This window comes from Streptomyces sp. DH37 (genome assembly GCF_029813835.1).
Taxonomy (GTDB): Bacteria; Actinomycetota; Actinomycetes; order Streptomycetales; family Streptomycetaceae; genus Streptomyces.
The window spans coordinates 1-55509 of sequence record NZ_JARVKV010000018.1 but is presented as its reverse complement, the minus strand read 5'-3'; the positions used below and the strand labels follow the sequence as shown (position 1 = coordinate 55509).

Annotated in this window: 58 protein-coding genes (1 of these 58 only partly in view); 34 read left to right on the top strand and 24 right to left on the bottom strand. The window is 74.3% G+C overall.

What is annotated here, in order from left to right; translation table 11 throughout:
- Positions 1–620 carry the 3' portion of a class I SAM-dependent methyltransferase gene (locus QC029_RS12245; RefSeq protein WP_279555628.1) on the top strand. 205 nt of this gene lie to the left of the window's left edge, so 620 of the gene's 825 nt are visible here — the last part of the coding sequence; its start codon lies off the left edge, out of view; its stop codon occupies positions 618–620.
- Between the two features lie 33 nt (positions 621–653).
- Here QC029_RS12245 and QC029_RS12240 read toward each other — a convergent pair whose 3' ends face one another.
- The 4 genes from QC029_RS12240 to QC029_RS12225 form a co-directional block, all read right to left on the bottom strand.
- Positions 654–1076, bottom strand: coding sequence for an Hsp20/alpha crystallin family protein (locus tag QC029_RS12240; RefSeq protein ID WP_279555627.1), 423 nt, complete (start codon positions 1074–1076; stop codon positions 654–656).
- Positions 1077–1221: 145 nt separating this feature from the next.
- Positions 1222–1716, bottom strand: coding sequence for an NUDIX hydrolase (locus tag QC029_RS12235; protein WP_279555626.1), 495 nt, complete (start codon positions 1714–1716; stop codon positions 1222–1224).
- Positions 1716–2774: a CHAD domain-containing protein gene (locus QC029_RS12230; protein WP_279555660.1), complete on the bottom strand. Its 1059-nt coding sequence runs from the start codon at positions 2772–2774 to the stop codon at positions 1716–1718. The genes QC029_RS12235 and QC029_RS12230 overlap by 1 nt, the downstream gene beginning before the upstream one ends.
- Before the next feature lie 91 nt (positions 2775–2865).
- Complete coding sequence (locus QC029_RS12225; RefSeq protein ID WP_279555625.1) at positions 2866–5079, bottom strand: RNA degradosome polyphosphate kinase; 2214 nt, start codon at positions 5077–5079, stop codon at positions 2866–2868.
- Positions 5080–5545: 466 nt separating this feature from the next.
- On the opposite strand from QC029_RS12225, the gene QC029_RS12220 reads away from it, so the two are divergent.
- Genes QC029_RS12220 through QC029_RS12205 form a run of 4 tightly spaced genes read left to right on the top strand, consistent with a single transcriptional unit; the run spans position 5546 to position 7116 of the window.
- A complete protein-coding gene (locus tag QC029_RS12220) occupies positions 5546–6433 on the top strand; it encodes a helix-turn-helix transcriptional regulator (RefSeq protein ID WP_279555624.1) in 888 nt (295 codons plus the stop codon).
- Positions 6430–6636, top strand: a complete 207-nt coding sequence (locus tag QC029_RS12215; RefSeq protein ID WP_279555623.1) for a DUF397 domain-containing protein — start codon at positions 6430–6432, stop codon at positions 6634–6636. Before QC029_RS12220 ends, QC029_RS12215 begins: the two co-directional genes overlap by 4 nt.
- 33 nt (positions 6637–6669) lie before the next feature.
- Entirely contained in the window at positions 6670–6876 is a 207-nt protein-coding gene (locus QC029_RS12210; RefSeq protein ID WP_279555622.1) for a DUF397 domain-containing protein, read from the top strand.
- 33 nt (positions 6877–6909) lie between these two features.
- On the top strand, positions 6910–7116 hold the full coding sequence (locus QC029_RS12205; protein ID WP_279555621.1) for a DUF397 domain-containing protein: 207 nt from the start codon (positions 6910–6912) through the stop codon (positions 7114–7116).
- Between the two features lie 126 nt (positions 7117–7242).
- On the opposite strand, the gene mshD is transcribed toward QC029_RS12205, so the two are convergent.
- The gene (gene mshD / locus QC029_RS12200) at positions 7243–8160 is read right to left on the bottom strand and encodes a mycothiol synthase (RefSeq protein WP_279555620.1); all 918 of its coding nucleotides are present in this window, start codon (positions 8158–8160) and stop codon (positions 7243–7245) included.
- A 147-nt stretch (positions 8161–8307) separates the two neighbouring features.
- On the opposite strand from mshD, the gene QC029_RS12195 reads away from it, so the two are divergent.
- Both QC029_RS12195 and QC029_RS12190 read left to right on the top strand, forming a co-directional pair.
- Positions 8308–10119 (top strand): bifunctional UDP-sugar hydrolase/5'-nucleotidase, encoded by a 1812-nt coding sequence (locus QC029_RS12195; RefSeq protein WP_279555619.1) that lies wholly within the window; start codon positions 8308–8310, stop codon positions 10117–10119.
- Between the two features lie 174 nt (positions 10120–10293).
- Positions 10294–10653: a DUF4180 domain-containing protein gene (locus QC029_RS12190; protein WP_279555618.1), complete on the top strand. Its 360-nt coding sequence runs from the start codon at positions 10294–10296 to the stop codon at positions 10651–10653.
- Here QC029_RS12190 and QC029_RS12185 read toward each other — a convergent pair.
- The 5 genes from QC029_RS12185 to QC029_RS12165 form a co-directional block, all read right to left on the bottom strand.
- Positions 10643–12079, bottom strand: a complete 1437-nt coding sequence (locus tag QC029_RS12185) for a HAMP domain-containing sensor histidine kinase (RefSeq protein WP_279555617.1) — start codon at positions 12077–12079, stop codon at positions 10643–10645. The genes QC029_RS12190 and QC029_RS12185 overlap by 11 nt on opposite strands.
- Complete coding sequence (locus tag QC029_RS12180; RefSeq protein ID WP_279555616.1) at positions 12076–12858, bottom strand: response regulator transcription factor; 783 nt, start codon at positions 12856–12858, stop codon at positions 12076–12078. The genes QC029_RS12185 and QC029_RS12180 overlap by 4 nt, the downstream gene beginning before the upstream one ends.
- Positions 12859–12880: 22 nt before the next feature.
- Positions 12881–13921, bottom strand: a complete 1041-nt coding sequence (locus QC029_RS12175; protein WP_279555615.1) for a trypsin-like peptidase domain-containing protein — start codon at positions 13919–13921, stop codon at positions 12881–12883.
- 120 nt (positions 13922–14041) lie between these two features.
- Positions 14042–15067, bottom strand: coding sequence for a LacI family DNA-binding transcriptional regulator (locus QC029_RS12170; protein ID WP_279555614.1), 1026 nt, complete (start codon positions 15065–15067; stop codon positions 14042–14044).
- 24 nt (positions 15068–15091) lie between these two features.
- A complete protein-coding gene (locus QC029_RS12165) occupies positions 15092–15904 on the bottom strand; it encodes a response regulator transcription factor (RefSeq protein ID WP_279555613.1) in 813 nt (270 codons plus the stop codon).
- A gap of 127 nt (positions 15905–16031) precedes the next feature.
- Here QC029_RS12165 and QC029_RS12160 point away from each other — a divergent pair, with 127 nt between their 5' ends.
- The 7 genes from QC029_RS12160 to QC029_RS12135 all read left to right on the top strand — a co-directional run bounded on the left by QC029_RS12160 (position 16032) and on the right by QC029_RS12135 (position 20920).
- Positions 16032–17009 carry an alpha/beta hydrolase gene (locus QC029_RS12160; protein WP_279555612.1) on the top strand — a complete coding sequence of 326 codons (978 nt, stop codon included), beginning with the start codon at positions 16032–16034 and terminating at the stop codon, positions 17007–17009.
- 13 nt (positions 17010–17022) lie between these two features.
- A complete protein-coding gene (locus tag QC029_RS12155; protein WP_279555611.1) occupies positions 17023–17289 on the top strand; it encodes a MoaD/ThiS family protein in 267 nt (88 codons plus the stop codon).
- A complete protein-coding gene (locus QC029_RS12150; RefSeq protein WP_279555609.1) occupies positions 17286–18440 on the top strand; it encodes a hypothetical protein in 1155 nt (384 codons plus the stop codon). The genes QC029_RS12155 and QC029_RS12150 overlap by 4 nt, the downstream gene beginning before the upstream one ends.
- Before the next feature lie 164 nt (positions 18441–18604).
- Positions 18605–19291, top strand: coding sequence for a DUF2993 domain-containing protein (locus tag QC029_RS12145; protein ID WP_279555608.1), 687 nt, complete (start codon positions 18605–18607; stop codon positions 19289–19291).
- 192 nt (positions 19292–19483) lie between these two features.
- Positions 19484–19567: a putative leader peptide gene (locus QC029_RS31195; protein ID WP_369126573.1), complete on the top strand. Its 84-nt coding sequence runs from the start codon at positions 19484–19486 to the stop codon at positions 19565–19567.
- A gap of 165 nt (positions 19568–19732) precedes the next feature.
- Positions 19733–20578: a sulfurtransferase gene (locus QC029_RS12140; protein ID WP_279555606.1), complete on the top strand. Its 846-nt coding sequence runs from the start codon at positions 19733–19735 to the stop codon at positions 20576–20578.
- Positions 20579–20632: 54 nt separating this feature from the next.
- Positions 20633–20920, top strand: coding sequence for a DUF1416 domain-containing protein (locus tag QC029_RS12135; protein WP_279555604.1), 288 nt, complete (start codon positions 20633–20635; stop codon positions 20918–20920).
- Positions 20921–21072: 152 nt separating this feature from the next.
- Here the strand turns inward: QC029_RS12135 and QC029_RS12130 are convergent, their stop codons facing one another.
- Positions 21073–21435 carry a DsrE family protein gene (locus tag QC029_RS12130; RefSeq protein ID WP_279555659.1) on the bottom strand — a complete coding sequence of 121 codons (363 nt, stop codon included), beginning with the start codon at positions 21433–21435 and terminating at the stop codon, positions 21073–21075.
- A gap of 119 nt (positions 21436–21554) precedes the next feature.
- On the opposite strand from QC029_RS12130, the gene QC029_RS12125 reads away from it, so the two are divergent.
- The 7 genes from QC029_RS12125 (at position 21555) to QC029_RS12095 (ending at position 27100) form a co-directional block, all read left to right on the top strand.
- Complete coding sequence (locus QC029_RS12125; RefSeq protein WP_279555602.1) at positions 21555–22391, top strand: hypothetical protein; 837 nt, start codon at positions 21555–21557, stop codon at positions 22389–22391.
- On the top strand, positions 22388–23314 hold the full coding sequence (locus QC029_RS12120) for a hypothetical protein (RefSeq protein ID WP_279555601.1): 927 nt from the start codon (positions 22388–22390) through the stop codon (positions 23312–23314). The genes QC029_RS12125 and QC029_RS12120 overlap by 4 nt, the downstream gene beginning before the upstream one ends.
- Entirely contained in the window at positions 23311–24306 is a 996-nt protein-coding gene (locus QC029_RS12115; RefSeq protein WP_279555600.1) for a hypothetical protein, read from the top strand. Before QC029_RS12120 ends, QC029_RS12115 begins: the two co-directional genes overlap by 4 nt.
- 306 nt (positions 24307–24612) lie before the next feature.
- The gene (locus tag QC029_RS12110; protein ID WP_279555599.1) at positions 24613–25182 is read left to right on the top strand and encodes an FABP family protein; all 570 of its coding nucleotides are present in this window, start codon (positions 24613–24615) and stop codon (positions 25180–25182) included.
- Positions 25183–25258: 76 nt separating this feature from the next.
- The gene (locus tag QC029_RS12105) at positions 25259–25735 is read left to right on the top strand and encodes a Fur family transcriptional regulator (RefSeq protein WP_279555598.1); all 477 of its coding nucleotides are present in this window, start codon (positions 25259–25261) and stop codon (positions 25733–25735) included.
- Between the two features lie 9 nt (positions 25736–25744).
- The gene (locus QC029_RS12100; protein WP_279555597.1) at positions 25745–26713 is read left to right on the top strand and encodes a folate-binding protein YgfZ; all 969 of its coding nucleotides are present in this window, start codon (positions 25745–25747) and stop codon (positions 26711–26713) included.
- A 165-nt stretch (positions 26714–26878) separates the two neighbouring features.
- Positions 26879–27100, top strand: a complete 222-nt coding sequence (locus QC029_RS12095; protein ID WP_279555596.1) for a hypothetical protein — start codon at positions 26879–26881, stop codon at positions 27098–27100.
- A 451-nt stretch (positions 27101–27551) separates the two neighbouring features.
- Here the strand turns inward: QC029_RS12095 and QC029_RS12090 are convergent, their stop codons facing one another.
- From QC029_RS12090 to QC029_RS12070, 5 genes are read right to left on the bottom strand one after another with little or no spacing between them, the layout of a single operon-like run.
- A complete protein-coding gene (locus QC029_RS12090; protein ID WP_279555595.1) occupies positions 27552–27767 on the bottom strand; it encodes a DUF397 domain-containing protein in 216 nt (71 codons plus the stop codon).
- Entirely contained in the window at positions 27764–28060 is a 297-nt protein-coding gene (locus tag QC029_RS12085) for a Scr1 family TA system antitoxin-like transcriptional regulator (protein ID WP_279555594.1), read from the bottom strand. The genes QC029_RS12090 and QC029_RS12085 overlap by 4 nt, the downstream gene beginning before the upstream one ends.
- Entirely contained in the window at positions 27979–30327 is a 2349-nt protein-coding gene (locus tag QC029_RS12080; protein WP_279555593.1) for an FtsX-like permease family protein, read from the bottom strand. Before QC029_RS12080 ends, QC029_RS12085 begins: the two co-directional genes overlap by 82 nt.
- 6 nt (positions 30328–30333) lie before the next feature.
- Positions 30334–31170 carry an ABC transporter ATP-binding protein gene (locus tag QC029_RS12075; protein WP_279555592.1) on the bottom strand — a complete coding sequence of 279 codons (837 nt, stop codon included), beginning with the start codon at positions 31168–31170 and terminating at the stop codon, positions 30334–30336.
- Entirely contained in the window at positions 31167–31673 is a 507-nt protein-coding gene (locus QC029_RS12070) for a PadR family transcriptional regulator (protein ID WP_279555591.1), read from the bottom strand. The genes QC029_RS12075 and QC029_RS12070 overlap by 4 nt, the downstream gene beginning before the upstream one ends.
- Positions 31674–31853: 180 nt before the next feature.
- Between QC029_RS12070 and QC029_RS12065 the strand changes: the two genes are divergently transcribed.
- The 5 genes from QC029_RS12065 (at position 31854) to QC029_RS12045 (ending at position 39008) form a co-directional block, all read left to right on the top strand.
- Positions 31854–33143 (top strand): ABC transporter substrate-binding protein, encoded by a 1290-nt coding sequence (locus QC029_RS12065; protein ID WP_279555590.1) that lies wholly within the window; start codon positions 31854–31856, stop codon positions 33141–33143.
- Positions 33144–33370: 227 nt separating this feature from the next.
- Positions 33371–35092 carry a glycoside hydrolase family 13 protein gene (locus QC029_RS12060; protein WP_279555589.1) on the top strand — a complete coding sequence of 574 codons (1722 nt, stop codon included), beginning with the start codon at positions 33371–33373 and terminating at the stop codon, positions 35090–35092.
- 187 nt (positions 35093–35279) lie between these two features.
- Positions 35280–36626, top strand: coding sequence for an ABC transporter substrate-binding protein (locus tag QC029_RS12055; protein WP_279555588.1), 1347 nt, complete (start codon positions 35280–35282; stop codon positions 36624–36626).
- A 13-nt stretch (positions 36627–36639) separates the two neighbouring features.
- Complete coding sequence (locus QC029_RS12050; protein ID WP_279555587.1) at positions 36640–38052, top strand: ABC transporter permease subunit; 1413 nt, start codon at positions 36640–36642, stop codon at positions 38050–38052.
- A complete protein-coding gene (locus tag QC029_RS12045; protein ID WP_279555586.1) occupies positions 38049–39008 on the top strand; it encodes a carbohydrate ABC transporter permease in 960 nt (319 codons plus the stop codon). Before QC029_RS12050 ends, QC029_RS12045 begins: the two co-directional genes overlap by 4 nt.
- Before the next feature lie 100 nt (positions 39009–39108).
- Here QC029_RS12045 and dtd read toward each other — a convergent pair whose 3' ends face one another.
- Positions 39109–39561, bottom strand: coding sequence for a D-aminoacyl-tRNA deacylase (dtd, locus tag QC029_RS12040; RefSeq protein ID WP_279555585.1), 453 nt, complete (start codon positions 39559–39561; stop codon positions 39109–39111).
- Positions 39562–39761: 200 nt separating this feature from the next.
- Here dtd and QC029_RS12035 point away from each other — a divergent pair, with 200 nt between their 5' ends.
- Genes QC029_RS12035 through QC029_RS12025 form a run of 3 tightly spaced genes read left to right on the top strand, consistent with a single transcriptional unit; the run spans position 39762 to position 42777 of the window.
- Positions 39762–40451: an ABC transporter substrate-binding protein gene (locus tag QC029_RS12035; protein WP_279555584.1), complete on the top strand. Its 690-nt coding sequence runs from the start codon at positions 39762–39764 to the stop codon at positions 40449–40451.
- A gap of 44 nt (positions 40452–40495) precedes the next feature.
- The gene (locus QC029_RS12030) at positions 40496–41491 is read left to right on the top strand and encodes an asparaginase (RefSeq protein ID WP_279555583.1); all 996 of its coding nucleotides are present in this window, start codon (positions 40496–40498) and stop codon (positions 41489–41491) included.
- A 26-nt stretch (positions 41492–41517) separates the two neighbouring features.
- A complete protein-coding gene (locus tag QC029_RS12025) occupies positions 41518–42777 on the top strand; it encodes a GNAT family N-acetyltransferase (RefSeq protein ID WP_279555581.1) in 1260 nt (419 codons plus the stop codon).
- Between the two features lie 98 nt (positions 42778–42875).
- Here QC029_RS12025 and QC029_RS12020 read toward each other — a convergent pair whose 3' ends face one another.
- Complete coding sequence (locus tag QC029_RS12020) at positions 42876–43049, bottom strand: hypothetical protein (RefSeq protein WP_279555580.1); 174 nt, start codon at positions 43047–43049, stop codon at positions 42876–42878.
- A 245-nt stretch (positions 43050–43294) separates the two neighbouring features.
- On the opposite strand from QC029_RS12020, the gene QC029_RS12015 reads away from it, so the two are divergent.
- From QC029_RS12015 to QC029_RS12005, 3 genes are all read left to right on the top strand, one after another.
- The gene (locus tag QC029_RS12015) at positions 43295–44128 is read left to right on the top strand and encodes a winged helix-turn-helix domain-containing protein (RefSeq protein ID WP_279555579.1); all 834 of its coding nucleotides are present in this window, start codon (positions 43295–43297) and stop codon (positions 44126–44128) included.
- Positions 44129–44272: 144 nt separating this feature from the next.
- Positions 44273–45469, top strand: a complete 1197-nt coding sequence (locus QC029_RS12010) for a phosphotransferase family protein (RefSeq protein ID WP_279555578.1) — start codon at positions 44273–44275, stop codon at positions 45467–45469.
- Entirely contained in the window at positions 45466–46167 is a 702-nt protein-coding gene (locus QC029_RS12005) for an HAD hydrolase-like protein (RefSeq protein WP_279555577.1), read from the top strand. Before QC029_RS12010 ends, QC029_RS12005 begins: the two co-directional genes overlap by 4 nt.
- Before the next feature lie 84 nt (positions 46168–46251).
- Here the strand turns inward: QC029_RS12005 and QC029_RS12000 are convergent, their stop codons facing one another.
- From QC029_RS12000 to QC029_RS11980, 5 genes are all read right to left on the bottom strand, one after another.
- A complete protein-coding gene (locus QC029_RS12000) occupies positions 46252–48489 on the bottom strand; it encodes an MMPL family transporter (protein ID WP_279555576.1) in 2238 nt (745 codons plus the stop codon).
- Positions 48486–48704 (bottom strand): DUF5957 family protein, encoded by a 219-nt coding sequence (locus QC029_RS11995; protein WP_279555575.1) that lies wholly within the window; start codon positions 48702–48704, stop codon positions 48486–48488. Before QC029_RS11995 ends, QC029_RS12000 begins: the two co-directional genes overlap by 4 nt.
- A 36-nt stretch (positions 48705–48740) precedes the next feature.
- On the bottom strand, positions 48741–49517 hold the full coding sequence (locus QC029_RS11990) for a cytochrome d ubiquinol oxidase subunit II (protein ID WP_279555574.1): 777 nt from the start codon (positions 49515–49517) through the stop codon (positions 48741–48743).
- A gap of 13 nt (positions 49518–49530) precedes the next feature.
- Positions 49531–50964 (bottom strand): cytochrome ubiquinol oxidase subunit I, encoded by a 1434-nt coding sequence (locus QC029_RS11985; RefSeq protein WP_279555573.1) that lies wholly within the window; start codon positions 50962–50964, stop codon positions 49531–49533.
- Between the two features lie 175 nt (positions 50965–51139).
- A complete protein-coding gene (locus QC029_RS11980) occupies positions 51140–51835 on the bottom strand; it encodes a response regulator transcription factor (RefSeq protein ID WP_279555572.1) in 696 nt (231 codons plus the stop codon).
- A 376-nt stretch (positions 51836–52211) separates the two neighbouring features.
- On the opposite strand from QC029_RS11980, the gene QC029_RS11975 reads away from it, so the two are divergent.
- Complete coding sequence (locus QC029_RS11975; RefSeq protein WP_279555571.1) at positions 52212–53504, top strand: PP2C family protein-serine/threonine phosphatase; 1293 nt, start codon at positions 52212–52214, stop codon at positions 53502–53504.
- Between the two features lie 67 nt (positions 53505–53571).
- Here QC029_RS11975 and QC029_RS11970 read toward each other — a convergent pair whose 3' ends face one another.
- Positions 53572–54831, bottom strand: coding sequence for a sensor histidine kinase (locus QC029_RS11970; RefSeq protein ID WP_279555570.1), 1260 nt, complete (start codon positions 54829–54831; stop codon positions 53572–53574).
- 224 nt (positions 54832–55055) lie between these two features.
- Between QC029_RS11970 and QC029_RS11965 the strand changes: the two genes are divergently transcribed.
- Positions 55056–55475, top strand: a complete 420-nt coding sequence (locus QC029_RS11965; protein WP_279555568.1) for an ankyrin repeat domain-containing protein — start codon at positions 55056–55058, stop codon at positions 55473–55475.
- Positions 55476–55509: the final 34 nt, after the last annotated feature.

The window sequence follows — 55509 nt, the reverse complement described above, 5'->3', positions numbered from 1 at the left end:
GGGTGGTGTGCCCGGACGTGAGCGTCGTCGGGATCGAGATCGACCCGGCACGGGTCGAGGCGGCCCGGCCGTACGAGCGCCACGGGCTGGTCTTCGCCCACGGCGGCTTCGAGGTGCCGCTGCCCGGCGGGCGGCGGCCGATGCTGATCCGGGCCGCGAACGTCCTGCGGCAGTACGGCGAGCGGGAGGTCGTCCCCGTCTGGGACCGGCTGCGTTCCCGCCTGGCGCCCGGCGGGCTGCTGGTCGAGGGGACGTGCGACGAGATCGGACGGCGGCACGCGTGGGTCGCGATCGGCCCGGAGGGCCCGCGCACGGTGACGCTCGCGGCCCGGCTCGGCTCCCTGGCCACCCCGTCCGACCTGGCCGAACGGCTGCCCAAGGCGCTCATCCACCGCAACGTCCCGGGCGAGCCGGTGCACGCCTTCCTGCGCGACCTGGACCGGGCCTGGGCCGCGGCCTCCCCCTACGCCGCGCTGGGCGCGCGGCAGCGCTGGATGCGGTCGGTGAAGGAGGTCGCCGCCCACTGGCCGGTCGTGGACGGGCCGCGCCGCTGGCGCCAGGGCGAGGTCACCGTGCGGTGGGAGGCCCTGGCGCCGGGCGGGAGCGGGAAGGGGACGTGAGGGGGCGGCCCCTCGGCCGGGCCGCCCCCGGCGTCAGCGGGTCAGCTCCTTCTTGTCGGTGCCGCCGCTGATCTGGATCTTGCGCGGCTTGGCCTGCTCGGCCACCGGGATGCGCAGCGTCAGGACGCCGGCGTCGTACGAGGCGTCGATCCGGTCGGTGTCCAGGGTGTCGCCGAGGAAGAGCTGCCGGCTGAACTTGCCGGTGGGCCGCTCGGCGGCGATCCGCTCGGCGTCCTCCGGCCCGAGCCACCGGCGCTCGGCGTGGACGGTGAGGACGTTGCGCTCGACGTCGAGGTCGATGCTCTCCGGGTCGACGCCGGGGAGGTCGAAGTGGACCACCACGTCGTCACCGGAGCGGTAGGCGTCCATCGGCATTCCGACCGGGCGGGCCGCGGTGCCCAGCAGCTGCTCGGTGAGGCGGTCGAGCTCGCGGAACGGGTCGGTACGCATCAGCATCACGGGTCATCTCCTTCCGTGGCACTCCGTCCTGTGATGCCCTCTGTCTTCTATATAACTCCAGGAAGGAAAATTGACAAGCCCACGCTCAACTACAGGGAAAGACCAGGTCGGAGCAGGTGGTCCCGGAGGATGACAAGGGCTGTCAGGCGAGATGGAGGGCGGCCAGCAGCGCGTCGACGAGCAGCCGGTCCTGCTCCCGGGTGAGCCGCCGGCGCGCCTCCTCCGGAGGCAGCCACAGCAGCCGGTCCACCTCGTCGCCCGGGACGAACGCCCCGCCGGTCGCCTCGGCCGCCCAGTAGCGGACCTCCTTGGCCCGCCCCTCGGTCTCGTACCGCGTGGTGGGCAGCACCGCGCCCGGCGTGCAGGACATGCCGGTCTCCTCGCGCACCTCGCGCACCGCCGCCCGCAGGGCCGTCTCGCCCGGCTTGAGCTTGCCCTTCGGATGCGACCAGTCGTCCCACTTGGGGCGGTGGACGAGGGCGATCTCGACGCCCGCGGTCCCGCCCGGGGCCGCGCCGGAGCGCGTACGGCGCCAGAGCACGCAGCCCGCCGCGCGGACCGTCCGGGAGCCGGAGCCGGAGCCGGAGCCGGAGCCGGAGCCGGAGCCGGGAGCGGAAGCGGGATCCGATCCGCCCATCAACGGCTCCTCTCCGCGCCGGACGCCACCGGAGCCGTCTCCGCCGCGGCCGGGTGGGCCGAGACCGCCGGGTGCCACAGCCGCCCGAAGCTGAACCTCGCCGCCTCCACCTCGTGCCGCTGGTCGGCGTGGAGCACCCCGAGCGCGTAGGCGGTGGCGGGGGCGATGCGGGGTGTGCGGGCGGCGGCGGCCGCCGCGGAGGCCGCCTCGGCCGCGTCGCGGTGCCGGTCCAGCGCCCGGCCGGCGGCGGCCAGCGCCGGGTCGTCGGCGCGCAGGACCTCGTGGGCGTACCGGCGCAGCCGCACCAGCAGCCGCACCTGGTTCCAGGCGGCGTCCAGCTCCCCGTCGACGGCGAGGGTGTGGGCGAACGCCTCGCCGTTGTACGACTGCCGGGCCCGGGTCAGCGGCAGCGCCTCCACGGCCTCCACCGCGCGCCGGTGGGCCAGCTCGGCCAGCGGCAGCAGCGTGCGCACGGCGGGGCGGGCGGCGGCCTCGCCGGCCAGCGGGGCCTCGGAGGCCAGGACGGCCACCGCGTCGGCGACGGCGTGGAAGCGGGCGGAGCCGAGCGCCTGGAGGGCGGCGGAGTGGGCGCGGGTCCGGGCGAGGGTGAGCTGCCGCTCCAGCAGCGCCCCGGCGCGGGCGGCGCCGATCCCCAGGCCGCCGCCGGGCGACGACGGGCCGCGCTGGGTGGGCGGGCCGGCGGGCGGGCCGGCGGTCTCGCCGGCCCCGGCGGGCGCGGACGACAGCCGGTGCAGCGCCCCCAGCAGCCGGTCCAGCCGCGCCTCGTACGCGCGCTCCCGCCCCAGCACGCCCGACAGCCAGACCAGCTCGGCGCCGAGCTGGTCGGTCCGGGCGGTGTCGGTCAGCGGCCGGTAGACCCGCAGGGCCGCGCCGATGCGGCGGGCGGAGCGGCGCAGCATCCGTACGGCCTCGGCCGCGACGGCCGCCGACTCGGCGCTGCCCGCGCTCTCCTCGTGCAGCCGCAGGCTGCGCAGGAAGTCGGTCGCCTGCCGGTGGAGGTACTCGGCCAGCACCTCGCCCGCCGCCGCCCCCCTCAGATCCGGATGCGGTTCACGGGAGCCCTCGTGGGTCTCCGGAAGCGTTTCCGGATACGGCTCTCCTCCCCCGTCGGCCGTACCGAGGGGCAGGTCATGTGGCTGGACCACGTCGGCGCCTCCGGGCGTCGATGAGCATTTCCTGGACGTTCCGCAGGGGCCGGCCCTCGGCGTCGGTGGCGTGGCGCGTCCACTCGCCGTCCGGGCCGAGGTGCCAGGAGGCGGTGGTGTCCGCCATGCCGGTCTCCAGCAGCCGGTTGAGGGCGGCCCGGTGGCCGGGGTCGGTGACCCGTACCAGCGCCTCTATGCGCCGGTCGAGGTTGCGGTGCATCATGTCGGCGCTGCCGATCCACACCTCCGGATCGCCCCCGTTGCCGAAGGCGAAGACCCGGGAGTGCTCCAGGAAGCGCCCCAGCACGCTGCGCACCCGGATGTTCTCCGACAGCCCCGGCACCCCCGGCCGCACCGCGCAGATGCCGCGCACCCACACGTCGACGGGCACTCCGGCCCGGGAGGCCCGGTAGAGGGCGTCGATGACCGTCTCGTCGACCATCGAGTTGACCTTGATCCGCACGTACGCCGGACGGCCGCCCCGGTGGTGGGTGATCTCGCGGTTGATCCGCTGGACCAGCCCGTCGCGCAGCGAGCTGGGCGCGACCAGCAGACGGCGGTAGGTGGTGCGGCGCGAGTAGCCCGAGAGCCGGTTGAACAGGTCGGACAGATCGGCCCCGACCTGCGGGTCGGCGGTGAGCAGGCCCAGGTCCTCGTAGAGGCGGGCGGTCTTGGGGTGGTAGTTGCCGGTGCCGACGTGGCTGTAGCGGCGCAGCGTCTCGCCCTCCTGCCGCACCACCAGCGACAGCTTGCAGTGCGTCTTGAGCCCCACCAGGCCGTAGACGACGTGGCAGCCGGCCTCCTCCAGCTTCCGCGCCCACTTGATGTTGGCCTGCTCGTCGAAGCGGGCCTTGATCTCCACCAGCACCAGGACCTGCTTGCCGGACTCGGCCGCGTCTATCAGCGCGTCCACGATCGGGGAGTCGCCGGAGGTCCGGTACAGCGTCTGCTTGATCGCCAGCACGTCCGGGTCGGCGGCGGCCTGCTCCAGGAAGCGCTGCACGGAGGTGGAGAAGGAGTCGTACGGGTGGTGCAGCAGCACGTCGCGCTCGCGCAGCGCCCCGAAGACGTCGGGCGCGGAGGCCGACTCGACCTCGGCCAGGTCGCGGTGGGTGCCGGCGACGAACTTGCGGTACTTCAGCTCCGGCTTGTCCAGCGCGGCGATCCCGAACAGCCCGGTGAGGTCCAGCGGACCGGGCAGCGGGTAGACCTCGGACTCGGAGACCTTCAGCTCGCGCACCAGCAGGTCCAGCACGTACGGGTCGATGGACTCCTCGACCTCCAGGCGCACCGGGGGCCCGAAGCGGCGCCGCATCAGCTCCTTCTCCAGCGCCATCAGCAGGTTCTCGGCGTCGTCCTCCTCGACCTCCAGGTCCTCGTTGCGGGTGACCCGGAACATGTGGTGGGCGAGGACCTCCATCCCGGGGAACAGCTCCTCCAGATGGGCGGCGATCACGTCCTCGATGGGGACGTAGCGCTGCGGGGAGGCCTCCAGGAAGCGGGAGAGCAGCGGCGGCACCTTCACCCGCGCGAAGTGGTGGTGCCCGCTGACCGGGTTGCGCACCACCACGGCCAGGTTCAGCGACAGCCCGGAGATGTACGGGAAGGGGTGCGCCGGGTCCACCGCCAGCGGCGTCAGCACGGGGTAGATCTGCTGCCGGAAGAGGGTGAACAGGCGGGCCTGCTCCTTCTCGGTCAGCTCCGGCCAGCGGATGAGGTGTATGCCCTCGTCGGCCAGGGTGGGCAGGACGTCCTGCTGGAAGCAGGCGGCGTGCCGGGCCATGAGCTCGCGCGAGCGGGTCCAGATCAGGTCCAGCACCTCGCGCGGCTGGAGGCCGGAGGCGGAGCGGGTGGCCACGCCGGTGGCGATGCGGCGCTTGAGGCCGGCGACGCGCACCATGAAGAACTCGTCGAGGTTGCTGGCGAAGATCGCCAGGAAGTTGGCCCGCTCCAGCAGCGGCGTGGTGGGGTCCTCGGCCAGCTCCAGCACCCGCTCGTTGAAGGCGAGCCAGCTGCGCTCCCGGTCGAGGAAACGTCCCTGCGGCAGCGCGTCACCCTCCCCCTCGGGGCCCTCGCCGTCCCGGTAGGCGTCCGGATCGGTGTCGAGGTCGGGCTCGAGCGCGTGACCCGGGGTGGTCATGGCGTGCGGGCGCGAGGCGGCGATGAAACCGACGGAGGGCTGCGCTGACTGGCTCATGCCTCCATTGTTCCGCGACGCGCGGATCACCGGCGCTCCGGCGAACGGTGCCGGGTCCGATCCCCGGCTCTGCTCGTTCGGGACGGCGGGCTGCATTCCGCGATGCTCGCAAGCGAGTTTGAATCGCCGGTTAAGTCGACATGGCTGTCAGGCGATCCCCGCACTTCGCGCGGGTGCCCGGCACCGGACCGATTCACTCCGGCGAACCGGCGCGGCGGCGGGCGGCGAATGCCGCCGGAACGGAACGGAATTTCCTGTTCGGGTGATTTTCGAACCTCCATCACCCAGAGTGATCGATCTGTCACTAGTGTGGCCGACAGCGGCGTCCGGGCATCGACCACCGGCCGCTGTGGAGTCGCGGGCCGGGTCTGTGCGGCCTGTACGGGGTGACGGGCCGGGGCCGGGCGCCGTTGGGCACGGGCGTGACGGAAGGGCTACGGAGGGACTGCGGAGGGGGTTGGTGCGCATGAGCACGGACAGCGGCGGCAGGGACCGCTCGGACCACACCACGGACGGCGCGGACGGCGCGTCCTGGGAGGAGGACTGGGACGACGAGTACGGCCCGGTGGTGAAGGCCGCCGGTCGGCAGATCAAGCTGTGGCGGGAGGCGGCCGGGCTGACGCAGGCCGAGCTGGGCGAGGCCATCGGCTACAGCCTGGGCATGGTCTCGGCGGTCGAGCGCGCCAAGCGCCTGCCGCACCCGGAGTTCCTGGAGAAGGCGGACCGGGTGCTCGGCGCGGGCGGCAAGCTCGCGGCGATGAAGAAGGACGTGCAGGAGGCCCGGTACCCGAAGAAGGTGCGGGACCTGGCCAAGCTGGAGGCCGAGGCCGTGGAGCTGGGCGCGTACGCCAACCACAACATGCACGGTCTGCTGCAGACCGAGGAGTACACACGGGCTCTGTTCGAGATGCGGCTCCCGCCGTACGGCGAGGACGAGATCGAGCGGCAGGTAGCCGCGCGGATGGCGCGACAGGAGATCTTCGGACGCCGACCCGCTCCCCTGCTGACTTTTGTCCAGGAAGAGGTGACACTCCGGAGGCCGATCGGAGGCAGAATGGTGCTGCGCCGCCAGCTCGAACACCTGCTGGACGTCGGCCGGTTGCGAAACGTCGAGATCCAGGTGATGCCGACGGACCGCGGAAAGCACGCAGGGATGGCCGGCGAACTTCGCGTGCTGAAGATCAAGGACGGTACGACGGTGGGTTACTCGGAAGCCCAGCTCACCAGTCGTCTGGTCTCGGATCCCAGAGAGGTCCAGATTCTTGAGATGCGGTACGGGATGATCCGAGCGCAGGCTCTCAACCCACGAGAGTCGCTGGCCTTCATCGAGAAACTGCTGGGAGAGATCACATGACGCTCAAGCCCTCGACCGGAGACGGTTCCGCGCTGGAGTGGATCAAGAGCAGCCACAGCAGCAACGACGGCCCCGACTGCGTCGAGGTCGCCGCCACCCCCGGCACCGTCCACGTCCGCGACTCCAAGGACACCCAAGGCCCCCGTCTCGCCTTCGCGCCGGGTGCGTGGACCGACTTCATGACGTACACCGCGGGGCGCTGACCCCGCCCCAGAGGAACCGCTGGGAGAGATCACATGACCCTCACGCTCTCGGCCGGAGACGGTTCCGCGCTGGAGTGGATCAAGAGCAGCCACAGCACCAACGACGGCCCCGACTGCGTCGAGGTCGCCGCCACCCCCGGCACCGTCCACGTCCGCGACTCCAAGGACACCCAAGGCCCCCGTCTCGCCTTCGCGCCGGGTGCGTGGACCGACTTCATGACGTACACCGCGGGGCGCTGACCCCGCCCCAGAGGAACCGCTGGGAGAGATCACATGACCCTCACGCTCTCGGCCGGAGACGGTTCCGCGCTGGAGTGGATCAAGAGCAGCCACAGCACCAACGACGGCCCTGCGTGCGTCGAGGTCGCCGCCACCCCCGGCACCGTCCACGTCCGCGACTCCAAGGACGCGCAGGGCCCGCGCCTGGCGTTCTCACCGCACGCGTGGAGCGGCTTCACGGCCTACACGGCCGGACGCTGACGGGGCCGTCCGGATGATGCTCCTGGCCGGGTGCGTGGCCGTGGGGTACGCCGCGGCCCGGCCCGTCTTCCGCCGGAGGCGTGCGGTGGACCGGTGACGGCCCGATCGGCCGTCTCCCCGCGCGGTTCAGCCCTCCGTGCGGTACATCAGGTCCACCTCGTGGACCCGGAAGCCCAGCCGCTCGTAGACCTTCACGGCCGCGGTGTTGTCGGCGTCCACGTACAGCATCGCGGTCGGCAGGCCGCGGTCGCGGGCCAGGTAGCGCAGGCCCACCACCGTCAGCGCCTTGCCCAGGCCCCCGCCCTGGGCGCCGGGGGTGACGCCGACGACGTACACCTCGCCGAGCTGCTCGGCGCTGTGGACCTTCGTCCAGTGGAAGCCGAGCAGTTCCTCACCCTCTCCGCCGCCCTCGCCGCCGCGCACGGCGAGGAAGAAGCCCTTGGGGTCGAACCACGGCTCGGCCTCGCGGTCCTCCAGGTCGCGCAGGGTCATACCGCCCTGCTCGGGGTGGTGGGCGAAGGCGGCGGCGTTGGCGGCCAGCCAGGCCGCGTCGTCCTGTCCGGGGACGAAGGTCCTCAGCCGCACCCCCGGCGGCAGCACCGGCTCGGGCAGGTCCAGGCCGGCCAGGGGGCGCCGCATCTGCCGCAGTTCGCGGAAGAGGGTGAGGCCGAGCATCCGGGCCAGGTGCCGCGCGGCCGGGTGGCCGCCGTGCGCCCACACCCGCAGCCGCCGGCCCGACGCCTCCAGCAGCGCGCGGCCCAGCGCGAGACCGTGGCCCTCGCGGCGGTGGTCGGGGTGGACCACGAACTCGCCGGCCGGGGCCTCGACCGGATCGGTGTCCTCCAACTGGCCGTATCCGACCAGTTCCCCCCGGTCCCACAGCAACAGGTGCCGCACGCCCCGGCGGCGCCCGCCGCGCAGCTGGAGGCGGCCCTGCTCGGAGACGGCGGGCTGGCCGTCCACCCGGGCGGCCTCGTCGATCAGCGCCTGGGCTTCCCGTACGGCCTCGGGCGTCAGCTCGTCCACAACCACCACGTCGCTCATGGGGAGAAGCCTACGCAGCATCGAAACCTGGCGGTTACTTCCTCCACCATGACACGCTACGCGCGTTGACCTAGGCTGCCCCTCGCCATCACCGGCCATCACCAGGCCAACTCACGGCTTCACCAAGGGAACAGAAGGGGACAGAACATGTCCACTCCGCCCAAGCGGTCCCCCCTCTCCCGCAGACTCACCGCCGCCGCGGCCGGTCTGCTGACGGTCGGCGCGCTCGGCGCCGCCGTGCCCGCCGCCGCGCAGGACGCGCCGGAAGCCGGGGCGCGGAAGGCGTCCGGCGAGCACCACGGCCGCACCGTCGACCTCCAGGTGCTCGCGATCAACGACTTCCACGGCAACCTGGAGCCCCCCACCGGCTCCTCCGGCCGTGTGACCCACCAGCACCCGGACGGCACCACCGAGCAGATCGACGCCGGCGGCGCCGAGTACCTCGCCACCTCCCTGCGCGAGGCCCGCGAGGGCCACCCGTACTCGGTCACCGTCGCGCCCGGCGACATCGTGGGCGCCAGCCCGCTGCTGTCGGGCCTCTTCCACGACGAGCCCACCATCGAGGCGATGAACGCGCTCGGCATGGACGTCGTGGGCGTCGGCAACCACGAGTTCGACGAGGGCGCGGCCGAGCTGAAGCGCCTCCAGAAGGGCGGCTGCCACCCCGAGGACGGCTGCTACGACGAGGGCCGCACCTTCGAGGGCGCCGACTTCCCGATCCTCGCGGCCAACGTCGTCGACGAGAGGACCGGCAGGCCGCTGCTGGCGCCCTACACCGTCAAGAAGATGAAGGGCGTCAAGGTCGGCTTCATCGGCGTCACGCTGGAGGGCACGCCGGACATCGTCTCGGCCGAGGGCGTCAAGGGGCTGAAGTTCCTCGACGAGGCCGAGACCATCGACAAGTACACCAAGGAGCTCAGGCGCAAGGGCGTCAACGCCGTCATCGCGCTGGTCCACGAGGGCGGCACCCCGGCCTCCACCGCGTACAACGCCGACTGCGGCGAGGACGGCGGCAAGCTGTCCGGCCCGATCGTCGACATCGCGAAGCGGACGGACGCGGGCGTGGACGCGCTGATCACCGGCCACACCCACCAGCCCTACGTCTGCTCCATCCCCGACCCCAGGGGCGAGGACCGCCTGGTCACCTCCGCCGCCTCCTTCGGCCGGCTCTTCACCGAGCTGAACATGGAGTACGACCGCCGCACCCGCGACATCGTGCGCGCCTCGGTCGAGGGCACCAACCGCGTCGTCCACCGCAACCAGGAGAAGGCGGCCGACCTCACCTCGCTGATCGACTACTGGAAGGGGCTGGCCGCGCCCGTCGCGAACCGCCCCATCGGCTGGATCTCCGAGGACATCGCCGCCGACCGGACCAGGCCCGAGTCCCCGCTGGGCGACCTGATCGCCGACGCGCAGCTCGCCCACGCCCGCAAGCTGGACCCCGGCGCCGACCTGGCCCTGATGAACCCCGGCGGCATCCGCGCCGACCTGGTGTACGCGGCCTCCGGCGCCGAGGGCGACGGCGTGGTGACGTACGCCGAGGGCTTCACCGTCCAGCCCTTCTCCAACACCGTCAACCTGACCACCCTCACCGGCGAGCAGCTCCTGACGGTGCTGCGCGAGCAGGTCAGCGGCTCCAACGCGGCGTCCCCGAAGATCCTCCAGGTCTCGGCCGGCCTCACCTACACCCTCGACCTCACCCGGTCCGGCGCGGACCGGATCGTCGCGGACTCGGTGCGGCTGAACGGCGAGCCGATCGACCCGTCCGCCTCGTACCGCGTCGCGGTGAACTCCTTCCTGGCGGGCGGCGGCGACGGCTTCCCGACGCTGGCGCGGGGCACCGACCCGCTGGTGGGCGGCGACGACCTGGCGGCCCTCCAGGACTACCTGACCGCCAACTCCTCCGCCGCCGCGCCGCTCGACGCCCCGGCGGCGGACCGGATCACGGTCGTCCGGTGACCCCCCACGGCGGATGACCCTCCCCCCGCGGGCCGGCTCCCCCCGGCCCGCGGAGCCCCCCACAACGCCGCCGACCGGCCCGCGCCGGTCGGCGGCGTTCCCCTGTCCGCGGTTCCGCCCGGGCGCCGGAAAACGCTTCGACGCCGCACGCCCCCGCGCCTAGGCTCGACCCCCATGACCACCCTTCGGACGATCCACGGCACCCCCGTCCTGATGTGCGCCGACGAGGGCGGGACCATCGGCGAGCGCGAGGCGCTGGACCTGATCGGCGACGCCGGGTACCAGGGCGCCCGGTGGGTCGCCGTGCCCGCCGGGCGCCTGGACGAGGACTTCTTCCGGCTGCGCACCGGCGTCGCCGGGGAGATCGTCCAGAAGTTCGCCAACTACCGCCTGGGCCTCGCCGTCGTCGGCGACGTCTCCGCCCGTACGGCCGCCAGCGCGTCGCTGCGGGACTTCGTGCGCGAGTGCGACCGCGGACGACAGACCTGGTTCGTCGCGAACGAGGCGGAGCTGGCGGAACGGCTCAGGTCCTAGGCCCCGGCGGGGCCGGAAGGGGCGTCTCCGGCGGTGGCGCCGGGGCGCCCGGGAGGCGCAGGACGGCCTCCGTGCCTCCGCCCGGCGCCGGGCGGAGGGCGATCTCGCCGCCGCTGCGGCGGACCGTGCGGGCCACGATGGACAGGCCCAGGCCCGAGCCGGGGAGGCTGCGGGCGGACGGGGAGCGCCAGAAGCGGTCGAAGACGTACGGGAGTTCGTCCTCGGGGATGCCGGGGCCGTGGTCGCGCACGCGCAGGGTGCCGGTGCCGGCCTCCAGGACGACCTCGACCGTTCCGCCGGGCGGGGAGAACTTCACCGCGTTGTCCAGCAGGTTGACCACCGCCCGCTCCAGCGCGGCCGGTTCGGCGCGTACGTACCAGGGGGCCAGGTCGCGGGTGACGGTGATGTCCGAGCCGCGCAGCCGGGCCCGTTCCACGGCCCGCTCGGCCGTCTCGTGCAGGCCGACCACCTCCACCTGCCCGCCGGCGGGCGCCGCGTCGGGCCGGGACAGCTCCTGGAGGTCGCCGATGAGGGAGGCGAGTTCGCCGATCTGGGCGCGTACGGACTCCAGCAGCTCGCGGCGGTCCTCCGGCGGCAGCGGGCGGCCGGTCCGCTCGCTGCGCACCAGCAGGTCGATGTTGGTGCGCAGGGAGGTCAGCGGGGTGCGCAGCTCGTGCCCGGCGTCGGCGATGAGCTGCTGCTGGAGGTCGCGGGAGGTGGCCAGGGCGGCGGTCATGGCGTTGAAGGAGCGCGACAGGCGGGCGATCTCGTCGTCGCCCTCGACGGGGATGCGGACGGCCAGGTCCTCGGTGCGGGCGACGTGCTCCACCGCGTCCGTCAGCCGGTCCACCGGGCGCAGGCCGGCGCGCGCGAGCAGGACGCCGGCGCCCGCCGCGCCGAGCACGCCGGTGGCGGCGACCAGGCCGAGGACGAGGGCGAGGGTGTCCAGGCTGTGGTCGACCTCGGCCATCGGGCGGGCCACGCTCACGGCGGCGTCCGTACCGCTCAGGGGGGTCGTCAGCACGCGGTACTTCTCGCCGCCCGCGGTGACGGTGCGCAGGGCCTCCTCGCGCCCGCCGCGGGCGACCGCCACGTCGGCGGCGGAGACCGGCAGGGGCTGCTCGCCGAAGGCCATGCAGCTCGTGCCGTTGCGGTCCACGAGCTGCACGGTGGAGTCGAACGGGTTGGGCGTCTCCTGCCGCTCCTCCTCGGGCACCGCCCGGCACTGGCCGGTCTGCACGAGGTCGATCAGGAGGCGGTCGGGCACCCGGTTGGCGCGCAGGGCGTCGTCGAGTGAGTCGACGAGCTGCTCCCGCACCAGGAACCAGGCGGCCAGGGAGCACGCCGCCACCGCGACCGCCACGGCCAGCGCGACCAGCAGGGCCAGGCGCGAGCGCAGCGGCAGGGAGTTGAGCCGTGACGTCACCGGTGCGTCTCCTCCGCCGCGCCCCCCGGGCCGTCCTTCGGGGTGTCCCTGAGCACGTAGCCGACGCCGCGCACGGTGTGCACCAGGCGCGGCTCGCCGCCCGCCTCGGTCTTGCGGCGCAGGTACATCACGTACACGTCCAGGGAGTTGGAGGAGGGCTCGAAGTCGAAGCCCCAGACGGCCTTGAGGATCTGCTCGCGGGTGAGGACCTGGCGCGGGTGCGCCAGGAACATCTCCAGCAGCGTGAACTCCGTCCGCGTCAGCTCCACCGGCCGCCCGCCGCGGGTCACCTCGCGCGTGGTGGGGTCCATGCGCAGGTCGGCGAAGGCCAGCGTCTCGGCCTCCTCGGCGCCGGCCCGTTCCCGCGCGTAGGAGCTGCGGCGCAGCAGGGCGCGGACGCGGGCCAGCAGCTCGTCCAGCTCGAACGGCTTGACCAGGTAGTCGTCCGCGCCCGCGTCCAGGCCCGTGACGCGGTCGCCGACGGTGTCGCGCGCGGTGAGCATCAGGACGGGGACGGTCGCCCCGTTCGCGCGCATCCGCCGGGCCGCGGTCAGCCCGTCCATGCGCGGCATCAGCACGTCCAGGATCACCAGGTCGGGCCGGTACGCCTCCACCTGCCGCAGGGCCTCCAGGCCGTCGGCGGCGAGCTCCGTCCCGTATCCCTCGAAGGCCAGGCTGCGGCGCAGGGCCTCGCGTACGGCCGGCTCGTCGTCGACGATCAGCACGCGCGCGGACGCGGCGGGGTGGGGCGCGGCGGAGGAGGCGGAGGCGGAGGTCATGGGCAGGAGTGTCGCACCCCCCTCAGTCACCGGCGCGGAGGTCGTCGAGGATCTCCTTCACGTCGTTGACGGGGACGGCGAAGCCCAGGCCGACGCTGCCCGCCTCGCCGCCGGCGGCGGAGGCGTTGTTGTAGATCGCGGAGTTGATGCCGATCACGCGGCCGTCCATGTCGACCAGCGGTCCCCCGGAGTTGCCGGGGTTGAGCGAGGCGTCGGTCTGGATGGCCTCGTAGGTGGTGGTCTCCGGGCCGACCTCGCCGTTGTACCGGCCGCCGCCGAACTCGAACGGCCACGCCCCGTCGCCGCGCGGCCTGCTGTCCTCCCCCTCCTTCTCCACCTTCTCCACCGTGACCTCGCGGTCCTTGGCGGAGACGATGCCGCTGGTGACCGTGCCCGACAGGCCCTCGGGGGAGCCGAAGGCGACGACGCGGTCGCCGATGCGGACGGCGTCGGAGTCGCCGAGCGGGGCGGGGGTCAGGCCGTCCGCGTCCTCGACGCGGATCAGCGCCATGTCGAGGTCGGGCTCGGTGCCGACGATCTCGGCGCGGGCGGTGTCGCCGTCGGAGAAGGTGACCTCGATCGCGGTCGCACCGGAGACGACGTGGTTGTTGGTGAGGATCTCGCCCTTCTCGGAGATCACCACGCCGGAGCCGGTCGCGGAGCCGGAGCGGGAGGTGGCGGCGATCTCCACGACGCTGGGGCCGACGGCCTTGGCCACGTCGGCGACGGTGGCACCGGACTCGGCGGCGGATCCGGAGGTGTTGGCGCCCGGAACGGAGGAGGCGGCGACGGTCGCGGAGCCGTCGCCGAACGCCTCGCCCACCAGCGTCGCCGTACCGCCGCCGACCGCGGCGGCCACGATCGCCACGGCCGCCAGCAGCCCGACGGGACGGCGCGCCCGCTGCCGGGCGTGCGCCCCGGAGGGAGCGCCGGGGACGGCCCCGGAGTCGTGCGGCGAGGGCGTGGTGGCGGGGGCGGTGGCGGGTCCGGGTCCGGGTCCGGGGACGGCCGGCTCGTACGGCGGGCGGGGCGGGTACGCGCGGTCTGTCTCGTGGTCGCTCATGCACACGACTGTGCGCGCCCGGAATGAGAACATCATGAGGACGGACTGAGACCCGGGGAAGAATCGCGCCGCGGTCCCGCCGGGCCCGCCCGGTCCCGCCGGGGCCCCGCCGGGCTCCCGTCAGCCGCCGCACCCGCAGGAGCGGCGCACCACCAGCCCCGACGGGAACTGGCGCACGCGCTCGCGCCGCGAACCGTTCACCCGCACCCCGTCGTCCAGCACCAGGTCCACCGCGGCGCGGGCCATCGCCTCGCGGTCCGAGCCCACCGTGGTCAGCGGCGGATCGGTCAGCGCCGCCTCCTTGACGTCGTCGAAGCCGGCCACCGCCAGCTCGCCGGGCACGTCGATGCCCAGCTCGCGGGCGGCGCGCAGCACGCCGATGGCCTGGTCGTCGGTGGCGCACACCAGCGCGGGCGGGCGGTCGGGGCCGCCGAGCAGGCCGAGGGCGACGCGGTAGGTGTCGTAGCGGTTGTAGGGGGCCTGGAAGAGACGCCCGTCGGTGGAGCGGCCCGCCTCCTTCATCGCCCGGCGCCAGCCCTCCACGTGGTCGGTCACCGGGTCGCCGAAGGACGGGGTGGACTCCACGCCGCCCAGGCAGGCCACGTACGCGTGGCCGTGCTCCAGCAGGTGGCGGGTGACCATCTGCGCGCCGCCGACGTCGTCGAGGACGACGGCCACGTCGTCGATGGCCTCGGGCCGCCGGTGCAGCAGCACCACGCGCGCGTCCCAGGCCTCTATCTCGGCGGCGGCGCGCTCGCTGGGGCCCTGGCTGATCAGGATCAGGCCCGAGACGCGCATGCCGAGGAAGGCGCGCAGATAGTGCACCTCGCGCTCGTCGAGGTAGTCGGAGTTGCCGACGAGGACCATCTTCCCGCGGTCGGCGGCGGCCTGCTCGACCGCGTGCGCCATCTCCGCGAAGAACGGCTGCCGGGCGTCGGGGACGATCAGGCCTATCAGGTCGGTGCGCCGGGACGCCATCGCCTGCGCGACCCGGTCCGGCCGGTACCCCAGCTCCTTGATCGCCGCGAGCACGCGCTCGCGGGTCGCCGGGGCGACCGGCCGGGGCCCGTCGTTGATCACGTAGCTGACGACCGCGGTCGACGTACCCGCCAGTCTCGCCACATCGTCCCGCGTCACCTTCGCCACAGCCGGAAGTCTACGCGCGCCGCCTCAGTTCCCCACCCGGCGAGCGGCGGCCTTCCGCCCGCCCTCCGGCGTGCCGTTCGCCGCGTCCTGCGCCATTCTCTCGGCGGCGTCCACGGTGGCCCTGGCGTCCTCCTGGGCCCTGCGCTCCTCGGCGGTCGGCTCCTTCTTCTCCGGGAGCACGAAGCGGTAGCCGACGTTGCGCACGGTCCCGATCAGCGACTCGTGCTCCGGGCCGAGCTTGGCCCGCAGCCGCCGTACGTGGACGTCGACGGTCCGGGTGCCGCCGAAGTAGTCGTAGCCCCACACCTCCTGGAGGAGCTGGGCCCTGGTGAACACCCGGCCGGGGTGCTGCGCCAGGTACTTCAGCAGCTCGAACTCCTTGAAGGTGAGGTCCAGCACGCGCCCCTTGAGCTTGGCGCTGTAGGTGGCCTCGTCCACCGACAGGTCGCCGGTGCGGATCTCCATCGGGCTGTCGTCGCCGGCGATCTGCTGGCGTCCGGTGGCCAGTCGCAGCCGGGCCTCGACCTCGGCCGGGCCGGCGGTGTCCAGCAGGACGTCGTCGACGCCCCACTCGGCGGTGACGGCCGCGAGGCCGCCCTCGGTGACCACCAGGATCAGCGGGCAGCCCGGTCCGGTGGAGCGCAGGAGCTGGCACAGGGAGCGCACCTGGGGCAGGTCGCGGCGGCCGTCGATCAGGATGACGTCGGCGCCGGGCGTGTCCACCAGCGCGGGCCCCTCGGCCGGGGCCACACGGACGTTGTGCAGCAGCAGGCCGAGCGCGGGCAGGACTTCGGTCGAGGGCTGGAGGGCGTTGGTCAGCAGGAGTAGTGAGCTCATGACGTCGAGTCCTTCCCCGGCCCCGTGAGGGGCGTGTGGCGGCACTGCTTCGTACTGCGCTCTGAAAGCACGAAAGGACCCGGGGGCGGCGCTGCCCGGATCCTTCTCGTCATCGACAATATCCCACATGAGTGAGGATGCGGAGGGACCGGAGGAGCTTTTCCGTGCCGGGCCGGTCACCGAACGTGGCGGGCGCACGGCGGAGCGGACGCCTCCGGACGCGCCTTCGCGGACACGGCTGCGGGCCGGCGACGGGGTGGGCATCGACGCCGCCTACCAGCCCCGCGAGGGGTCTTCCGGCGGCCGGGGCGACGGTCCGGCGGAGGCCGAGGGGCGGGACCTGGCGATCGTCGTGGCGCACGGTTTCACCGGCTCGCTGGAGCGGCCCGCGGTGCGACGAGTGTCACAGGTCTTCGCCCGTCACGCGGGCGTGGTCACGTTCTCCTTCCGCGGGCACGGCCGCTCCGGGGGCCGGTCCACGGTCGGCGACCGGGAGGTGCTGGACCTGGCGGCGGCGGTGCGCTGGGCGCGCTCGCTGGGGCACCGGACGGTGGCGACGGTGGGCTTCTCGATGGGCGGATCGGTGGTGCTGCGGCACGCGGCGCTCCACCGGCCCGGCGGGGCGGACGGCGCCGGCGGAGCGCACGGGATGCGTCAGGGGCGCACAGACGCACACACCGATGCGGTCGTCGCCGTGAGTGCGCCCGCGCGCTGGTACTACCGGGGCACCCCGGCCATGCGGCGGGTCCACTGGGCCATCCAGCGCCCCGTCGGGCGCCTGGTCTCCCGCTACGGGCTGCGCACCCGCGTCCACCACCGGGACTGGGACCCGGTGCCGCTGTCGCCGGTGGAGGCCGCGCCGCTGATCGCTCCGACTCCGCTGCTGGTGGTGCACGGCGACCGGGACGCCTACTTCCCGCTGGACCACCCCCGCTCGCTGGCCGACGCGGCCGACCCGGCGTCCACCGAGCTGTGGATCGAGCGCGGCTTCGGACACGCCGAGAACGCCGCGCCCCGGGAACTGCTGGAGCGGATCGCCGCCTGGACGGCCGCACGGGCCGGCCGGGCGACCCGCCATCATGGTGGCGGGACGACGGACGGCTGAGAGGGACACCACCATGCCGAGCGGCATGATCCGCTACTGGGCCGCGGCCAAGGCCGCCGCCGGGATCACCGAGGAGAGATACGAGGCCCACACGCTCGCCGAGGCGCTGGCCGAGGCGCGCGAACGGCACGCCGGGCGGCCGGAGTTCGACCGGGTGCTGGGCCTCTGCTCGTTCCTGGTGGACGGTGAACCGGTCGGCAGGCGCGACCACCGGCTCGTCCGACTGACCGAGGGCGGCACCGTCGAGGTGCTCCCCCCCTTCGCGGGAGGCTCCCGATGACCGACCAGCAGTACCCGCCCCAGCAGCCGTACGGCTCGCAGCCCGGTTCGCACAACGGGCACGACGGATACAACGGGCATGGCAGACACAACGGGTACGACGGACGCGGCGGGTACGGCCCGTGCGATCCCGCGTACGGGCATGCCGGGCAGAACGGGTGGAACGGGCAGGACGGGCGGAACGACCAGTACGCCGGCCAGTACGACCAGCACGGGTACGGCGGCCAGTACGGCCGGCACGGGTACGCCGACCAGTACGGCCGGCAGGCCGCCCCGGACCAGGGGTGGTACGGCGCCCCCGACGCTCCCCCGCCGCCCCGGTACCCCGGCCCCGGCCCCCTGCCCCCGGAGCAGGGCGCCGCGGCCGGCGCGCCCGCCGCGGCGGCCACCGCCACGGCCGACGCCCCGCCCGCCGCCCCCCGGCGCACCGGCAGCCCGATCATCGCGCCCGGCCCGGCCCCCGCAGCCCTCACCGCGCTCCTCTGCGTACTGCTCGCGGCCACCGCCCAGGTCTCCCTCCCGGTGTCGGCCGTCGCCGTGGTGCTGCTCCAGGCGGTCACGGCCGCGGGCTGGTTCCGGCTCAACGGCATGTGGCCCGCCCGGCAGGGCATCGCGCTGGCGTTCCTCGCGGGCGTCACCGCCGACGCGGCCCTGCTGGCGATCGGCGCCGAACACGCCCCGGCCGTGATCATCGGCGCGCTCGGCGCCTGGATCCTGCTCGTCCTCGTCCTCCAGCTCCGCAACCACTCCTCGCCCGACGAGCGCATGTACGCGCTCACCGCCGGGGTCACCTCCACCGCCCTCACCGTGGTCGCCGCCGGACACCTGGCCGCCGAGCCCGACGCGGTGACGGTCGGCGCGCTGGCCGTGGCCGCCGCCGCCCTCGCCCGGGCGCTGCCGCTGCCGTCCGCGCTCTCCGTCGTCGTCGCGCTGCTCGCCGCCGCGGGCGCGGGCGTCGCGGCCGGGCGGTTCACCGTCCTGGAGAACTCCGGCGCGGTGCTGGGGCTGGCCGCCGGGGCGTGCGCGCTGATCGGGCTGCGGGTGGCGAGCTACGACTTCCCCTCCCGCTTCGTCCACATGACGGCGGGCGTGGCACTGCCGCTGACCGCCGCCGTACCGGCGGTCCACCTGCTCGGCAGGGCGCTGGCGTAGGGCCGGGCGCACCGGGCCGGGTCCGTGGTACAGACCTGTCCCGGTGTGCCGCGGGTTAGGCTCGCCGGAACCCGACCGGCTTCCGCCGGCGTCGATCGAACCGATCGGCCCGGTCAGCCCGACCGACCCGACCGCACCCGGCCACCCTGGGGGGGACCACCACGATGCGCTCACTCAAAGCCCTGCTGGTACTTCTGCTCGTCTTCGGCGGTCTGTTCGTCGGCGCCGACCGGCTGGCGGTGGACTTCGCCGAGGACGAGATCGCCGAGCGGGTCGGGAACTCCAGGGGACTGAGCGAGCGGCCCTCCGTGGAGATCCACGGATTCCCCTTCCTGACCCAGGTCGTGGGCAAGGAACTGGAGTCGGTCGACGCCACGCTGAACGGGCTGACCGTCAAGGTCGGCGGCCGCGACGTCGACGTCACCGAGGTGAAGGTCCGGCTCAGCGACGTGCGGCTGGAGAACAACTTCTCCTCGGCCGTGGCCGACCGGGCCGTCGGCAGCGCGCGGATCAGCTACCAGGACCTGACCGAGGCGGGCGCGAAGGGCGCCGCCCTGGTGTACGCCGGCGCGGAGCGGGCCGCGAAGAACCAGGTCAGGCTGGACGTGAACCTCGCCGTCCTGGAACTCAGCGTGCACAGCACACTGAGCGTGCGCGGCGGCAGCACCATCGCGCTGCACGCCGAGGACCTTCCGGAGCTCCCCGTCGCGGAGGACGTCATCCGGGGCCAGATAGACCGGGAGCTGGAGATCACCGGTCTCCCCCAGGGCCTGCGGCTCGAGAAGGTGGACGTCGAGGAGGAGGGCGTCGTCCTGCACCTGAGCGGCTCGGACGTGAACCTGGCCGGCTGACGGCGGGCGGCCGGGCCTCCGTCCACTCTCCGAGACGACCGCGTCCGCGCCTCAGAAAACGCCTTCCGGGCCCCTGGACGCCCGTCCGGGAGGGGTTCGCACCTCTCACCGCGTCCCACTACCCGGACATTCTCTTCTCACCATACGGAACGGCGGTGACACGCCCGCCCTTCCGTCCCTACGATCGGCCCCATGAAGCGACAGGCGGATCTCACGAAGCGACGGGCAGTCGATCTTTGCCGTGTCGCCGCCATGCTCTGTCGCGCCGTCGTCTGACGGCTGACCCTCGGTGCCCTTCGCAGCCCGGACCGCAGCCGCGCACCGCCCCGCTGTCCCCCGCCTCCCGCGGCGTACAGCCCGTGCGCGCCCGCCGGCGCCCCGCGCCGCCGCCGCACGCACACCCACCGCAATCCCGTAGCACCTGCCCTCCGGAGGAGAGACATGAGCCGCAGTGACGTCCTGGTGGACGCCGACTGGGTCGAGGCCCACATCGACGACCCCAAGGTGGTCATCGTCGAGGTCGACGAGGACACCTCGGCCTACGACAGGAACCACATCAAGAACGCCGTCCGGATCGACTGGAAGACCGACCTCCAGGACCCGGTGCGCCGTGACTTCGTCGACCAGGCGGGCTTCGAGAAGCTGCTGTCCGAGAAGGGCATCTCCAACGACGACACCGTCGTCCTCTACGGCGGCAACAACAACTGGTTCGCGTCCTACGCCTACTGGTACTTCAAGCTCTACGGCCACCAGGACGTGAAGCTCCTCGACGGCGGCCGCAAGAAGTGGGAGCTGGACGCCCGCGAGCTGGTCTCCGAGGTGCCCTCCCGCCCGAAGACCGAGTACAGGGCCAAGGAGCAGGACACGTCGATCCGCGCCTTCCGCGACGACGTCGTCGAGGCCATCGGCAAGCTGAACCTGGTGGACGTCCGCTCCCCCGACGAGTTCAGCGGCAAGCTGCTCGCCCCCGCCCACCTGCCGCAGGAGCAGTCGCAGCGTCCGGGCCACGTCCCGACCGCCAGCAACATCCCGTGGTCGAAGTCGGCCAACGACGACGGCACCTTCAAGTCCGACGAGGAGCTGAAGGAGCTGTACCAGGAGGCGGGTGTGGACCTGTCCAAGGACACCATCGCCTACTGCCGCATCGGCGAGCGCTCCGCCCACACCTGGTTCGTCCTGCACGAGCTGCTGGGCCAGGAGAACGTCAAGAACTACGACGGCTCGTGGACCGAGTACGGCTCGCTGGTCGGCGTGCCGATCGAGCTCGGCGACGGCAAGAGCGCCTGAGCCCCTCCTCTCCACGCCCACGCCCACTCCTCGCTCGGAAGGAAGAGCCCAGACATGTGCGGAGCACAGGCAGGCGGCCCCGACGCCTCCTCCATCAAGCCCGGTGAGACGACGATCCAGGGCCAGGTGACCCGCGGCGGCGAGCCCGTCACCGGGTACGTCCGGCTCCTGGACAGCACCGGCGAGTTCACGGCCGAGGTCCCGACCTCCGCCACCGGCCAGTTCCGCTTCTACGCCGCCGAGGGCACCTGGACCGTGCGCGCCCTGGTCCCCGGCGGCACCGCGGACCGCACCGTCGTCGCCCAGCAGGGCGGCCTGGTGGAGGTCCCCATCGCGGTGTGACCGCGTGACGGCGGCCGTCGTCCGACGTACGGCCGCCACCTGACGTACGGAGGCCGCGCCCCGGGGGTTGGACACCTTGTGTGGGGCGCGGCCTCCGTGCATCCCGCCTCCGGCGGGCGGTCCGCCGGCGGAGGCGCCAGTACGCCAGTGCGTCAGTAGACGAGCGCCTGCACGCCCTCGCCCATGATCTCGCTGACGAAGACCTGGGCCCCGGCGATCCGCACGCCCTCGAGCACGTCCTTCTCCTCGATCCCGCGCCGCGCCGCGCACTGGGTGCACAGCGTGATCCGCCCGCCCGCCAGGACGCCGTCGACCAGCTCGGGCAGCGGCGCGGAGTGCGGCAGTTCGAACTCCGCCGCCCGGCCCGGCAGCGCGAACCACGCCGACTCCCCGGTCAGCCAGAGCGACACCTCCACCCCGCTGGCCACGGCCACCGCCGCCACCGTGAAGGCCTGCGAGCACCGCTCGGGCGCGTCCGCCCCGGCCGTCACCTTGATCACGAGCTTCTTCGACACAGCTGCCATGCGCACCACGGTAGTGCCCCGGCGCGCCGCAATCCGATCGTGATCAGCGGGAGGACAACCTTTCCCTCCCCGCTTTTGTCAGCGGGCCGACAAAAGTGTGAGGAGTTCCCATGCCCACGTTCCCGCCGCTCCCGGCGGAACCCCCCGAGTCCGTGCCCGCGCCACCGCTACCGACCGCGCCACCGCCACCGTCCCCGGCCGCACCGGAGACCTCCCGGCCGCGCCGCCGCGGCCGTACGGCCCTGCTGCCGGCCTGCGCCGCCCTCCTCGGCGCCGTCGGCGGCCTCGCGGGCGGCTACACCGTCCAGGCCGACCGCGCGCCCACCCCGCTGCCCCCGCTGTCGCAGGCGGAGCTGTCGTACCCGAAGGAGCCGCTGCCCGAGGGCGAGGAGCCCGAGCCGCTCACCGCCGAGGAGGACCGGCGGGTCCGTACGGACGGCGACCTGCGCAAGCTGCTCCTGGACAGGCCGAAGGGGGCGCGGGAGCCCGAGCCGAGCCCGGACGTGGACGGCTGGCTCTCGCTGCCCGCCTACGCCCGGGAGTTCGACAATCCCGGATACATGTTCACCTACCTGACCGGCGAGGACCTGCGCCGCGTCGCGAGCACCGGCTGGCAGCGGGGCGAGTACCGGACGGTGAGCGTGAGCCTCGTGCAGTTCCGCGACGAGAAGCGCCGGTCCGCCCTCGAACACGCCGAGGACCAGCAGGAGTACATGCCCTACGACCAGCACGCGGGCAACGACGGCACCGCTCTGAAGGGGTCGGGCAACGGCCGCTACTACGTCTTCGACGAGCCCGACCGCGAGCCCGGCTTCCTCCCGGTGTACGCGGCCAGGGCGATCGCCCAGCGCGGCGACATCATGATGGACATCTGGATCTACGACATCGAGCCGATCGCCGGGCGCGACATCAGGTCCCTGGCCGAGCGGCAGTTGGAGCGGCTGTGAACGACCGGGAGAACCGAAACGGCGCCGGGGCCCCGGCCGGTCCGCCTGCCGCGGACACGAGCACCGTCCCGACCACGGAGACCGTCCCGGACACGAGCACCGTCCCGACCGCGGAGACCGCCCCCGAGGCGTCCGCCGCCGCGGCCCCGGACGGCCTCCGGGACGCCGGACCGCGCGGGAGGAGCCGGCTCCGCCGCGCTCTCGTCCCCCTGCTGTCCGCGGCCCTGGTGCTCGGTGCGGCCGGCGGCGGACTCGCCTACACCAAGGCCGTCGTGGACGGCGCCGACGTGTCCGCCCCCACGGTGATCTGGAGGAAGCCCGCGAGGACCCCCTCCGACGGCGATCCGGCACCGGACCCCAGGGAGGGGCGCTCCGACGGCGAGCTGCGCGGGAAACTGCTGCCGGTCTCCGTGGAGTTCCGGCTCGGTCCGGACATCTCCGGGTTCGGCAACGACACCGAGCTGAGCGGCAGGCAGGCCCAGGCCCTGATGCGCGAGGGCGGCAAGGGGCTGCCGAGCAAGCAGCGCCGCCAGCACCGCGAGTACGTCGAGAAGCTGCGCGTCCAGGGCATCGTGATGCGCACGTACACGGCCCACGACAACCGGTTCACGGCCGAGATCCAGCTCGCCCGCATGAAGAACGAGAAGGGCGTCGAGGCCCTGGGCGCCCTCCAGTCCGAGCTGGTCGACGCCCTGTCGGTCTTCCGCGACGGCCCGGAGATCAAGGGCCACCGGAACGCGCGCTGCTTCCTGCCGCCCAAGGACGGCGACTCCGAGCTGGAGACGATGTTCTGCACCGCCCACCAGGACGAGTACCTGGTCTCGTTCCAGGCCGCCGGCGTCAAGCCTTTCCCCAAGGAGGCCGCGGCGGAACTGCTGAAGGACCAGCTCGACCACCTGGTGTCCCCGGGGGAGTACGTATGACCGAGTCCGTGACAGACCGGCCCGAGCCGGCCGCGCCCGCCGTCGCACCGCAGGCGGAGCCGACGGGGGACCCGGCGGCGAGTCCGGCGGGGGACCCGCGGGCGGCCGCCGTACCCGCCCCGCCGTCCGTTCCCCCCTCGCCCGCCGCTCCCCCCGCGCCGAGGCGCCGCCGCCCGCCGGCCCGTGTCCTGCGGGCCGTCGGCCGCTGGACGGCCGCCGTGACGGTCTTCGGGGTGTTCTGCGCCGGCACCGCCTACGGCATCACGCGGATGGAGCGCCACGAGGTGCCGGGCCTGGCCACCGCGAGCGACGGGCGATGGACGTACCCCGAGCTCACCCTGCCCGCCCTCCCCTCCGGCTCCCCGCGCCCGTTCGCGCCGGGCAACGAGGCGGAGGTCCACCACGCCGACCCGCGCGAGCTGCTGGTCCCCCTGCCCGAGGGGGCCGTGGGGGCCGAGGAGGCCGGGAAGGGCGGGAAGGGCGGGAAGGCCGGGAAGGACGGCGAGACCGAGGGGCTGCCCCCGTCGAAGGGCGGCTGGGTCACGATCGGCGACTACGCCGGGCTCTACGAGGAGGGCGAGCGCGACGAGCTGCGGCAGCGGCTGGCGGACGACGCCGTACGGCACATCGCCGCCCGCGGATGGGTCATGCCGGACGGCACCCGCACCAGCGTCCACCTGCTGCGGTTCAACAGCGGCGCCGTCGCCGGCGACTTCCACACCGAGACGGTGTACGGGGGCCTGGCCCCGGGCCTGACGCTGGCCGGGGCGCCGGACTCGGAGCTGGACGAGAGCTGGCCGCCGGAGACCGCCCCGGAGAACGTCGAGATCGAGGTGTACGACGAGCCGGAGCCCCGCGGCGACGTCCACACCCGCCACGCGTACCTGCTCGCCGGGGACACCGTGGCCCTGATCGTCCAGTCCCGGAAGGGGACGGCTCCCGCGGTGCCGTTCCGGCAGACGGTGATCCTCCAGGCCCAGCTCCTGGGCTGACCCGGCCGCCCACCGGCCCGGAACGGCCCCCGCGGCGGGGCGGCGCACCTCACAGCACCGCCCCGCCGCGGGCCGACTAGACTCGTCCGCGGGCCGCCCACCGGCCCGTACGTCCGTGCGAAGCCCCCGAGGAGCGCTCCCGTGCTTGAGGCATTCTTCATCGCCCTGCTGGTCCTGGTCTGTGTCGGCGTCCTGGCGTTCATGGGTCTGACCGTGAAGAAGCTCTACCAGGGCCAGCGCTGACCCCCCGTACCCTGGCACGTACACCGCTGACCACACGTCCTCGACAGATCGCCTGAGTTCCTCATGATCGAGATCCCGTCCGACCTCCACCCGGACCTCGTCCCCCTCGCGTTCCTCCTGGGCAACTGGACGGGCGCGGGCGTCGCCGACTTCCCCGGGCGCGAGCAGTGCAACTTCGGCCAGGAGGTCTCCTTCTCCCACGACGGCCGGGGCTTCCTGGAGTACGCCTCCCGCACCTGGGAGCTGGACGCCAAGGGCGAGAAGGTCCGCCCGCTGGAGAGCGAGAACGGCTACTGGCGGATCGACCGGGAGCGCAAGGTCGAGGTCGTCATGGTCCGCGACCGGGGCATCGCCGAGGTCTGGCACGGCGAGATGGCCGAGCAGAAGCCCCAGATCGACCTGGCCACGGACGCCTTCGCCCGCCTGTCCTCCGCCGGGGAGTACTCCGGCGGCAAGCGGCTGTACGGCTACGTCAAGGGCGACCTGATGTGGGTCGGCGAGCTGGCCACCCCGGACCCCGACCGCCCGCTGCGCCCGTACATGTCGGCGCACCTGAAGAAGGTCGTCGACCCGAGGGAGTGGGCCAAGGACCTCAAGGACCTCCCGGACGACGGGATCGCCTTCTTCCGGTGACGCGCGCGGCGGCCCTCCCGGGCCGCCTCCCCGCTCGTACGGCCCGCCCCGGGCGGCGTCCTCCTACACTGGCCGTGTGGTGAGCACCGACTGGCAGAGCGACCTACGCAGACGCGGATACCGGCTGACGCCGCAGCGCCAGCTCGTGCTGGAGGCCGTGGACAAGCTGGAGCACTCCACTCCGGACGACATCCTCGCCGAGGTGCGGCGCACGGCGGGGAGCGTGAACATCTCCACCGTCTACCGCACGCTGGAGCTGCTGGAGGAGCTGGGTCTGGTCAGCCACGCCCACCTGGGGCACGGCGCGCCCACGTACCACCTGGCCGACCGGCACGACCACATGCACCTGGTGTGCCGGGACTGCACCAAGGTGATCGAGGCCGACATCTCGCTCGCCGCCGACTTCGCCGGCCGGCTGCGGGAGGCGTTCGGGTTCGACACCGACATGAAGCACTTCGCGATCTTCGGCCGCTGCCGCGACTGCGCCGCCGCGCGCCCGGAGGGGCTCCCCCGGGGGGACGCGGACGAGAGCGCGGACGGCACGGAGTCGTAGGCTGGCCGCATGTCGTACAAGAGCCCCCTGCTGTCGCTGCCCGGCGCCGTCCCCGCCGAGGCGCCGGACGAAGGGGTCGCCGCGCACTACGGCGACCTGTTCCGCGAGCAGCGCACGCTCGCCGACGGCGGCGGTCTGGTGGACCTCTCGCACCGCGGCGTGGTCACGGTCACCGGCGAGGACCGGCTGAGCTGGCTGCACCTGCTGATCACCCAGCACGTGAGCGAGTTGGAACCCGGCCGCGCCACCGAGGCGCTGATCCTCTCCGCCCACGGCCACATCGAGCACGCGCTCTACCTGGTCGACGACGGCGCCACGACCTGGATGCACGTCGAGCCGGGCACGCGGGAGGCGCTGATCGCCTACCTGGAGAGCATGAAGTTCTTCTACCGGGTCGAGGTCGCGGACGCCACGGCGGAGTACGCCGTGGTCCACCTCCCGGCGGGCTCCATCGCGGAGGCCCCCGAGGGGACGGTCGTGCGCGAGACGCCGTACGGGCGCGACCTGTTCCTGCCGCGCGCCGAGCTGGAGTCCTTCGCCGCCTCCCACGGCCCGGTGGTCGGCGTGCTGGCGCTGGAGGCGCTGCGCGTGGAGGCGCACCGGCCGCGGGTGGGCCTGGAGACCGACCACCGCACCATCCCCCACGAGCTGGGCTGGATCGGCACGGCCGTCCATCTGCAGAAGGGCTGTTACCGGGGCCAGGAGACGGTGGCGCGCGTCCACAACCTGGGGAAGCCGCCCCGCCGGCTGGTCTTCCTGCACCTGGACGGCAGCGAGGTGCACCTGCCCGGCCACGGCACCCCGGTCCGGCTCGCCGGCGAGGAGGAGGGCCGGCAGCTCGGCTTCGTCACCACCTCGGCCCGCCACCACGAACTGGGACCGATCGCCCTGGCCCTGGTGAAGCGGAACGTCCCGGTGGACGCGCGGCTGGTCGCGGGCGACACGGCGGCGGCGCAGGAGGTCGTCGTCGAGCCGTAGCCGCGACCGCGGCGCATCCCGCCCGCGCCCACGGCGCGGGCGGGATGTCGTGGTTCGGGCGGAAGGCGTTCCCCGGGGTCGTGCGCGCCGCGGGACACGGCGGCGCCGGGAGTACGAGTGGCAGACCGGGGTGCACACGGCACCGGTGGGTGCATACTGGCGTTAATGACAAAATCGGCCGTAGCCCGGCGACACCTGCCCACCAGCCCCTTCAAAGCCCCGGTCGTGCCGCCCGACAAGCACTTCGCCGTGGGCGAGCGGGTCACACACGACGCCTACGGCCTCGGCCGGATCACCGCCGTCGAGGAGGGGATCGCGGTGCTCGTCGACTTCGGTTCGCGGCAGGTGCGCATCCTCAGCCCGTACGTCAAGCTGAGCGGTCTCTGAGACCTCCGCGCCCGGCCGGCGCACGACAGCCGGCCGTTCCCTCCCCCTTCGACGTCCCCGCCCCGAGAGGCAGACTCCCCATCGACACGACCTCGCTGTTCTCCGCGTCCGAGCCGGCGCCCCTGACTCCCAGGACGGCGTCACGGCCTCCGGCGAAGAACCCCTTCCGGGCCCCGGACTTCGGGGAGCTTCCTTTCGAAACCGCCGTCGAGGACGAGGACTTCGACGGCCGGGAGCGGCCGTACGAGCCCCCCGCGCCGTCGGCGCGGCCCCGCCAAAGGGCCAGGCGGCACGTCTCCCGTTCCTGACGGCCGTCCCCGACGGCGGTCACGACGGCAGTCATGACGGCGATGGACGACGACCGGGCGCCCGGCCCGAAGAGGGGGCCGGGCCGCACGCGCCCTCGCCGTGCGCGGCACCGGCCGGTGGAACGCGCGGGCCGCGTACCGGCTCAGGCGGTGAGCCGGCCGTCCCTGACGGCGGTCACGAACGACGCCCGGGCGCCCGGCCCGAAGGCGAGGACCGGGCCGCGCGGGTCCTTGCTGTCGCGCACGGGAACGGTGCCGGGAAGGTTGTCGGCGACCTCGACGCAGGCGCCTCCGTCCTGGTTGCTGTGGCTGGACTTGCGCCACCGTGCGGCGGTCGTCTCGTGCGGGGAGGCGGTCATGGAATCCCCTCCAGGAGTCGGAGCAGGAACTCCGCTGAGTCACGCGCGGACAGGGCCTGGTCGCGCAGCCGATCGTAATCGACCTGGAGCCGGTTGACCTTGGCCGCTTCCTCGACCAACTCACCGTTGTGGCCGGTCTCCACCCATGCGACCGTGAGCCGCCGGTCGCGGCCCGGCGTCAGGACGCCTCCGGGTCCTGTCCGTCCCGCCGCTACAGCGTCTCGCTGAGCGTGTCCGCGATGCGGCGGCGCGCGGCGCGGGCGGCCGGGACGAGCGAGACCGCCACCGCGCACACCAGGACCGCCGCCACCACCAGCGCCAGGGCGCCGGTGGACGGCGGCCGGGCTATGCCCGCGCCGATGCCGCTGGAGTGCCCCTGGGCGTCGATCAGCCAGTTGCCCGCGACGGTCCCCACCACCGTGCCGACGACCGCGGCGGCCAGGGCGGTGAAGGCGGTGGAGACCGTGATCACGCCCGCTATCTGACGGGGGGTGAGGCCGATGGCCTTGAGGGCGAGGAGGTCGCGTCCGCGGTCGCGGACGCGGGCGCCGAGGGTGGTGGACAGTTCGGTGAGGGCGATCAGGGCGAGGACGGCGATCAGTCCGGTGATGACGCCGCGCACGCCGGAGAGGCCGTCGGCGGGATTGGCGACCTCGCGGACCTCCAGCCGCCCTCCGGAGGAGGCCGCCAGGTCGGTGCCGACCTCCTCGGCGTCGGCGCCGTCGCGCAGGACGAGCCGGTGGAAGCCGGGCTCCACCGTGCCCGATCCGTCCAGGTCGAGGTTGTCCAGGGAGGTGGAGATGACCCGGCCGCCGTCCTCGGGCTCGATGGCGCGGCCGGTGATGTGGAGGATCTGCGGGCGGCCCTCGACCGTCATACGCACCCAGTCGCCGATGCCCACGTCCAGCAGGTCCAGCAGCCCCTGGCCGGCGACCGCCTCGTCCGGGCCGTCGGGGAGGCGGCCCTCGGCGAGGGCGAACGGGTAGGGGTCGGCGTCGGTGCCCAGGCCGCGCAGGGTGATGGTGCCGGTCTGGCCCGGGACCAGCGCCTCGACCTCCGCGCCGGGGTGCACGGCGGTGACGTCGGGGTGGCCGGACAGCAGCCGCTCGGTGCGGGCGCGGCCGTCCGGGCCGGAGTCCGAGCCGTCGGGGGAGCCGTCGCGCACGGTGAGGGCGGCGGGCAGGCCGATCTCCCCGGGGTGGCTCTGGAAGCGGTCCAGGGTGGCCCACGCGCCCAGCGCGACGGTGATCATCGCCAGCGGTACGGCCAGGCGCCCGACGGCGGCCAGCGAGCGGGCGCGGCCGGGGAACGCGCCGCGCCAGCCCAGGACCAGGGCGGGCGGCACGTCCTTGCCCAGCGCCCGCCGCTCCAGTGCCGTCAGCGGTCCCGGGCCGCTCGGCACCGCCGTACGCGCCACCGGGACCGGGGAGACCCGGCCGGCGCGCCAGGCGGCGAGCGAGGTGGCGGTGGCGATGAAGAGCACCGAGGCGGCCGTGGTGCCCAGCACCGTCCAGGTGTGGCCGGGCAGTTGCCGCCACACGTCCACCGCCTCGCCGATGCGGCCGGGGATGCACGCGCCCAGCAGTTCGGTGACGGCCGCGCCGGAGGCGACGCCGAGGAGGGCGAAGGCCAGGTGCTGGACGAGGAAGACGCGGACGACCTGGGCGGGGGTGAAGCCGATGGCCTTCAGCACGGAGATGTCCCGCAGATGGCCGTGGACGCGGGCGGCGATCGCCCCGGCCACCGCCAGCGCGGCGGCGAGCAGCGCGCCGAGCCCGAAGAGCCCGAGCAGCAGGCCCAGCAGCCGTCCCTCGCCCTCGGCGTCGGCGCGGGCCTGCTGCCAGCGGGTGACCTCCGAGACCCGGTCGGCGCCGAGGGCGGTGACGGCGCGCTGGACCATGAAGTCGGTGTCGCCGGGGTCGTCCAGGCGCAGTCCGACGGTCTGCCCGGTGCGTTCGGGGGCGGGTGAGAGCAGGGTCAGGCCCTCCGGCGGGAGCCAGCCGGTGCCGGGGGTGCTGCCGGGGGCGTAGCGCGGTTCGGCGGTGTCGGCGACGCCGACGACGCGCAGCGTGCGTTCGGTTCCGCGCGCCCCCCGTACGGTGACGGTGTCGCCGGCCTCGGCCCACAGGGCGCGGGCGAGGGAGCCCTCCAGGACGATCTCGTCGGCGGCGCCCGCGCTCAGCCAGCGGCCGTCGGTGACCAGCGGGCGTCCCACCGCGGGCGGTTCGGGCCCGGTGGCGCGCAGTTCCGCGCCCGCCCGCGCGCCGCCCAGTTCCACGGTGGTGCGCACGGTGCGGAAGGGCCCGGCGACGCCCGCGACGCCCTCCAGGTCCTCCAGGTCACCCAGTTCCTCCGGGTCGGCGCCGTCGCGGGTGTGGATCCACACGTGCGCGCCCTCGGACTGGGTGAAGACCCGCTGCCAGGGGTCGGCCGCGTAGGAGAACAGCGCCCCGGCCAGCAGCAGGGAGGCGACGATCCCGGCCGTCGCCAGGACGATGAACAGCGCCTCGCCGCGGTGCGCCCGCAGGTCGGCGTGGGCCCAGCGCAGGGTGGCGCGCACGATGCTTCAGTCCTTCAGTTCCAGTACGCCGGCCACGCCCCTGCCGCGCCGCCGGACGGACCCGCCGTCCGGGTCGAGGGCGGCGTCGTCGGCGATGCGGCCGTCGAAGAAGCTGATCACGCGGTCCGCGGCGCTGGCCATCCGGGCGTCGTGGGTGACCAGCAGGATGGTCTGGCCGCGCCGGTGGAAGCGGGAGAGCAGCCGCAGCACCTCGCGGGTGCCCTTGCTGTCGAGGCTGCCGGCGGGCTCGTCGGCCAGCAGCAGGTCGGGGTGGTTGACCAGGGCGCGGGCCAGGGCGACGCGCTGCTGCTCGCCGCCGGACAGCTCGCCGGGCATGCTGCGCTCCTTGCCGGCCAGGCCCAGTTCCTCCAGGAGTTCGGCGCGTTCGGCGCGGGCCCGCCTGGGACCGGCCCCGGCCAGCAGGGCGGGCAGTTCGACGTTGTCGGCGACGGTGAGGTTGGAGACGAGGTTGAAGAACTGGAAGACGATGCCGATGCGGCGGCGGCGCAGCACCGCCCACTGGGACTCGCCGTAGGAGTCCAGGCACGTGCCGTCGAACCAGATGCTGCCGGCGTCCGGTTTCTGGAGGCCGCCGAGCAGGTGCAGCAGGGTGGACTTGCCCGCGCCGGAGGGGCCGGTGACGGCGACGAACTCGCCGCGCGAGACGGTCAGGTCCACGCCCCGTACGGCCCGGACCGGGGCGCCCTCGCCGTGGTGGGTCCTGGTCAGGCCCTCGGCGCGCACGATGGGCTCGGCGGCGGACCCGGGGATGGGCTCGGCGGCGGGCCGGGTGGTGGATCCGGCCTCCGGCTGCTGGCCGGAGGGTGCCTCGGCACGGCTCATTCCAACTCCTCCTGACAGCGCTCCAGCCAGTCGAGGTCGGCCTGGAGGTGCAGCATCGCGCCCTCGATCAGCAGCTGCGCCACCCGGTTGTCCCGGTCCTCGGCCGCCGCGAGCCTGGACAGTTCGCGCATGGTGTTGAGGTACTGGCGCCGCTGCTTGTTGATCAGGGCGATCTGGTCGGCCAGTCCGGCCTGGGGGGCGAGCGCGAGCTTCATGAAGAACTCGTCGCGCACCCGCGGTTCGTCGGTCGGCTCCTCGAACCAGGCCAGCACCGCCTCGCGCCCCGCCTCGGTGAGCCGGTAGATCCGCTTGTTGGGCCGGGTGGACTGGGTGACGTCCTCGCCCTCGATCAGGCCCGACTTCTCCAGCCTGCCCAGCGTGACGTAGATCTGCCCGACGTTCGGCTGAGGGTACGCCGCGCCCAGCAGCTTCTCAAGGGCCTGCTTGAGTTCGTACCCGTGGGCGGGACCGGCCGCGAGGAGGGCCAGGAGCGGCAGACGCACGCGCGCACTCCTCCTCCCCGTCCCGTGCCGGGTCCGGTGCCCGGCGGGCGGGCGCCCGGCCGGCGGTCTGTCGGCTGTCCGTCAGTCGACGTCTAGTATCGCGCATGCCTAACGGGTATATATGGGCGTCCGGTGCTCGACAGCGAGGCCGTGCACGACCCGTGCGCGGGGGAGGAACCTATGCGGTGGACACGGACCGCGGGGAGAGGACTCCTGGCCGCCGCCGTCGTGCTGGCGGGCTACGCCGGGCTGGGCTCGCCCGCCGGCGGGGGGCCCGGTGAGCCGGCCGCGCACGGCGGGGGGCGCGGCCCCGTCACCCTGGTCACCGCCGGCGACCTGACCGACTACCTCGACCCCGTGCTCGACGACTGGAACCGCGCGCACCCCGCCGAGCGGGTCTCCCTGGTGGAGCTGCCGGACTCGGCGGACGAGACCCGCGCCCAGATGGTCACCGGCCTGCGCTCGGGCAGCTCCCGCTTCGACGTGCTCAACATCGACGTGGCCTGGACCTCGGAGTTCGCGGCGGCGGGCTGGATAGCCCCGGTCGACCCCGGCCGCTTCCCGCTGGACGCCTTCCTGCCTCCGGTGGTGGACACCGCCACCTTCGGCGGGCGGCTGTACGCCGTCCCGTACGTCACCAACGCCGGGCTGCTGTACTACCGCGCGGACGTGCTGGAGGAGGAGGGCGAGCGGCCCCCGCGCACCTGGGCGGAGCTGGAGCGGCTGGCGAAGGAGGTCGCGCCCCGCCACGGACTGGACGGCTACGCGGGCCAGTTCCTGCCGTACGAGGGGCTGACGGCCAACGCCACCGAGGCGGTGCGCTCGGCGGGCGGCTCCATCCTCGGCGACGAGGGCGCGAAGGTGACCGCCGACTCCGCCGCGACCGTCGAGGGGCTGCGCTTCCTGGCCGACGGGGTGCGCGAGGGCTGGATCCCGGAGCGGTCGCTCACCTGGAAGGAGGAGGAGTCGCGGCAGGCGTTCCAGGACGGACGGCTGCTCTTCCTGCGCAACTGGCCGTACGTGTACGCGCTGGCGAACGGCGAGGGGTCGGAGGTCACCGGGAGGTTCGGCGCGGTGCCGCTGCCCGGCCCGGACGGTCCGGGCGTCAGCGTGCTGGGCGGCTCCAACCTGGCGGTCAACTCCCGCTCCCGGCACCCGGACACGGCGGCCGACCTGATCGCGTACCTCACCAGCGAGCCGGTGCAGCGCCGGGTGCTCACCGAGGGGGCGCTGCCCCCGGTGCGGGCGTCGCTGTACTCCGACCCCGGACTGGTGCGCGCCTTCCCCTACCTGCCGACCCTGCGCGAGAGCGTGCTGGCGGCCGAGCCGCGCCCCAAGAGCCCGCGGTACGACCAGGTGAGCCTGGTCGTGCAGGCGGTGGTGCACGACGCGATGGCGGGGCGGCAGACCCCGCGGCAGGCGGTCGCGCGGCTGGCGCGCGAGCTGGCGGCCATCGCCCGCGAGGACTGATCCCGCGGTCTTCCCTGCCATCTCCACACCTCCTTCCCTACTTACATGTTAGGCATCCCGAGGCGCCTCGGCACTCGTTCTCACTTCTTTCCGCCCGACATACCAGGGCATACAAGGGCGGCTTTTTCTCGACTCGTTGACACCTCGATGACACCGCTACTTAACATGCATGCATAACAGCGGCGCACGAATCAGGTGCCCTCCAAGCATGAACGGGATCACGAGGGATGCTCACAGCCACGACCGACCACGGCGTCTCACCCCGCCTCCCGGGGTCCGGTCCCACGCCCGGCCCGTCCCGCAGCTGGTGGCGGGACGCGGTGATCTACCAGGTCTACGTCCGCAGCTTCCTGGACAGCACCGGTGACGGCATCGGCGACCTGGCCGGCGTCCGCGCCGGGCTGCCGTACCTGAGGAAGCTGGGCGTGGACGGCATCTGGCTCAGCCCCGTCTACCCCTCCCCGCAGCACGACCACGGCTACGACGTCGCCGACTACTGCGACGTGGACCCGATCTACGGCGACCTGGCGGAGTTCGACCGGCTCGTGGCCGCCGCCCACCGCCTCGGCCTGAAGGTCGTCCTCGACATCGTCCCCAACCACTGCTCCAGCGAGCACCCCTGGTTCCGCGCCGCGCTGGCGGAGGGGCCGGGCGGGGAGCACCGCGCCCGCTTCCACTTCGCCGACGGACGCGGCGAGAACGGGGAGCTGCCGCCCAACAACTGGCGGGCGATGTTCGGCGGCCCGGCCTGGTCCCGCGTCACCGAGCCCGCCGGCCCGGGGGGCGCCCCCGAGCCCGGCCAGTGGTACCTGCACCTGTTCACGCCCGAGCAGCCCGACCTCAACTGGCGGAACCCCGCCGTCGCCGAGCACTTCGACCGGGTGCTGCGGTTCTGGCTGGACCGGGGCGTGGACGGCTTCCGCGTCGACGTCGCCGCCGGCCTGTTCAAGCACCCCGAACTGCCCGACTCCCCCGACCCGGAGGCCGACGAGCGCACCCGCGACTCGGTCAACCCGCTGGCCTGGAACCAGCCCGAGGTCCACGACGTGTGGCGCCGCTGGCGCGCGCTGTGCGACGAGTACGCCGACCGCGACGGCCGCGACCGGCTGCTGGTCGGCGAGGTGTCGGTGCCCACCGCCCGCGAACACGCCCTGTACGTGCGCCCCGACGAGCTGCACCAGGCGTTCTTCTTCCACCTGCTGAGCGCCCCGTGGGACGTGAGCGCCTTCCGCGCGGTCATCGACGAGGCCCTGACCGACATCGCGGGCACCGGCTCCACCGTCACCTGGGTGCTCAACAACCACGACCAGGTCAGGACCGTCACCCGGTACGCGGGCGAGGGGAGCGGCGAGGCGGGTACCGGCCTGGGCGCCGCCCGCGCCCGCGCCGCCGCCCTGCTGATGCTCGCGCTGCCCGGCGCCGCCTACGTCTACCAGGGCGAGGAGCTGGGCCTGCCGGAGGTGGTGGACCTGCCCGACGAGGTGCTCACCGACCCCATCTTCCGCCGCACCGGAAGCCGCAGCCGCATCCGCGACGGCTGCCGCGTACCGCTGCCGTGGTCGGGCCAGGCCTCGCCGTTCGGCTTCACCTCGGGCGCGGAGGAGGCCCGGCCGTGGCTGCCCCAGCCGGAGTGGTTCGCCGAGCACGCCACGGACCGGGCGCTGGCCGACACCCGCTCGTTCTGGCACCTGTACCGCGACGGCCTCCAGCTCCGGCGCGATCTGCCCCAGCTCGGCGAGGGGACGCTGCGCTGGCTGGACGCGCCGCCCGGGGTCCTCGCCTTCGAGCGCGGCGACGGGCTGGTGTGCGCGGTCAACTTCGGCACCTCACCCGCGCCCGCCCCGGTGCCCGGCACGCCCCTGCTGGCCAGCGGGGAGTGCCCGGACGGGACGCTCCCCGGCTCCACCGCCGCCTGGTGGGTCACCGACACCGCGCCCGGCCCCCGCTGAGCCGCGGCCCGTCCCGGCCGCGAACCAGCGGAAACCTCCCCGAAACGGCTTGAACCAGCCTGAATCGTCCGAACACAGCCGAGAACAACCGAACCGGCTTGAACCAGCCCCAGCCCCAGCCCCACCGCACTTCCGGCACCACCCGCACCTCCGGCCCGCGGGCCGGCACCGACCCTGGAGGAACACCATGAGCACGTCCGGCAACAGAGGCGCCACCAGACGTACCGCGACCGCCGGAGCGGCGGCGCTCGTCCTCGCGCTGACCGCGTCCGCCTGCGGCGGCGACTCCACCGCCACCGGGAGCGGCGGCCAGGAGCTGAAGGGCGAGAAGGTGACGGTCGCCGGCGTGTGGACCGGCGTCGAGCAGAAGAACTTCAAGAAGGTGATGGACGCCTTCGCCGAGAAGACCGGCGCCGAGATGACGTTCGTCTCCACCGGCGACAACGTCTCCACCGTCATCGGCAGCAAGATCCAGGGCGGCAACGCCCCGGACGTGGTGATGGTCCCGCAGGTCGGCGTGCTCCAGCAGTTCGCCGAGAAGGGCTGGCTCAAGCCGCTGTCGAAGACCGCCGACGACCGTGCCCGCGACTACTTCGCCCCGGTGTGGAAGGAGTACGGCACGGTCGGCGACGTCTTCTACGGCGTGTACTTCAAGGCGTCCAACAAGTCGACGGTCTGGTACAGCCCCGAGGCGTTCGAGCAGGCGGGCGTCACCCCGCCGAAGGACTACGACGAGATGCTGGAGGCGGGCCGGACCCTCTCCGACTCCGGCGTCGCCGCCTTCTCCGTCGCGGGCGAGGCGGGCTGGCCGCTCACCGACTGGTTCGAGAACGTCTACCTCTCCCAGGCGGGCCCGGAGATGTACGACAAGCTCGCCACCCACGAGATCCCCTGGACCGACCCCTCCGTCGTCAAGGCCCTCACCACCCTCGGCGAGCTCTTCGGCGACAAGGAGCTGGTGGAGGGCGGCGGCGCGGGCGCGCTGCGCACCGACTTCCCCGAATCCGTCGAGAAGGTCTTCGGCGACGACCCGAAGGCGGGCATGGTCTACGAGGGCGACTTCGTCGCGGGCCTGATCAGCGGGCAGTTCAACAAGAAAGTCGGCGAGGACGCCAAGTTCTTCCCGTTCCCGGCCGTGGACGGCGGCAAGCCGCCGGTGGTCGGCGGCGGCGACGCGGCGGTCGTGCTCAAGGACGGCGAGAACGCCGACGCCGGGATGAAGTTCGTGGAGTTCCTGGCCACCCCGGAGGCCGCCGAGGTGTGGGCCGGGGCCGGCGGGTTCCTCTCCCCCAACGAGGCGCTGAACCTGGACGCCTACCAGGACGAGACCACCCGGCAGACCGCCCAGTCCCTGGTGGAGGCCGGCGACGACGTGCGGTTCGACATGTCCGACCAGGCCCCGGCCGCCTTCGGCGGCACCCAGGGCGCGGGCGAGTGGAAGCTCCTCCAGGACTTCCTGCGCGACCCCTCCGACCCGGAGGGGACCGCCGAGAAGCTGGAGGCCGCGGCGGCCAAGGCCTGGAAGAAGAGCTGAGGCGGAAGCAGCCATGTCCGCCACAGCCCCCGCCGTGCCGCCCGCTTCCGCGGGCGGCGCCCCGGCCGGCGCCTCCCCCGCGGGAGGCGCCCCCGCCAGGGGCGACGATCCCCGCAGGCGCGCGGAGCGGCGCCGCAGGCGCGTCGCCGCCGTCTTCCTGCTGCCCGCGCTGCTGCTGCTCGGCGCGCTGGTCGCGTACCCGATCCTGTTCTCCGTCGGCCGCAGCCTCTTCGACGCCTCCGGCACCCGGTTCGTCGGCGCCGGCAACTACGTCGAGATGTTCCGCGACCCGGCCACGCTCAAGGCGATCCGCAACAGCGCCGTCTGGGTCGTGGTCGCCCCGGCGCTGCTGACCGGGCTGGGCCTGATCCTGGCCGTGCTCACCGAGAAGGTGCGCTGGGCGACCGCGTTCAAGCTGCTGATGTTCATGCCGATGGCGATCTCCTTCCTCGCCGCCGGCATCATCTTCCGCATCACCTACGAGCAGGACCCCGAGCGCGGCGTCCTCAACGCCGTCGCCGTCGGCGTCCACGACGTCTTCGCCGACCGGCCCGCCTACCCCGGCGCCCGCGCCCGGGAGGACGCCGGGGACGCCCCGGTCGCCAGGGAGGAGGACGGCTCGTACGCCACGGCCGCGGACCTGTCCCCCGGCCGCACCGTCTCCCTGGGCATCGTCGGCGTACCGCCCAAGGAGGTGCCCGCCGAGGCGGAGCCCGCCGCGGGCCCCCGGAAGGCGGGGGACGCCGGGGAGGGGGTGCTCGCCGGGACCGTCTACCTGGACTTCTCCCCCGGCGGGCGCGGCGAGCCGGGCCGGATCGACTCCGGCGAGCGCGGACTGCCCGGCATGACGGTGCAGGCGGTGCGCGACGGGAAGGCGGTGGGCGAGGCCACCACCGCCGCCGACGGCTCGTTCCGCATCACCGGTCTGGAGGGCGGCTCGTACGCCCTGCGGCTGCCGGCGGCCAACTTCGCCGAGCCCTACGGCGGGATCTCCTGGCTCGGCCCCGCCCTGGTCACCCCGGCGATCATCGGCGCGTACCTGTGGATCTGGACCGGCTTCGCGATGGTGCTGATCGGCGCCGGGCTGTCCGCGATGCCCCGGGACGTGCTGGAGGCCGCGCGGATGGACGGCGCGAACGAGTGGCAGATCTTCCGCAGGATCACCGTGCCGCTGCTCGCGCCCGTGCTGACCGTGGTCTTCGTGACGCTGGTGATCAACGTGATGAAGGTCTTCGACCTCGTCTACATCATCGCCCCGGGCCCGGTGCTCCAGGACGCCAACGTGCTGGCCATGCAGATGTGGCTGGTCTCCTTCGGCGGCGGCAACAACCAGGGGCTGGGCAGCGCCCTCGGCGTCCTGCTGCTGCTCCTGGTGGTCCCGGCCATGGTCTTCAACATCCGACGCTTCCGCAGGAGCAGCCGATGACCACTCAGGGCACCGTCCAGAAGGGGGCGGTGGCACAGGCTCCGGCTCCCGCGGCCGCGGCGGCGGCCGCGGGGGCCGGGTTCCCCCCGCACACGGGCCGGGCGCGCCGCCCCGTCACCGCGCGGATCGGCGGCTGGCTGGGCCGGGGCGCGGTCCAGGCGTTCCTCGCCGTCACCGCGCTGGTCTGGCTCACCCCGGCGTTCGGGCTGTTCCTGTCCTCGCTGCGCTCGGAGGAGGCCAACGCCGCCAGCGGCTGGTGGACGGCACTGACCGGGCCGGGCCAGCTGTCGGTCGACAACTACACGGCCCTGCTGCGGGACTCCGGCATCACCCAGGCGTTCTGGAACACCGTGCTGATCTCGGTGCCCACCACCGTCGCCGTGGTGGTGATCGCCGCGCTGGCCGGATACGCCTTCGCCTGGCTGGAGTTCCCCGGCCGCGACTGGATCTTCCTGGTGGTCGTCGGACTGCTGGTGGTGCCGGTCCAGGTCGGACTGCTGCCGGTGGCCAAGATGCTGGGCGCGGTCGGGCTGTTCGGCACGATCCCCGGCGTGGTCCTCTTCCACGTCGCCTACGGCCTGCCGTTCGCGATCTTCCTGCTGCGCAACTACTTCGCGGAGATCCCCCGGGAGATGCTGGAGGCCGCGCGGATGGACGGCGGCGGGGAGTGGCGGATCTTCGCCCAGCTCATCCTGCCGGTGGGCAAGCCCGCGATCGCGAGCCTGGCCATCTTCCAGTTCCTGTGGGTGTGGAACGACATGCTGGTGGCGCTGATCTTCGCCGACAGCGACTCGCAGCCGCTGACCGTCGCCCTCCAGTCGGAGATGCGGCAGTTCGGCAGCAACATCGAGATCCTGGCCCCCGGCGCCTTCCTCTCCCTGGTCGTCCCGCTCGTGGTGTTCTTCGCCTTCCAGAAGCACTTCGTCCAGGGCGTCATGGCGGGATCGGTGAAGTGACCGCCGCGACCGGGGCGTTCCGGGCAGCCCCGACCGTTCCACGGGGGGCGGCCGGGGTCGGGTCCGCCTTCCGGGTCCACGCGGACCCGGAAGGCGGTCCCTAGACCTCCAGCAGCACGGTGAACGGGCCGTCGTTCGTGAGCGAGACCTCCATCTTCGCCCCGAACCGGCCCGTCTCCACGTGCGCCCCCAGGGCCCGCAGCCGGGCGCAGACCTCGTCGACCAGGGGCTCGGCGACCGGGCCGGGCGCGGCGGCCTGCCAGGTGGGGCGGCGTCCCTTGCGGGCGTCGCCGTAGAGGGTGAACTGACTGACGACCAGCAGGGGGGCGCCGGTGTCCGAGCAGGACCTCTCGCCCTCCAGGATCCGCAGCCCCCACAGCTTGCGCGCGAGCCGCTCGGCCTTCTCGGGGGTGTCGTCGTGGGTCACCCCGACCAGGACGCACAGACCCTCCCCCGGGATCTCGCCGACGGTCTCCCACCGCCGCTCCGCCGGGGGGTCCTCCACCGCGACGACGACCCTCGCACCGCTGACCCTCTGCACCACAGCTCGCATGCCGACCATCATGCCGCCCCGGTCGTGCCCCGGCCGACCGCCGCCGGACGGGTGGCCCGCGCTGCACGGAGGGTGCCCGCGGTGGCACGATGCGTGCAGCACGGTACGCACGGTGCGCACGGCGGCCTGCGGCGTATCCGTGACGGACCGTGGCGTTCCGTTGTGATCCACGGCGCGAGGGGATGAGGGGCACACAGACCATGAGCACTGCCGGAACCGGGCGGACGCCCGGAGCCGTACCGGCGGCCCGCGCGGCCGCGTCCGCGACCGCCCACGAGACCGCCCACGAGACCGCCTGCGAGACCGCCTGCGAGACCGCTCACGAAGCCGCCCGCGGGGAGGCCGCGCCCCCCGAACCGGCCGGCGCGTACGACGCCCTCCCGGCGGTCCTGCGCGACACCGAGCCGCCGGAGCTGACCGGCCTGCGCCTGCCCCAGCTGCGCGAGCTGCGCCGCCAGGCGCAGCAGGAGGAGGCGGACCTGAGCTACGTACGGCGGCTGCTCCAGGGCCGCATCGACATCCTCCGCGCCGAGCTGGCCCGCCGCAGCGACGCGGACGTCCCCCTGATCGACCGGCTGGCGGAGATCCTCGCCGACGCGCCCCCGGCCGACGGGGGCCCGGCGCGCTCCGCCCGCCATGTGACGCTGCGCACGCCGCGCAGCGAGGGGTACCGGCGGCTGGCCGAGGAGATGCTCGCCGAGGTCGAGCTGTCCGACCCCGGCGCCCGCACCGACGCCGAGCTGCACGCCGCCATGGCGCGGCTGGGCCAGTACGAGCACCAGATCTCCCGGCGCCGTCGGACGCTGCAGCGGACGGCGAACGAGTGCAGCGCCGAGATCGCGCGCAGGTACCGTGAGGGCGAAGCACACGTGGACGACCTGCTGCCCTGACCCCGGGAAACGGTCGTCCCCCTCCACCCCAGGGAAGGCCGCCCATGTCCGCCAGCACCACCGCGTCCGCGAACACCCCCGCACCCGGCGCGCAGCCCGCCGACCTGCCGGTCCTCGCCGAGGTCGTACGCTCGGGGTTCACCGAGGGCCACCACCGCGGTTCGGTGGTGGTGCTCGGCCCGGACGGCGGCGTGGAGTGGTCGCTGGGCGAGGTGGCCGCGCCGGTCTACCCCCGCTCGTCCAACAAGCCGATGCAGGCGGCGGCCGTGCTGCACGCCGGTCTGGAGCTGTCGGGCGAGCGGCTGGCGCTGGCCGCCGCCAGCCACTCCGGCGAGCCCTTCCACCTGGAGCTGGTGCGCACGATGCTCGCCGAGCACGGGCTGACCGAGGACGACCTGGGCTGCCCGCCCGACCTGCCGCTGGACCGCGAGGAGGCCGAGCGGTTCCTGGCGGCGGGCGCGCGGCGCTCCCGCACCGCCATGAACTGCTCGGGCAAGCACACCGCGATGCTCGCCGCCTGCAAGGTCAACGGCTGGTCGCGCGCCGACTACCTCGACCCCGGCCACCCCCTCCAGGTGCTGGTGCGCGAGCGGATCGAGGCGGCGGCGGGCGAGCCGGTCGCGCACACCGGCACCGACGGCTGCGGCGCGCCGCTGATGGCGATCTCCCTCACCGGTCTGGCCCGCGCCTTCCGCTCCTTCGTGCTGGCCGGGCCGGGCACCCCCGAGCGCCGGGTCGCCGACGCCATGCGCGCCCACCCCGAGTACGTCGCGGGCACCCGGCGCGAGGACACCCGGCTGATGCGCGGGGTGCCGGGCGCGCTGGCGAAGGTGGGCGCCGAGGCGGTCCAGGCGGTGGCCCTGCCCGACGGCCGCGCGCTGGCGATCAAGATCGACGACGGCGGGCTGCGGGCGCTCGGCCCGGTCCTGGCCCGGACGCTGGAGCGGATGGGCGTGGACCTCCCGGAGCCGGCGCGGATCGGCGACTCCCCGCTGCTGGGCGGAGGCCGGCGGGTGGGCGAAATCCGCGCGACGTTCTGAGCCCGGCGGCCCTAACGTCATCCCCCATGAACGCGAACGCCCCCGACATCCGCACCATCACCGAGGACGACTACCCGAGCTGGGTGCGCGCCCTGCGAGCCGGTTTCCTGAAATCCGGCGAGATCACCGCGGAGGAGCTCTCCGCCCGGCGCGGCGGGATCGAGCCGGACCGCACCCAGGGAGCGTTCGAGGACGGCCGCTGCGTCGCCACCTTCCGTACGCTGCCGCAGCGGCTGACCGTCCCCGGCGGGGCGGCGGTGGACTCCCTCGCCGTCACCAACGTCTCCGTCCTGCCCACCCACCGCCGCCGCGGACTGCTGACGCGGATGATGCGCGACGCGCTGGCCGACGGGCGGGAGCGCGGGGACGTCTGCTCCACGCTGGACTCCGCCGAGTACCCGATCTACGGCCGCTACGGCTACGGCCCGGCCACCTGGACGACCGAGTGGACCGTGGACGCCTCCCGCACCGGGCTGGACCCGCACTGGTCGCGCCCGGAGGAGGAGGGCGCCCGGATCGACCTGGTGGAGCCCGCCGAGGCGCGCGTCCTGGGCGCCGCGCTGCACGAGCGGGTGCGCGCGCTGCCCGACCGGCAGGGGATGACCGACCGCACCGAGCGCTGGTGGAAACTGGCCACCGGGGCGGTCGACTGGCCCGGCAGCGGCTTCGTCCGGACCTTCACCGCCGTGTACCGCGACGCCGCCGGCGAGGTGCAGGGGCTGCTGGCGTACACCGCGGACGACCACTGGGAGAACAAGGCGCCGCGCCTGAACGCCCGCGTCCGCGATCTGATCGCCGCCGACGCCGCCGCCGAGCAGGCCCTGTGGCACTTCGTGCTCTCCCTGGACTGGGTCGCCACCGTCCACTCCGGCCGCCGGGCCCCCGACTCCCTCCTGCCCCAGCTGCTGCCGAACCCGCGCGCCGCCCGGGTCGTCTCCCAGGCGGACTTCCTGTGGCTGCGCCCGCTGGACGTCCCCGCGCTGCTCCGGACGCGCGCCTACCCGGTCTCCGGCACGCTGGTGCTGGAGCTGGACGACCCGATGGGCATCGCCGGGGGCCACTTCCTGCTGGACGCCTCCCCCGAGGGCGCGACCTGCGCGCCCACCGCGCGCCCGGCCGACCTCGTGATGGGCGTCGGAGCGCTGAGCTCGATGTACCTGGGCGACGAGTCCGCCTCGCGGCTGCGGGAGCTGGGCCTGCTCGCCGAGGAGCGCCCCGGCGCGGCGGCCCTGGCGGACGTCCTGCTGCGGACGGCCCGCCGTCCCTGGTCGCCGGACGTCTTCTGACGCCCGCCCGGCCCGCCCGGCCCGTGCGGCCCGTGTAGTCCGTGCGGTCCCGTCCCCCCGCCGCCGGGCGTGGGTGACGGCGGCGGGGGGACGGGCGCCTAGGCCGCCGGGAGGACCAGCAGCGTCAGCACCAGCGCGCCGATGCAGCCGTAGGTGGCGTTCCTCTCGCGGTATCCGATGGTCAGCATGATCAGGCCGAAGACGCCGGCCAGCCCGAGGCGGGACTCCACGAGCTGTTCCAGGGCAGCGAGCGCGAGAGCGGAGACGGGCATGGCAGTCCCTCCTTCGGGAGGCTCGTCGGGACGAGTGGCGGCGCGGGAACCTTGTGACCAACTGAGGCTCTGTATCAACAACTTGCCCAAGTTGGTCACCAACTTATTGAAGTTCTTCCCGTTCGAATGCAATTCCAAAACGGTTGACAACCAACTCCCGTTCAATGGCCAGAAGTTGTACGGTCAACTGCGTGAACCACGACAGCCGCGCCACAAACGGAGCGCATTCCTCAGCACGCGACCGTGTGGCCGACGCCCTGCGCGACCGCATCCTCTCCGGCGACCTCCGCCCGGGCTCCCGGCTGCCCACCCAGCACGAACTGGCCGCCGAGTTCGACACCAACCGCACGGCCGTGCGCCAGGCCCTGGACACCCTCAGGCGCGAGGGCCTGCTCACCGGGACCGGCCGCGGCGCCCCGCCGACGGTCGCCGAACGCGCCCGCGGCCACGAGGCCCCGCGCAAGGCCGACATCGAACTGGCCGACCGGCTCTACGAGGCCTTCCGCGCCGAGCACGTCACCGTCGACGTCTTCTCCCTGACCACGGAGACCCTCAACACCGCCCTGGCCCCCTCGACGATCGCCATCAGCAGCGGAGCGCTCTCCCCGCGGTCGATCACGGCCCGGGTTCTGCTGCCCAGCGCCGGGGCCGACCTGGCGCTCCCGCGCCTGGTCTCGGACCCCGAGGGGCGGGACCCGCGCCCCTTGGAGCGGCTGCGCGAACTGACGCACACCTACGCCAGCGCCCTGCGGGGGCACCTGGAGACGCTCAGGGTGCGCGAGCTCGTCCCCGAGGTCTCGGTCGAGTTCCGGACGGTGCCCATCACCCCGACCCACAAGGTGTACCTGCTCAACGGCTCCGAGGCCCTCTTCGGCTACTACCACGTCACGGAGCAGAAGGTCCGCTACAGGGGCGAGACCATGGAGATCCACGACATGCTCGGCATCGCGACCCGCCTCTTCCACCACGCCGCGGGCCCCGATCTGCACGGCGAGCACGGCACCGCCTTCGTCGAGCAGACCCGGCGGTGGTTCGACTCCCTGTGGGAGTCCATCGCCCGGCCCCTCGTCCTGGAGTGACCGCGGCCGCCGGCGGCTCGCCCCGCCGTATGAAATCCGCGCCGCACCGGCGCCGCCGTGCGGCATCCGCCGACCCTCCCTCGAGGGGCCGCTGCTAACCTCGGGCCGTTTCCGCCCTCCAGAACCATCCCGGGACCGCCTTCGATGCCATCTCGCCCCCGGGTCCCCGCCTGGCTGCTCCGGTGGGAACTCGAGCGACACCTGCGCCGCCGCGACGGTGTGACGCTCCAGGGCCACCACAACGAGAACCTCGTCGTGGACCTCTCCCTCCCGCTGGCGCTGGCCGCGGGCGTGAGGAGGGGCGAGCGGGGGAAGTTCCGCACCTCCCTGAGGACGGTCGAGGTCGTCCCGCGCCTGTGGGACGAGGCCGCGGTGGTCGAGGCGGTGCGGGCGTACGTGCCGGAGGTCCCCCGGTGCCTGGCGGTCGCGGGCGACACCGCGCTCTACGCCTACGCCGAGGGCGCCCCGCTCGCGCAGCGCGCCCCCCGCGGCACGCGCGTCGGCGAGCCGGTCCTCTCCCGGATCGCGACGATTTTCGGCCATCTGAGCGAGGTCCCGGTCTCCGCCCTCCCCGAACTGCCCGCCGACTGGCCCGCCGACGGGGACAGCGCCGGCTTCCTGCGCCGCCTCGCGGACTTCGCCGAGGAGCGCGTGCACCGGGCCAACCGGCGGGAGTTCGGGCAGCTCTTCGACGACCTCGGCATCCCGCGCCGCGCCATGGACCGCTTCCTCGCCGACGCGCGGTCGCTGCGGTCCCGGCCGTTCGGGCTGCTCCACACCGACCTCCACCGCGACAACCTGATCGAACTCGGCGACGGCGGCGGCCTCTCCGTCATCGACTGGGAGATCGCCCTCTACGGCGACCCCCTCCACGACCTCGCCACCCACCTGGTGCGGATGGGGTACGTGGAGGAGGAGCGCGAACGCCTCGAGGGGCTGTGGCGCGCGGAGATGAGGCGCCGGGGGCACGGCGACCGGCTCGCCGGGATGGAGGCCGACCTCGGCCTCTACGTCGACTTCGAGATCGGCCAGTCCGTCTACCCCGACGCCCTCCGGGCCGCCCTGGCCCTGCCGCCGGACGCGGACGACACCGCGTACGCGCGCGCCGCCGCGCGCGTCCACCGGGCCCTGCGGCGGGCCCGCGCCCCGCTGCGGATCGCCGCCCTCCCCTCCGAGGACGCCGTCGGGGAGGCCCTGCGCGCCTGGCACGCCGGCCGCGGGCGCACGGCTCCGGGGCGCACGGATCCCGGCCGGGCGCGGGACGAGGAGGTGTTGAACAACCGCGCGCTCCCCGTGGATAGTCGGGTGATGACCCCACTGCCGACGGACGTGCCGCTGTGACCGGCATATCCGGTCTCGTCAGAGCCGCGGAGTGCGTCCTGCTCGACTTCGACGGCCCCGTCTGCCGGCTGTTCGCCGGCCACCCCTCGGCAGTCATCGCCGAGAAGCTGCGGACGCTGATCGGGGAGCTCGGCGAGGACGCGCTGCTGACCCCCGAACTCCGCGGGACGGGCGACACCCACGCCATCCTGCGCGCCGTGGCGGCGCACCGGCCCGACGGCGAACTGGCCGCCCGCGTCGAGGAGCTGATGACCCGCGAGGAGGTCCGCGCGGTCCGCTCCGCCCGCCCGACCCCGTACGCCGACCCCCTGATCTGGACGCTGGTGGCCACGGGCCGCCGGGTCGCGGTGGCCACCAACAACTCGCCCGGCGCGGTGGAGCGCTACCTGGCCGACCGCCGTCTCGCCCCCTACTTCGACGGCCGCGTCCACGGCCGCACCCCGGACCTGCGGCTGCTCAAACCCCATCCGCACTGCCTGCTCCAGGCGCTGCGCTCGACCGGGACCGCCGCCCGGGACGCCCTGATGATCGGCGACACCCCGGGCGACCTGCACGCCGCGCGCGCGGCCGAGGTCCCCTTCCTCGGCTTCGCGCGCAACGAGCGCAAGGCCGGGCTGCTGCGCGCCGCGGGGGCCGAGCACGTCGTGACGTCCCTGCAGGACGTCCTGGCCGCGGTGAGCGCGGCCACGCGCGGCTGAGCCGAGCCGAGCCGAGCCGCGCGGCGGGCGGGCGGTGCGCCGGCCGCCCGCCGACCGCGCGGGACCGGCCGTCCCGGCGCGCCGTCAGCGGTGCGGCGGGACGGCCGCCGCCGCCTCTGCCGCCTCCTTCGCCTTCACCTCCGCCTCCGGCAGGACGCGCCGCAGCGGGCGCGGGAGCCACCAGGCGCGGCGGCCCAGGAGCTGCATGACCGCCGGGACGATCAGGCAGCGGATGACCACCGCGTCCAGCGCGATGGCGACCGCCAGCCCCAGGCCGAACTGCTGGAGCATCCGGTCCGGGCTGAGGACGAACGCGGCGAAGACCACGATCATGATGGCCGCCGCGGCGGTGATGACCCGGCCCGTGTGGGCCAGGCCCTCGCGGACGGCGAGGCCCGGGTCGCCGGTGGCCCGCCACTCCTCGTGGATGCGGGAGAGCAGGAAGACCTCGTAGTCCATCGACAGGCCGAAGACGATGGCGAAGACCATCACCGGGATGAACGCCTCGACCGGCCCGGGCTCGACGCCCAGCAGGCCGTGCTGGAAGACCAGCGTGACCACGCCCAGCGAGGCGCCGATGCTCAGCAGGTTCAGCACGGCCGCCTTCAGCGGGATCGTCAGCGAGCGGAAGACCACCGTCAGCAGCAGCGCCGACAGACCCACCACCAGGGCGGCGAACAGCGGCATGCGGGCCTGGACGGTGGCCGCGAAGTCCTCCGTGGCCGCCGTCGGGCCGCCGACCAGGAAGCGGGCGCCGGTCTCCTCCTCCAGCGGCGGCAGGACGCCGTCGCGCAGGGAGGCGACCAGCTCCGAGGTCTCCTCGTCCTGCGGCGCCGACTCCGGGAAGGCGACCACCGTGGCCGCCGTCGGGTCCCCGGCCGGGACGGGCGGCGTCACCGCCGCGATGCCCGGGGTGCCGGCGAGGGTGCGGCGCAGCTCGCCCGCCGCGGCCTCCACCGGCCGCCCGCCGCCGTCGGCGACGACCACCAGCGGGCCGTTGACGCCGGGACCGAAGCCGTCGGCCAGCAGGTCGTACGCGGCGCGGCTGGTCGAGGACTCCGGGCCGTTGCCCGCGTCGGCGAAGCCCAGCCGCAGGTCCGCGGCGGGCGCGGCCAGCGCGCCCAGCGCCGCCGCCGACACCAGCAGCGCGGCCCACGGCCTCCGCTGCACCGCCCGCGCCCAGCGGCGCCAGCCGGCGCCCTCCTCGCGGGTGCGGCCCTTCGCCGCCCGCCGGTCCCGCCGCCGCTCGACCCCCCGCCGGATGCGGCCTCCGAAGACGCCCAGCAGCGCGGGCAGCAGGGTCAGCGAGGCCAGCATCGTCACCAGCACGGTCAGGGCGACGGCCAGGGCCACGCCCCGCAGCGAGCCCAGCCCGAGCACCACCAGCCCCAGCAGCGCGATGATCACCGTGCAGCCCGCGAAGAAGACGGTGCGGCCCGCCGCGTCCAGCGCGGTGCGGGTGGCGCCCTCGTCGTCGGCGCCGCGCAGGAGCTCGGCGCGGTAGCGGGAGAAGACCAGCAGCGCGTAGTCGATGCCGACGCCCAGCCCGACCAGCATCATCACCGGCGGGGTGAAGTCGGCGACCGGGGCCAGGTGCGAGGCCGCCGCGATCAGCCCGAGCGCGCCGCCCACCGCGAACAGCGCGGTGACCACCGGCAGGGCCGCCGCGACCGGCGAGCCGAAGAGGAGGACCAGGATCACCAGCGCGCCGAGGAGGCCCGCGCCCTCGGCCGCGCCGCCCCCGCCCTCCTCGGTGGCGCGTACGGCGTCGCCGCCCAGCTCCACCCGCAGCCCGCCGCCCTCGGCCTCGTTCGCGGTCTCCACGATCCGCTCGGTGGCCTCGGCGGGGACGTTCTCCGCCCGCTCGTCGAGGGTGACGACGGCGTACGCGACCGTGCCGTCCCGGGAGACCATCGAGCCGCCGGAGCCGTCGCGGTACGGGCTGACCACCCCGGTGACGTGCGGCAGTCCGGAGACCTCGGCCAGCATCGCGCCGACGCGCTCCTCGTTCTCCGCCGACCGGATCCCGTCCCCGCCCGCGCTGTGGAGGACGATCCGGATCTCGGCGCCCGCCCGCGCGGAGCCGTGCCGCTCCAGCAGCTCGGCGGCCTGCTGCGACTCGGTGCCGGGCAGGGAGAAGTCGTTGCGGTAGTCCTCCCCGACGGCCCCGGCCAGCGCCTGCACGCCGACCAGCAGGGCCGCCCACAGGGCCAGCGCCCGCCACCGGCGGCGGTGGGCGGACGCCGCGATCCGCTCGAAGACGCTCGCACGGCCCGCACGGCCCGCCGGGGCCCGCGTGCCGGCGCGCCCGGTCGCCGTCATCGGGGGCCTCCCCGCTCGCGTCCGGCCGCCCGGCCGACGAGGTACGGGCCGGCGACGGCCCCGGCCGCCGCCAGGTAGAGGGGCATGAGCTTGAGCGCGAGGGGCATCGACGCGCCGAGGACGGCCTCGGCGGTGAAGCCGATCGCCACGGCGACCAGTTCGCCGAGGAGGAAGCCGCAGACGATGCCGGCGAGTGCGGCGAGTACGTGTTTCACGGTCGGTTCGCTTTCTCGGATCGGGGGTTCGGGGCCCTACAGGTAGGAGGGACCGGTGACCCGGCCCCGGAAGGTCCGCCACAGCCACGCCTGGGCGGCCACCAGCAGCGGTGTCACCGCCAGCAGCGCCGGGACCAGCAGCCCGAGCGCCGGGCCGGACGCCGCCGAGCCGGCCAGCGGCAGCCGTACGCCCGCGGCGAGCGGCAGCGCGGCCATGGCCAGGGCGGTCAGGGCGAAGGTCCGCCGCTCGCCCGCGCCGCCCGCGGGCAGCCGGGCGCGCCGGTGGGGGCGGCCGGTCAGCCGCAGCGCGGCGAAGGCCAGCCCGTGGAGGGCGAAGAGCGCGGCCACGCCCAGCGAGGTGAGGACGGCGGCCGGGCCCGTGGCCGGTGCGGTGGGGTCGCCCGCGAGCAGCCCGGCCAGCAGCCACCCCCAGGCCAGGGCCGCCGTCCAGCTCCCGGCCACGACCATGCCGTCGCAGGCCGCGCGCCAGGCGCGCCACGGGGCGCGGCCGCGCCACCACAGGCCCGCGTCGCGCACGACCCAGCCGGTGATCAGCGGGACGAGGACGGCGAACTGGCCGCTGAACAACTCCCCCTCCAGCGCCGGGAAGCAGCCGATGAACACCCCGGCGGCGGCGATCAGCCACACCTCGTTGCCCAGGAAGAACGGTGCGATGGCGGCCAGGACGAGCCGCCGCTCGTCCGTGTCGCGCCCCAGGTGGGGCAGGAGCATGCCGACGCCGAGGTCGGCTCCGCCGAGCACGAGGTAGCCGGCGGTGAAGAGGCCCAGCAGGGCGGCGGCGAGGGTTTCCACGGCGGTCTCCCGTTCAGTAGGTGGGCACGGGACCGCGGTCGGGGCCGCTGTCGGGGCCAGGGGCGGGACCGCTGTCGGGGTCAGGGGCGGGACCGCTGTCGGGGTCAGGGGCGCCCTCCGCGGGCGGCGCGCCTCCCGGGGCCCGCTCGTCCCGCTCGTCCCGCTCCAGGGCTCCGAGGGCGACGGCGCCGGGGCCGCGGCGGGCGGTGCGCAGCAGCAGCCACCAGTTGACGGCCAGCAGCAGCGCGAAGAGCGTGGCGAAGACGGCCAGCGAGGTCCGCATCGCCCCGGCCGACACGTCCGAGAGGGCGTCCTCGGTGCGCAGCAGCCCGTAGACGACCCACGGCTGCCGCCCCGTCTCCCGGAAGACCCAGCCCGCCGTCATCGCGACGTACGGCAGCGGCACCATCGCCATCAGCAGCACGTGCCAGGACCGGAAGCGGTGCACGGCCCGGCGGAAGCAGGCCAGCAGCGCCGATCCGGCGGAGGCGTACAGCATCAGCGCGAACGCCCCGAGCATCAGCAGCGCGGCGCCGCGCACCAGCCCCTGGGAGGGGACGTGGTCGCCGGGGCCGAAGCGCTCCGTCAGCTCGGCCTGGAGCCGCGCGACCTCGGCCGCCCTCGCCTGCCACACCGCGCTCTTCATCGGCTGGTACGCGGCGATCGCGGCGAACTGGAGGCCGCCGAGGGCCGCCGTCCACAGCAGCGCGGGCGGCGCGAGGAAGACCCCGATCCGCAGCGACTTGCGGAACAGCTCGGCGTCGGCCCCGGACAGGGCGGACGTGCCGCGCCGGCGGAGGTGGTACGCGCTGACCCCGGCGACGAAGAACGCCGCCGTCAGCAGCGCACCGCCCACGACGTGCCCGAAGGCCAGCAGCGCGCTGGGGTTGGCCAGGACGGCGGAGGCGTCGGTCAGTTCGATGCCGTGGCGCTCGCCGTGCGCCGTGCGGACGTACCCCACGGGGTGGTTGAGGAAGCCGTTGGTGACCAGGATCCAGTACGCCGACAGGTACGCGGTGGCGGTGACCACCCACAGCAGGGCGCAGTGCAGCCGGGGGCCGAAGCGGTGCCAGCCGAAGATCCACAGGCCCAGGAAGGTGGACTCCACGAAGAACGCGACGATCGTCTCCATCGCCAGCGAGGCGCCGAAGACGTCGCCCGCGTAGTGCCCGAGCCCGCTCCAGGCCAGCCCGAACTGGAACTCCATGACGATGCCGGTGACGATCCCGACCGCGTAGTTGACGACGTAGAGCTGTCCCCAGAAGCGCACCATGCGCTCGCGCACGGCCGCGTCCCGCCCGCCGCTCCTCCGCCGCAGCACCGCCCACGTCTGGACGGCGGTCACCACGCTGGCCAGCCCCAGCGTCAGCGACACGAACAGGAAGTGCGCCGCGGCGGTGAGGGCGAACTGCCACCGCGCGAGGTCGAGTGCTCCGGATCCGTCCACGCCACCACCGTCGGCGGACGGTGTGCCCCCGCGCGTCGGCCTGTGGCGGGCACCCGCGGTACCACGCGGGTCGCGGCCGGGCCCGTGGACGTACCACCCGGGTTGCGTCCGGGCCCGCGCGCCCCTTAGGGGACCCGTGCCCCCGCACCCCCGCGCCGGCCCCCGCCGGCCGCGCCTACGCCAGCCAGCCCGGCGTGATCATCCCCGACTCGTACGCCAGGACCACCAGCTGCGCCCGGTCGCGTACGCCGAGCTTGGTCATGATCCGGCTGACGTGCGTCTTGGCGGTGGCCGGGCTGAGCACCAGCCGCCGGGCGATCTCGTCGTTGGACAGGCCCGCGCCCACCAGGGCCATGACCTCCCGCTCCCGCTCGGTGAGCGCGCCCAGCCGGGGCGAGGGGTCGGGCTGCCGCACCCGCCCGGCGAACTCCGCGATCAGCCGCCGGGTCACCGCCGGGGCGATCAGCGCGTCGCCGCGCGCCACGACGCGCACCGCGTGCAGCAGCTCCATCGGCTCGGTGTCCTTGAGCAGGAAGCCGGAGGCGCCCGCGCGCAGCGCCCCGTACACGTAGTCGTCCACGTCGAAGGTGGTCAGGATGACCACCCGGGTGCCCGAGAGCCGCTCGTCGGAGGCGATGCGCCGGGTGGCCTCCAGCCCGTCCAGCTCCGGCATCCGGATGTCCATCAGCACCACCTCGGGCCGCAGCTCGCGCGTCAGCTCGACGGCGCGCAGCCCGTCCCCGGCCTCGCCGACGACCTCGATGTCGTCCTCGTCGCCGAGGATCGAGCGGAAGCCCGCCCGCACCAGGGTCTGGTCGTCGGCGAGGATGACGCGCACCCGCCGCCCGTCGTGGTCTCCGGCTCCGGCCATGGCACGAGCCTATGCCGCCCGGCCGCCCTCCCGCCGGGTGTGAAGGCGCTGTGGATCCGGTCACACGGCCGCACGGGATCCGGTACGGTCGTGGCCCGCCGGACCAGGACCCCACCGGACCGGGACCCCACCGGACCGGGACGGCGTCCCCCCGCCGGACGGCGCACGAACGCACAAGGACCGACACCCACCGCCCGGACCCGTCCCACCCGCCCGAGCCGGGCCTCCGTCCGCTCCTCCGCGCGATCCGCGCGATCCGCGCCACGGTCCGGCCCCCGCCCACCGGGCACGGGGTAGTGTTCGAGACAGATCGTCGGCACGTGCCACCATGACGGAACCCCGGCTTCGTCCGGCACCGCACAGGAGGGGAGGGGCCATGACCGAGGCGAGTCGCGACGCCGGGCGTGCCGGTCACGTCGGTCACGTCGACTACGCAGCCCTGTTCGCCGCCATCCCCACCCCCCTCGCGGTCCTGAACACCGACTTCGTCTACGTGGACGCCAACCGGGCCTACCTGGAGATCACCGGCCGCACCCGGGACGAGCTGGTCGGGCACCATCTGTTCGACGTCTTCCCCGCCAATCCGGACGATCCGGACGCCGACGGGCCCAGGAACCTGCGGGCCTCGTTCCGGCGCGTACTGGAGACCGGCAAACCGGACACCATGATCCTCCAGCGGTACGACATCCCCCGCCCGGGCACCCGGGACGTGTACGAGGAGCGGTACTGGAGCCCGGTCAACACCCCCGTCCTCGGCGAGGACGGCTCCGTCGCGCTGATCATCAACCGCGTCGAGGACGCCACGGCGTACGTGCGCGACAGCCTCGCCCACCCCTCCGGCCTGACCGGCGCGGGCGCCAGCCTCTGGGCGGCCGGCGGGAAGATCGCCGAGTCCGAGCTGTACGCCCGCGCGCGGGAGCTGTACGAGCACAACGAGCGGCTGCGGCAGGCCCACGCCCGCGAGCACGAGGTGGCCCTCACCCTCCAGCGGGCCATGCTCCCCACCCACATGCCGCTGGAGCGCCGCAACGCGGCCGTGCGCTACCGGCCCGCCCAGGGCTCGCTCAACGTGTGCGGCGACTGGTACGACATGATCAACCTCAGCGAGGACCGCTTCGCCGTCGCCGTGGGCGACGTCGTCGGCCGGGGCCTGGAGGCCGCCAGCGTGATGGGGCAGCTCCGCAGCGCCCTCAGCGCGGCCATGCGGGTCGCCGACGGCCCCGCGCAGGCGCTGTACGGCCTCGACCTGTACGCGCGCTCCCTCGACGGCGCGCTGGCCACCACGGCCGTCAAGATCGACATCGACACCCATACGCACACGCTCACCTACAGCAGCGCCGGCCACCTGCCCCCGATGCTGTGCCACCCCGACAAGCAGACCGAGTTGCTGGACCAGGCCACCGACGTGCCCCTGGCCGCCCGGAGCAGGCCCTCCCACCGGCCGCAGGCGATCACCGCCTACGCGCCCGGCTCGGTCCTCATCCTCTACACCGACGGGCTCGTCGAGCGCCGCGAGGAGTCCATCGACATCGGGCTGAAGCGGCTGTCGGAGAGCCTGGCCCGGCACAGCGACCTGGGCCCGGAGGAGATCGCCGACAACCTCCTGGAGGACCTGGGCATGAACCAGGGCACCGCCGACGACGCCGCCCTGGTGGTCATCAAGCTCTGAGCGCAGGGGCGGCGGCAGAAGTCAGGGGCAGGGGCAGCGAGCGACAGGGGCGGCGGTACGCCGGCCGTCACCGCCCGCCGTCACCGAGCGGCAGCCGGGCCTCCACCCGGAAGCCCAGGATCCGTTCCGTCCCGCCCTCCTCGCGCACGTTCCCCGCGGTCAGCTCGCCGCCCAGCGCGCGGGCCCGCTCCGCCATCCCCGCGATACCGCTGCCCGTGGTGCCGCCCGCGTCCCGGTCTCCGTCCCGGCCCGCGTCCCCGCTCCCGCCGCCCGCCGCCTCCGGCGCCCCCCGCCCGTCGTCCTCGACCCGCACCCGGACGCCGTCCTCCGCGTACCGGACCGTGACGACCGCCCGCCGCGCCCCCGAGTGCCGGACCGCGTTCGTCAGGGACTCCTGCACGATCCGGTACGCGGCCAGCCCCACCTGCGGCGGTACCGGCCGCCCCCGCGGCCCCTCGGTGACCAGGCTCGCGTCCAGCCCGGCCGCGCGCGCCCGCTCCACCAGCGCGCCCACGTCCTCCAGTCCGGCCGCGGGCGCGGTCGGCGCCGCCTCCTCGTCCGCCTGCCGCAGCACCCCGAGCGTGGCGCGCAGTTCGCGCAGGGCGTCGCGGCTGCTGCCGCGCACCGCCTCCAGCGCGGCCACCAGCTCCTCCGTCCGCCCGGGCCGCCTGGCGTGCCGGTGCAGCGCGGCGCCGGACTGCACGTTGATCAGCGACAGGCTGTGGCCGATCACGTCGTGCAGCTCGCGGGCGATCCGCAGCCGCTCCTCCACCGCGGACTGCCGGGCCCGCACCTCCTTCTCGCGCTCGGCCGCCACCGCCCGCCGCTCGACCTCCCGCAGGTACGCCAGCCGGTTGCGCTGGGCGTGCCCGGCCGCGATCACCCCGAACAGCCAGCCGGTGAGCAGCACCATCGCGGCGTCGTCCACATGGCGCCCCTCGCCCGGCCGGGGCGCCAGTTCGCCGTAGCCGATGGCCAGCATGGTCAGCACCGCCAGCGTCACGGCCGCCGTCAGACGCCCCTCGGCGGCGACCGTGTAGAGCGCGACGGCGTAGGCGATCATCAGCAGCGGGCTGTCGTACGGATTGGCCGGGTAGTACACCCCCGCGCACAGCAGGACGGCCAGCGCCACCGGCACCGGCCACCGCCGCCGCCAGTACAGGGCCCCGCAGCCGACCGCGATCAGCGCCCAGTCCAGGGCCATCTTCGGCCAGGGCTGGTGGATCTCGGTCATCCGGTACGCGTTGAACCCGGCCAGCGCCAGCGCGACGGCGGCCACCGGCAGGAGGACGGGGCGGCGGGTCGCGGTCGTCACGATCGGCGGCATGGGACGAAGCGTACGTAAGGGTGCGCGCGCAAGTGCCCGTGAGCGCGCGGGAGGGGACGCCGCGCAGGTCCGCCGGGCGTCCGGGGGGCGTCCGCCGGGCGTCCGGTTCCCGGGCCGGCGCCGGGACCGGCGGAGCGCGGCGGCACCTGCCGGGAAACCGGGCATACGTAGGGTGAGAGCGATCAGCCGCGAGACGGCGAGACAGTACGACGAGGAGGCACCCGATGTCCGACGCCCCGCAGCCCGAGAGCGCCGAGCCCGCCCACGACCCGGAGGTGCTCCAGCTCGCGGCCAAGGTCTTCGACCTCGCCCGCGAGGGTGACACGGACACCCTCGCGGCGTACGTGGACGCGGGCGTACCCGCCAACCTGACCAACGACAAGGGCGACTCGATCCTGATGCTCGCCGCCTACTACGGCCGCACCCCCGCCGTACGGGCCCTCATCGAGCGCGGCGCCGACCCCAACCGGATCAACGACCGCGGTCAGACCCCCCTCGGGGGCGCGGTGTTCAAGGACCAGGAGGAGATGGTGCGGCTGCTCCTGGAGGCCGGCGCCGATCCGGCCGCCGGCAACCCGTCCGCCATCGACACCGCGCGGATGTTCGGCCGCCACGAGCTGCTGAAGCTGCTCGGCGCGGAGTGAGCCCGGGGCGCGGGACGGCCGGCCGGGGAGCGCC

Bases quoted from the DNA above. Each gene is read 5' to 3' on its own strand.
- QC029_RS12240 (WP_279555627.1), bottom strand. From the start codon at position 1,076: ATGCTGATGCGTACCGACCCGTTCCGCGAGCTCGACCGCCTCACCGAG.
- QC029_RS12235 (WP_279555626.1), bottom strand. From the start codon at position 1,716: ATGGGCGGATCGGATCCCGCTTCCGCTCCCGGCTCCGGCTCCGGCTCC.
- QC029_RS12225 (WP_279555625.1), bottom strand. From the start codon at position 5,079: ATGAGCCAGTCAGCGCAGCCCTCCGTCGGTTTCATCGCCGCCTCGCGC.
- QC029_RS12220 (WP_279555624.1), top strand. From the start codon at position 5,546: ATGAGCACGGACAGCGGCGGCAGGGACCGCTCGGACCACACCACGGAC.
- QC029_RS12215 (WP_279555623.1), top strand. From the start codon at position 6,430: ATGACGCTCAAGCCCTCGACCGGAGACGGTTCCGCGCTGGAGTGGATC.
- QC029_RS12210 (WP_279555622.1), top strand. From the start codon at position 6,670: ATGACCCTCACGCTCTCGGCCGGAGACGGTTCCGCGCTGGAGTGGATC.
- QC029_RS12205 (WP_279555621.1), top strand. From the start codon at position 6,910: ATGACCCTCACGCTCTCGGCCGGAGACGGTTCCGCGCTGGAGTGGATC.
- mshD (WP_279555620.1), bottom strand. From the start codon at position 8,160: ATGAGCGACGTGGTGGTTGTGGACGAGCTGACGCCCGAGGCCGTACGG.
- QC029_RS12195 (WP_279555619.1), top strand. From the start codon at position 8,308: ATGTCCACTCCGCCCAAGCGGTCCCCCCTCTCCCGCAGACTCACCGCC.
- QC029_RS12190 (WP_279555618.1), top strand. From the start codon at position 10,294: ATGACCACCCTTCGGACGATCCACGGCACCCCCGTCCTGATGTGCGCC.
- QC029_RS12180 (WP_279555616.1), bottom strand. From the start codon at position 12,858: ATGACCTCCGCCTCCGCCTCCTCCGCCGCGCCCCACCCCGCCGCGTCC.
- QC029_RS12175 (WP_279555615.1), bottom strand. From the start codon at position 13,921: ATGAGCGACCACGAGACAGACCGCGCGTACCCGCCCCGCCCGCCGTAC.
- QC029_RS12165 (WP_279555613.1), bottom strand. From the start codon at position 15,904: ATGAGCTCACTACTCCTGCTGACCAACGCCCTCCAGCCCTCGACCGAA.
- QC029_RS12160 (WP_279555612.1), top strand. From the start codon at position 16,032: ATGAGTGAGGATGCGGAGGGACCGGAGGAGCTTTTCCGTGCCGGGCCG.
- QC029_RS12155 (WP_279555611.1), top strand. From the start codon at position 17,023: ATGCCGAGCGGCATGATCCGCTACTGGGCCGCGGCCAAGGCCGCCGCC.
- QC029_RS12150 (WP_279555609.1), top strand. From the start codon at position 17,286: ATGACCGACCAGCAGTACCCGCCCCAGCAGCCGTACGGCTCGCAGCCC.
- QC029_RS12145 (WP_279555608.1), top strand. From the start codon at position 18,605: ATGCGCTCACTCAAAGCCCTGCTGGTACTTCTGCTCGTCTTCGGCGGT.
- QC029_RS31195 (WP_369126573.1), top strand. From the start codon at position 19,484: ATGAAGCGACAGGCGGATCTCACGAAGCGACGGGCAGTCGATCTTTGC.
- QC029_RS12140 (WP_279555606.1), top strand. From the start codon at position 19,733: ATGAGCCGCAGTGACGTCCTGGTGGACGCCGACTGGGTCGAGGCCCAC.
- QC029_RS12135 (WP_279555604.1), top strand. From the start codon at position 20,633: ATGTGCGGAGCACAGGCAGGCGGCCCCGACGCCTCCTCCATCAAGCCC.
- QC029_RS12125 (WP_279555602.1), top strand. From the start codon at position 21,555: ATGCCCACGTTCCCGCCGCTCCCGGCGGAACCCCCCGAGTCCGTGCCC.
- QC029_RS12115 (WP_279555600.1), top strand. From the start codon at position 23,311: ATGACCGAGTCCGTGACAGACCGGCCCGAGCCGGCCGCGCCCGCCGTC.
- QC029_RS12110 (WP_279555599.1), top strand. From the start codon at position 24,613: ATGATCGAGATCCCGTCCGACCTCCACCCGGACCTCGTCCCCCTCGCG.
- QC029_RS12100 (WP_279555597.1), top strand. From the start codon at position 25,745: ATGTCGTACAAGAGCCCCCTGCTGTCGCTGCCCGGCGCCGTCCCCGCC.
- QC029_RS12095 (WP_279555596.1), top strand. From the start codon at position 26,879: ATGACAAAATCGGCCGTAGCCCGGCGACACCTGCCCACCAGCCCCTTC.
- QC029_RS12090 (WP_279555595.1), bottom strand. From the start codon at position 27,767: ATGACCGCCTCCCCGCACGAGACGACCGCCGCACGGTGGCGCAAGTCC.
- QC029_RS12075 (WP_279555592.1), bottom strand. From the start codon at position 31,170: ATGAGCCGTGCCGAGGCACCCTCCGGCCAGCAGCCGGAGGCCGGATCC.
- QC029_RS12065 (WP_279555590.1), top strand. From the start codon at position 31,854: ATGCGGTGGACACGGACCGCGGGGAGAGGACTCCTGGCCGCCGCCGTC.
- QC029_RS12060 (WP_279555589.1), top strand. From the start codon at position 33,371: ATGCTCACAGCCACGACCGACCACGGCGTCTCACCCCGCCTCCCGGGG.
- QC029_RS12055 (WP_279555588.1), top strand. From the start codon at position 35,280: ATGAGCACGTCCGGCAACAGAGGCGCCACCAGACGTACCGCGACCGCC.
- QC029_RS12050 (WP_279555587.1), top strand. From the start codon at position 36,640: ATGTCCGCCACAGCCCCCGCCGTGCCGCCCGCTTCCGCGGGCGGCGCC.
- QC029_RS12045 (WP_279555586.1), top strand. From the start codon at position 38,049: ATGACCACTCAGGGCACCGTCCAGAAGGGGGCGGTGGCACAGGCTCCG.
- dtd (WP_279555585.1), bottom strand. From the start codon at position 39,561: ATGCGAGCTGTGGTGCAGAGGGTCAGCGGTGCGAGGGTCGTCGTCGCG.
- QC029_RS12035 (WP_279555584.1), top strand. From the start codon at position 39,762: ATGAGCACTGCCGGAACCGGGCGGACGCCCGGAGCCGTACCGGCGGCC.
- QC029_RS12030 (WP_279555583.1), top strand. From the start codon at position 40,496: ATGTCCGCCAGCACCACCGCGTCCGCGAACACCCCCGCACCCGGCGCG.
- QC029_RS12025 (WP_279555581.1), top strand. From the start codon at position 41,518: ATGAACGCGAACGCCCCCGACATCCGCACCATCACCGAGGACGACTAC.
- QC029_RS12020 (WP_279555580.1), bottom strand. From the start codon at position 43,049: ATGCCCGTCTCCGCTCTCGCGCTCGCTGCCCTGGAACAGCTCGTGGAG.
- QC029_RS12010 (WP_279555578.1), top strand. From the start codon at position 44,273: ATGCCATCTCGCCCCCGGGTCCCCGCCTGGCTGCTCCGGTGGGAACTC.
- QC029_RS12000 (WP_279555576.1), bottom strand. From the start codon at position 48,489: ATGACGGCGACCGGGCGCGCCGGCACGCGGGCCCCGGCGGGCCGTGCG.
- QC029_RS11980 (WP_279555572.1), bottom strand. From the start codon at position 51,835: ATGGCCGGAGCCGGAGACCACGACGGGCGGCGGGTGCGCGTCATCCTC.
- QC029_RS11975 (WP_279555571.1), top strand. From the start codon at position 52,212: ATGACCGAGGCGAGTCGCGACGCCGGGCGTGCCGGTCACGTCGGTCAC.
- QC029_RS11970 (WP_279555570.1), bottom strand. From the start codon at position 54,831: ATGCCGCCGATCGTGACGACCGCGACCCGCCGCCCCGTCCTCCTGCCG.
- QC029_RS11965 (WP_279555568.1), top strand. From the start codon at position 55,056: ATGTCCGACGCCCCGCAGCCCGAGAGCGCCGAGCCCGCCCACGACCCG.